The organism is Variovorax sp. WS11 (assembly GCF_010499245.1).
In the GTDB taxonomy this organism is placed as follows: domain Bacteria; phylum Pseudomonadota; class Gammaproteobacteria; order Burkholderiales; family Burkholderiaceae_C; genus Variovorax.
This window is the reverse complement of sequence record NZ_JAAGOW010000005.1, coordinates 508,872-564,918: the sequence shown is the minus strand read 5'-3', so window position 1 is coordinate 564,918 and position 56,047 is coordinate 508,872. Positions and strand designations below refer to the sequence as shown.

Here is a 56,047-nt window from a genome sequence, read left to right as displayed (position 1 = left end):
CAGCCGCGCCCGAGCGGGCGCCAGCAAGACAAGGCCAATGACGCAACCTCGGCCCCGCAGAGCGGGGGCACCGCCCTCGCAGGCAGCAGCGACGAAGCCCAACAGATCCTGCAATCGCTGCGCGACGAACTCGACGGCCTGGACAGGACGCTGCTCGAGACTGTGCGGCAGAGGCTCGACTGCTGCTGCCGGATCGGCCTGCACAAGCGCGATCATGCGATTCCAATGATGCAGCCCCACCGCATCGGGGTGGTGCAGGCACGTGCGGCCGCGTTTGCGGCCCAGCACCGCATGAGCCCGACGTTTCTGCGTGCGCTGTACGAGCTGATCATTGCAGAAACCTGCCGCCTGGAGGATGAGATTATCGGCACGCCCCCGACGCTTGCATGAAGCCGCTCATCTTCAGTTCGGACGAGAGCCGGTCGATGCGTCGACAGCAACTCGCGAACGCTGCGAGCTCCGCGGCGGCGGCCGTCGAGGAGGACGAACTGCCGCTACTCATGCCCTGCCACTAAACCAAGCACATGCTCACTTTCTCGACGCTGGGCCTTGAGGGCAGCAACCACCACTTCGTTCTCCGGCAGTACCTCGACGCGCGCGGCATCGCGGAAGCCACTCGTATCGTTCTGTTTGACGACTTCCACAGCGGCGCGCGTGCGCTGATCGCGGGCGAGGCGGACTATCTACTTCAATGCGCTGTTCATCCCGCGGCCGCCGAGATCACGGGCACCTATCGCGCGGCCATGGTGGTGGTTGACGCCTTCATTTCTCCAAGCCGTCCCATGGCGCTGGTACGGGCAACGGGAAGCGGGGAGGGCACCGGCAGGGTGGCGGTGCAGCCTGCCACGCAGAGTTATGCCGACCTTTCCGCTTGGTCGACCGTCGTCCACGAGCCCACAGTGCTCGCGGTTCAGGCCCGCATGGCGGAAGGGCGCTACGAAGCGGGCATTGTCTTCTCGTCCTTCGCGGCGGCACACCCCGAGCGCTTCGAGCTGATCGAGCCCATCGGCGCCATCTGCGATGCATGGATCGTCTACGGGCGCGAAGCCGTCGACGAAGACAGGGCGGTTGTCTGGGAGAGCAGCCCGGTCGCACGACAGTTCCGGGAACGGATGGGACAAGCGTCGAAGGTTGGCGGCAGCTGAAGGCCCTCTAAAGGATCTTGCCGGAAGCACACTCTGCGCCAGGATCATCTGAGGGTGCGCTGTCGTGCGCCCCATAGATGCCGCGCGCCCGGGTGCCTGCCCCTCCCGGAGAGAGCGCCGGACTCAGGCCCGCGCAATTGGGCCTTACTCTCGCATCGTGAATACGATCGACAGATACGTCACCGGACCAGCCTCGATAGCCTGGATGCCATGCAAGGCTGTGGCATCGAACTGCAGCGAGTCCCCTGGCCCCAGCTTAACCACCCTCGCGCCGTAGCGGTAGGAGACTCGGCCTGAGAGAAGATACAGGAACTTTACGCCCGGGTGCTGGAAGGTGACGTAGGGCTCAGCCTCCGGAAGTAGCGTGACCAGATACGGCTCAACGAACAGATTGCCGGAGAGCTGATGGCCGAGCAGCTCGTAGCGATAGCCGCCCACGGCACCGATCCGATCCACCAAGATGCCCCGGCCTGCGGGTACGTGCGAGAAGTCGGTGCGACTGGACTGGTCGCTGAAGAAGCGTGAGACGGGCACGCCCAGGCCATTGGCGATGCGATCCAAAGTTTCGACGGAAGGGGACACGAGACCGCGCTCGATGCGGGAGAGCATCGAACTCGAAACGCCCGCAGAAGATGCCAGCTCGCCGCCGGAAGCGCCAGAGGCGATGCGCAAGGCACGTACTTGGGTTCCGATTCGGGTTGCTGAACTGCTGCGCGACGGCGGAGACTCTCGCGGCAAGCGCGTGCGATGCACTGACGCCGGCAGACGAAACGGCCGGGCAGTCGGGAGCGGCGAGGCAAGTTGCTTATCGCCCATGTGTCACTCACCTTCCTTGATCGAAGGGGCTCGGAAGAACATATACCCTGCCCAAGACGGCCAAAGCCTGAGTTAAAGATAACGTGGTTTTTATTATTTCAAAACCCGACGCTTCTGTCCATGCAGAAGCGGACTACTCAGAGAGGGCGACCGGCTGGTGCGACCACCTTTGAAGTCGCGCCAGCGCTTGCGTTCGGCGCTGTGGTCCGCGCGCTACGGCTTGAAGATGGAGTAGCGCAAGAAGCCTTGGCTCATCGTGCAGGCATCGAACGCTCGCATATGGGAAAGATCGAGCGCGGCGAGCATATGCCGACTCTTGCGATGATCTTGAAGCTCGCAAGGGCCCTCGGGCGAAGTGCAGGGGAACTGCTCATAGAGACAGAAGCAAGGCTCCTTAAAGCGCCGGATGCGCCTGCGGCGGACTCATAATCCGTTGGTCGATGGTTCAAGCCCATCACGGCCTACCACCAAAATCGGTCGAGCGCCTCTTGGACGCGCGGCGCATTCCTAAGACGCACCCCAAGAGCAAGAAGCGCATGGTCCTGCGCGACCGCATCGAGCGGATCAAGGATAGCCAACCCAACGCCCATGCTGCGCTGATGGCGATCATTCAACGAGGAACGGATCAAAGCGAAGCTGGGGACCGGCCGGTCTCGTTTCGTCGAGATCTTGTCGCCTCACTCCCGCATTCATTGTCCAGTTTCCGGGGGCAGTTCAAGTGCGTGGCCTCGAGGCTCTTGCGCCAACCCTCAAAGCTCAGGACGGGGATTCGCCGGACGCTTGCCCATCATCAGCAAGGCCGCCGAGGCCATGAGCGTCAAGACGGTGCCCAGGCCCAGCGCCGTGGCAGGCAGTCCGATGAGCCCCGTGCTCAGCCCCGCCGCGATCGCCGGCACGCTGAAGGCCAGGTAACTCAGCACATAGAAGCCGGCCATCAGCGAGGCCCGCTCCTGCGGTTCGGCCAGCGACGCCAGGCTGCGCAACGATCCGCTGAAGGCTGAGCCGAAGCCCAGGCCCGCGACCGCGGCGCCGATGAAGAACGCAGCGGTCGAGTGCAGCAGGATGCCGGCAAGGCTGACGGCCAGGCCCAGCGCCAGCGCGGCGGCACCGGTGGCGAGCGCCCTGCGCGGTGGCCACTGCCGCACCGCCAGAAGCGCGACGCCACTGCTGAGGACCATGGCCGTGATCAGCACGCCGCCCACCATCGGCGCATCGTTGCCGGTGACGATCTTCGCCAAGGTCGGCCCGAGGGAGAGATAGAAGCCGCCGAGCGCCCATTGCGCCGTGTTGACGGGCAGCACCTGCCACAGCACCGCGCGGGCCCGCTGTGGAATCGCGATCCGGGGCCTGAGCGAGCGCCATGCGCCGGGCCGGCGCTGCACCGTTTCCGGCAGATACAGCACGGCGAGCATCTGCAGTGCAAAGACGAGCATCAGCAGGTCGAACACGAGGCGTGTCGGCGCGGGGCCGAACTGCACCAGCACGCTGGTTCCGAAGGCCCCTGCCGCCATGCCGATCATCGGCGCCACCCCGTTGACGAGCGGTCCGCGCTCGCGATGCAGGTCCAGCAGGCCTGCGCTGAGCGCGCCGGTCGCGATGCCGGTGGCAATGCCCTGCAGGACGCGCGCCGACAACAGCCACGCCACCGAGTCCGCGCGCCAGAACAGCAGCGTCGCGGCGAACTCCAGGACCAGCGCTGCGAGGATGACCTCGCGCCGGCCGCGGTGGTCGGACAGGCTGCCGAACACCAGCAGTGCCGTGAGCAGGGCAAACGCATAGCTCGAGAAGACCACCGTCAGCGTCAGCGCGGAGAAGCCCCACGCTTCACGGTAGAGCGCATACAGCGGCGAAGGGGCGGTCGACGCCGCCAGGAAGCTCACCAGCAGCGACGCCTTGAGCCACAGCGCGCGGCCGTGACTCAGGCGCGTTTGAGGCCAGCCTGCGGCAAGGGCTGAGTGAGCGGTCGTGGCTGGCTGCATGGGGAACTCCTTCAACTGCATAAACGCAAAAAAATTGCGTTTGCGGATTGTGAAGCCTTTGGGCGCTTAACGCAAATCCTTTGCTTTAAAATGGTCTCATGAGCTCAACCCCCATTCCCCGCCCCGGCGGACGCAGTGCACGTGTCCAGGGCGCCGTCCACAAGGCGACGCGTCAGCTGCTGGACGAGCAGGGTCGCGCCGCCCTCACCGTGCCTCTGATCGCGGCGCGTGCAGGCGTCACGCCTTCGACGATCTACAGGCGCTGGGGCGACCTGGCGGACTTGCTCGCCGACGTCGCCGTCGAGCGCCTGCGACCCGACAGCGATCCGCTCGACACCGGCACGGTGGAGGGCGACCTGCTGGCCTGGGCCGAACAGTTCCGCGACGAGACGTCGTCCGAGCTCGGGCGCGCGATGGTGCGCGACGTCGTCTCCGCAAGGGGCGCGGAGGCCATGGGCGATCTCTGCCCCTGCGCGCAGTTCGCGATGAGCCAGCTCGGCGCGGTCGTCGAGCGCGGCCAGGCGCGCGGTGAGCCGGTCCCCGACGTCGAGACGCTCATGGACCGCGTCGTCGCGCCCATCGTCTATCGGATGATGTTCGGCCTTCCGCTCGCCTCGCAGGCGAACATTCGCGCCTGGGTCAAGGCGTGCCTGAAAGACGCTGCGGGGCAGGGAAGCCCCGCCACACCAGCGAGGACGCGCCACTAGCGATATTGCCGTTAGTCGCTCAGCGCGGCGGCACGGGCGGAAACTTCGCGGCCACCAGCCGGTTGCGGATCGCCTGCGCGGCAGCCTTCAGATCGGCTAGATGGCGCGTCACGACGTCCTGCTCGGTGGCCACGGCCGGCAGCCAGGCGCAGCTGATGCAGCCCACCACCGTGTCGTCGACCTGGATGGGCACCGAGATCGCGCCGAATCGCTCCGGCGAATCCAGGCTCGTGGGGCTGGGGTCGCGCGAGGCATAGCCCTGGGCGCGGTAGCGCGCGGCCCAGTCGCGGGCCCCATGGGACTTCAACGCGGCGCGGTCGACTTCGTACGGTGAGCGTGCAAGCGCCTCCAGCAGGCGGCGACGCTCCGCATCGGGGCAGAAGGCGAGATAGCAGCGCCCAAGCGACGACAGCAGCAGCCGCGGACGAAAACCGAGCACCCGGTAGTTCACCGCGAGGCCGTTCATCGGCCGGTGGGTGTCGAGGATGAGCATCGCCAGCCCGTCGAGTACGGCGAGGTCGATCGGCCAGGGCACGCGCCGTTGCAACTGCTCCCGCGGCTGCGTCGCGAGCGCAGACAGGCGCGCGCGCCATTCCACGGCAAGCCCGGACTCCCCGGCGCTGGCCGCCGGCACATAGCGGTTCTCGATTTCGTTGCGCTCGATCCATCCGGCCTCCTGCAGGGTTCTCAGGATCCGCAGCAGCGTGGCCTTGGAGAGTGAGGTCTGGCGGTGCAGGTCCGCCAAGGTGACGGCGGACGACTGCTGGATGGACCACAACACATCGAGTCCGCGGCGCAGCGCGGTGATCGACTTCACGCCGGGTGCGGGCCCTGCACTGCGGAAGGAATCGCGGCTTGATTGGTTCACTGAGTGAAATTCTATCTGGCCGCCTCGAGAGGCGAATCGCAGAATTTCACTCGCGCTCTTCTTTCCATTCATTCCACGAGGGCTCGTGCCCAGGAGACCACAACATGCATCCCCACCGACGACAGCTGGCGCTTGGCGCCCTCGCGCTCGCCTGCGGCCTCGCCTTCGTACCGGCGCAGGCCCAGCCGGCCTACCCGGCCAAGCCGATCTCCATCGTCGTGTCCTACCCGCCCGGCAGCGACACCGACTCGATCGCACGCATGCTGGCCGAGCGCCTGTCGCAGCGCCTGAACCAGGCGGTGATCGTGGACAACAAGCCCGGTGCGGGCGGCACGCTCGGCAACTCCTTCGTCGGCCGGGCCGCGCCCGATGGCTACACGCTGCTGTTCACGCCCAACCCGTTCACGACCGCGCCGATGGTGCTGCGGCTGTCGCCCTCGTCGAGCTACGACGTGCTCCACGGCTTCGAACCGGTCATCCAGATCGCCACTCAGCCGCTGGTGCTGGTGGCGCATCCGGGCGTGGGCGCGAAGTCGGTCCCCGCGCTGGTCGGGCTCGCCCGCTCCGGAAAGTCGCTCACCTATGCCACCCCCGGCGCCGGCTCGCCGATGCACATCGTCGGCGAATGGCTCAACCGCGCGGCCGGCGTCAAGTTCACGCACGTGCCTTACCGCGGCGTCGCGCCCTCGGTCAACGACGTGGTGGCCGGCCACGTGGACACGGCCTGGGTGACGCTCGGGGTCGTGAGCCAGTACACCCAGCAGAAGCGGCTGCTCCCGCTCGCCATCGGCGACGCCACGCGCTCGCCGCTCGCACCCGAGGTGCCCACGCTCACCGAGCTGGGCTTCAAGGACGTCGTGGTCGGCGCCTGGAACGGCTTCTTCGCGCCCAAGGGCACGCCGCCGGAGGTCGTGCGGCTGCTCAACGGCCACCTGAACGAGATCATCAAGTCGCCCGAGGTGGTGAGCAAGCTCGCGACCTTCGGCGCCCTGCCGGTGGGCGGCGCGCCCGACGTGCTGGCCAAGACGAACGCCACCGAATACCAGGTGATGGGAAAGCTGATCAAGGAGCTGGCCATCACGGCCGACTGAGACGGCTGCCATGAATGCATCCACGCTGGGCACGTCGGTGCCCCAGGTCAATGCCCGCTCCAAGGTGCTGGGGCGAGCGCAGTATGCAGGCGACATCCAGATCGCCGGCATGCTGCACGGGAAGGTGCTGCGCAGCCCCCACCCGCATGCCCGCATCGTGCGCATCGACGCCACGCAGGCGCTCGCTCTCCCGGGCGTGAAGGCGGTAGTGACGGGTGCCGACGGACCGCAGGTGCCTTGGGGCGTCCATCACAAGGAGCGGCTCACCCTGGCTCGCGACGTGGTGCGATTCGCCGGCGAGGAGGTCGCGGCCGTTGCGGCGACCAGCGAAGAGATCGCGCGCGACGCGCTCGACCTGATCGAGGTCGAGTACGAGGAACTGCCCGCGTTCCTCACGCCCGAGCAGGCGCTGGAGCCGCAGGCACCCCTCGTCCATCCCGGTCGCGACGACAACATCGCGCACGAGATCCGCTTCGAGCGCGGCGATGTCGATGCGGCCTTCGCGCACGCCCACCTGGTTCACGAGGCCACCTACACCACGCATTCGCAGTACCCCGGCTACATGGAGCCGATGGCCTCCGTGGCGGCGATCGATGCCGACGGCCGGCTGCAGGTGTGGACCTCGACGCAATCCGCCTTCCTGGTCCGCGCCCGCCTGGCCGCGGTGCTCGAACTGCCGGTCTCCAAAGTGCGCGTCATCCAGGCGACCACCGGCGGCGGCTTCGGCGGCAAGATCATCGAGGACGCCAACAGCCTGATCGCCGGCCTGCTGGCGCTGCGCACCGGCAAGCCGGTGCGGCTGGTGAACAACCGGCTGGAGGATTTCCTCGCCTGCGCCACCAGCGTGCCCGAGCGCATCACGCTCAAGCTCGGCATGGACCGGGAAGGAAGCATCGTCGCCAAGGACGTGCGCATCGTGGCCGACTGCGGCGCCTACAGCGGCCTCTCGGCGGAAGTCATGCATGTCAGTGCGATGCGCAGCGACAACATGCACCGCAACGGCAATGTGCGCTCGCACGCCACCCTGGTCTACACGCACACGCCGCCGCACGGCGCCTTCCGCGGCTTCGGCGGCACGCAGATGCTGTTCGCGCTCAACAGCCACATCGACGCCATGGCCCACCAGCTGGACCTCGATCCGCTGGACGTCCACCGCCGCAACGCGATCGAGCGCGGCGCGACCTCGGTGCACGGCTGGAAGATCGGCAGCACCGGCCTGCTCGAGTGCCTGGCGCAGTGTGCCGACGCGATCGGCTGGAGCACCAGGCGCAGCGGCAACGCGGGCCGTGGCGCGAAGCGGCGCGGCCTGGGCCTGGCCGCGGCCATGCACGTGAGCGGCAACCGCACCATCGGCGACTGGGACGGCTCCACCGTCATGCTGAAGATCAACGAGGACGGCCGCGTCGTCCTGCACAGCAGCGAGGCGGACATGGGCCAGGGGGCCATGACCATGTTGTCGCAGGTCGTGGCGCACGAGCTCGACATCCCGCTCGAACACGTCCACGTCGTGGCACCCGACACCGACAGCTCGCCCTGGTGCATCGGCTCGCTCGCCTCGCGCGTCACCATGGCGGCCGGCAACGCGGCCATCGTGGCGGCCCGCGCCGCGCGCGGCAAGCTGCTCGACCAGGCCGCGTCGATGCTGCAGCAGCCTGCCGAGGCACTGAAATGCGCCGGTGGCGCCGTGTGCGTGGCCGACGCGCCCCAGCGCAGCCTGACGCTGGCCGAGCTGGCGCGCGCGCACCTCTGGCGCCACGGCGGCGAAGGCATCCAGGTCAGCGGAAGCTGGGATGCCAGGACCGACATGTTCGACAAGACCACGCTCATGGGCAACATCGCGCCGGCCTATTCCTTCGCGGCGCAGGCCGTCGAGGTCGAGGTCGACACCGAGACCGGCCAGGTCACGCTCGTCGACAGCTTCGTGTCCGACGACTGCGGCAAGGCCCTCAACCCCCAGGCGGTGCACGGCCAGAGCAACGGCGCGGCCGCCCAGGCCATCGGCTGGACGCTGTACGAGCAGTTGCAGCTGGATGCGGGCCGCATCGTCAACGGTAACTTCGCGGACTACACCATGCCCTCGCCCGATGCGCTGCCCATGCTGCGCAGCGGCATCGTGGAGTCGAACGACCCCAACGGCCCTTACGGTGCCAAGGGCGCCAGCGAAACGGCGATCCTTCCGGGTCCCGGAGCCGTCGCCAACGCCGTGTTCGACGCGGTCGGCGTTCGCATCCTGGACTTGCCGATCACGCCCGAGAAGGTGCTCGCGGCCTTGCGGCGGCGCGAGGAGTCCCGCCATGCGTGAGTTCGAGTTCCTGCAGCCGCGCTCCTTGTCCGAGGCGAGCCGCATGCTGGCCGACCTGGGCGACGAGTGCCGCGTGATGGCCGGCGGCACGGCCTTGCTGCTGGCGATGCGCCAGCGCATGGCGGCGCCGACCCACGTGATTTCGGCCCTGCAGATCGAAGGGCTGCGCGGCATCGCCTTCGATCCGCGCGAGGGCCTGCGCATCGGCGCCCTGGTGAAGCACGCCGAACTGGCGCGCTCCGAGCTCGTCCAGCGGCACTACCCGGTGCTCGCGGCCATGGCGGCGCAGGTCGCCAATCCGCAGGTGCGTAACCAGGGCACGCTGGGCGGCAACCTCTGCTATGCGGACCCCGCCACCGACCCGCCGGGCTGCCTGATGGCGCACGGCGCGCAACTGGTGCTGGCCAGCACGCGCGGCCAGCGGATGCTTTCCGTCGAGGAGTTTCTGGTGGACTACTACGTGACCGCGCTGGAGCCGGACGAACTGCTGGTGGAGATCCGTGTCCCGGTGCCGCAGGCCGACGCCGGCGGCCGCTACACGCGCTTCCTGCGCACGGCGGTGGAGCATCGGCCGCTCGCCAGCGTGTCGCTGATGACGCGCCGCGACGGCGCGCTGTGCCGCGAGGCGCGCCTGGTCGTGGGCGCCTCCGTGGCCATCCCGGGCCGCGTCACGCGCGCCGAGGAATTCCTGCGAGGCAGGATGGTCACGGACGGGGTGGCCGCAGAGGCCGCCGACATCGTCGCGGCCGACATCGCGCCGATCTCGGACACGCGCGGGTCCGCCGAATTCCGCCGCAACATGGTTCGGGTGGCCTGCCGCCGGACGATCGCCGGCCTCTTCGGCCTCGCTGGAGAAGAATCATGAGCAAACACACCATCCACTTGACCGTGAACGGAGAAGAGCACGAAGCGCAAGTCCCCGCGCGCCGGCTGCTGAGCGACTTCCTGCGCGATGACCTGCACCTGACCGGCACCAAGCGCGGCTGCGAGACGGGCGTCTGCGGTGCCTGCTCGGTGCTGGTCGATGGCGAGGTCGTGAAGTCCTGCCTGTCGCTGGCCGTGCAGGCGCACGGCTGCGCGATCACCACCGTGGAAGGCCTGGCGCAAGGCGAGCGCCTGCATCCCTTGCAGGATGCCTTCATGCGTTGCGGGGGGCTGCAGTGCGGCTACTGCACGCCGGGCTTCCTGATGGCGTCGTGCGCGCTGCTGGCGAAGAACCCTCTGCCGACGGAGCACGAGGTGCGCGAGGGCCTCAACGGCAACCTCTGCCGCTGCACCGGCTACACCCAGATTGTGGAGTCCGTCCTGGACGCCGCGGAGAAACTACATGGACATTGAAAAAATCCTGACCATCGCCGCGCCGCCCGCGCGCGTATGGGAACTGCTGCTGGACCCCGAAGTGATGGGGGCCTGCATTCCCGGCATGCAGTCGGTCGAGGTGCTGAGCCCCACCGAGTACAAGGCCCTGATCGCGGTGAAGATCGCCTTCGTGAGCGCGAAGTTCAGGCTCAGGACGACCATCCTGGAGCAGCGCGCACCGCTCTACCTGCGCTGCGAGGGCACCGGCGAGGACGCCTCGGTGGCCAGTTCGCTGCGCCAGCAGAGCGAGATGTTCCTGGCCGAGCAGGCCGACGGCGGCACCGAGCTGCGCGTGAAGGTGAAGGTGGACGTGCTGGGGCGCCTGGGCAGCTTCGGCCTGAGCGTGATGAAGACCAAGGCCGACCGCATGTGGGATGAGTTCGGCCAGAACCTGTCGAAACGGATCGCGCCGCCCGCCGAGCTGCCGCCGCCATCCATCGCGCCCGAGCGGGCACCGAGCCCGGCCGTCGGCGCCGTGCCGCAAGCCATTCCGGGCCCGTCGCACCGCGCCAGGGTGATCGAGGCCATTCAGAGGTCGCCCGCGCCCAAGGGCTGGTGGCCGCGCCTGCTTGCCTCGCTCTCCAGGCGCAGCGACCCGGCCTGCGCGCACCACATCCGCATCGAGCTGATGCGCGAGGGCGCCACGATCACCGTCCATTGGCCGCTGGAAGCGGCCGGCGAATGCGCAGCGCTCCTGCGCGACTGCCTGCTGCCGGCGGCGAAGGAATGAAGATGGCCGCGCCACGCACGAATCGCACGGTCCAGACGGCTTCCCACTGGGGCGTCTACAACGTCGAGGTCGATGCGCGCGGCCAGGTGGTGCGGACCACGCCGTTCAAGTCCGACCCGCACCCGCCGAGCTACATGGCAAGCCTGCCCGAGACCGTGCGCAGCCCGCTGCGGATCGTGCAGCCCTGCGTGCGCGCCGGCTACCTGCAGCGCGAGCGGACGCGAAAGCGGGGCGGGGAACCCTTCGTCCCCATCGGCTGGGACGAGGCCCTGGACCTCATCGCGCACGAACTGCAGCGCGTCAAGGACGAGCACGGCAACGAGGCGATCTATGGCGGGTCCTATGGCTGGGCGAGCGCCGGGCGGCTCCATCATTCCCCCAGCGTCCTCAAGCGCTTCCTGGGCCTGCATGGCGGCTACGTCGACAAGCGCGGCAACCACAGCTTTGGGGCGGCTCTGCAGATTGCGCCCTACATCCTCGGCCGCTCGGACATCACCGAGATGGTCGTCCCCTGGGCCGACGTGGTGGCGTCCGCCGAGCTGGTGGTCATGTTCGGCGGGGCTTCGCTCAAGAACACCCAGATCGATGCCGGCGGAGCCGTCGCGCACGAAAGTCCGGACTGGTTCCGCCGCGCGGCCGCTGCAGGCATCCGCTTCGTCAACATCAGCCCGTCGCGGCAGGATCTTTCCACGGATGTGAAGGCCGACTGGATCGCGCTGCGGCCGAACACCGATGTCGCCCTGATGCTGGGCATCGCGCACACCCTGGCGAAGGAAGGGCTGTGCGACCGCGAATTTCTCGCGCGCTATTGCGAAGGCTACGAGCGCTTCGAGGCCTATCTCAGCGGCCGCTCGGACGGCCAGCCCAAGGATGCGCGCTGGGCCGGCGGCATCACCGAGGTGCCGGTGGAAGTGATCGAAAGCCTGGCACGCACGATGGCGACGTCGCGCACCCTCGTCACCACCAGCTGGTCGATCCAGCGCGCAGACCACGGCGAGCAACCGGTGTGGATGACCATCACGCTCGCGGCCATGCTCGGACAGATCGGGCTGCCCGGCCGTGGCTTCAGCCTGGGCTTCGGCGCGGTCAACGGCACCACGAAGCCGCACCACGACGGCCTTCCAAGGCCGACCCTGCCGCTCGGCCCCAATCCCGTGAAGACCTACGTGCCGGTCGGTCGGGTGGGCGACATGCTGCTGCGCCCGGGCGCGACGATCGAGTACGACGGCAAGACCATCACGTACCCGGAGACCCGGCTGCTGTATTCGATCGGCGGCAATCCTTTCCACCACAACGGCAACCTCAACCGCTTCCTCGAGGGTTGGCAGCGGCTGGACACGGTGATCGTTCACGAGCCGTGGTGGAACCCGGCCGCCAGGCATGCGGACATCGTGCTGCCGGCCACCACCACGATGGAGCGCAACGACATCCTCGCGCAGGAGTACACGCCTTTCTGGATCGCGATGAAGCAGGTGATCGAGCCCGTGGGGCAGGCGCGCAACGACTTCGACATCATGGCCGGCCTGGCGAGCCGCCTGGGCTTCGGCCACGTCTATACGCAGGGACGGGACGAGATGGGCTGGCTCGCGCACATGTACGAGCAGGCGCGTACGCAGGCCCAGGCCCTCGGCTTCGAACCGCCGGACTTCCAGGCGTTCTGGGAAGAGGGCGCTTACGAGTTTCCGCCGCCGTCCGAGTCCAAGGTTCTGCTCGGGGACTTCCGGCGCGACCCCGCTGCGCACCGGCTGGCCACCCCTTCGGGCAGGATAGAGATCTACTCGAGCACGATCGCCGACTACCGCTACGCGGACTGCCCCGCGCATCCGGCATGGCTCGCGCCCGCCGAGTGGCTTGGCTCGCCGGCCGCATCCCGGTTTCCCCTGCATCTGCTGTCGAATCAGCCGACGCCGCGGCTTCACAGCCAGCACGACCACGCGCCGGCCAGCCGCCGGACCAAGGTGTCCGGGCGGGAGGCCTTGACGCTGCACCCCGACGACGCGCGTTCGCGCGGGCTCGTCCCAGGAGACGTCGTGCGGGTCTTCAACGAGCGGGGAGCCTTCCTCGCCGGCCTGGTCGTCGCGGACCATCTTCGTCCCGGCGTTGCACAGATCTCGACCGGTGCCTGGTTCGATCCTGCCGAAGGCGGCCGGCCCGGCAGCCTGGAGAAGCACGGCAATCCGAATGTCGTCACGCTGGATCGCGGCACCTCGCAGCTGGCGCAATCCACGGTCGTCCAGACGGTGCTGGTGCAAGTCGAGAAATGCGAGTCGCCGCCGCCGGTCACCGCGTTCGACCCCCCGCAGCTTGCCGCCCGCGCATCCTGACGATGATCGCAAATCGCTCGCGTCAGTTGCCTTCGGTCGCCGGCGTGTGCTGCAGCGCGGGCGGCAATCGCCGGTCCAGCAGATCCAGCTGCCACGCCAGCACCGCGACCACGGCCACCAGCGCCAGCGCAGCGAGTGCGCCCCGCATCCCGCGGCGCTCGGCGTAGGGATCGCGCAGCACGCGCACCGCGTGCCGCGGGATGTGCGCGGTCTTCGACAGCGAGGCGCCGAGCCGCACGTTGACCTTCATCCGGCCGTTGATGGCCCAGCCGCTGGCATCCAGGATGGGCCCCAGGCTGCGCTGGCGCAGCTTGAGCCAGGCGATCAGCATGCTCGGGCCGGAGATGGCGAGGACGACACCTGCGATGGCGATCGGGATCCATTGCCCCAGATCGATGAACTTGCTGAACAGCGCCACCAGCACGGCGCTGATGCTGCCCATCGCGACGCCGATGGCGGCCACGGTGCCCACGTCGATGCGGCTGCCGGGAAGGCGTGCCGTTGCGGCCGGCGCGGCGCCGGGCGCGGCGCGCTTGTCGGCGGTCGCGATGCTCGTGGCCAGCGAACCCAGCGCGCCTTGCGCACCGGCCTCGCTGGCGGCGGCACGCTTGGCAACCTGTTCCTCGATCATGCGAACGAACTTCTTGTAGGGCGAGAAGAAGGCCTGGGCGACGCTGGTCGGGTTCTCGATCAGCCGCGTGATGGTCGCGTCCCAGTCGCGGCCCTGGCGGTCGTAGAAAACGCCGTTGCGGCCCGCGAAGAGAAAGTCGACATCGCCCGAGGTGAAGGCCGCGACGATGTTCATCTTCTCGCCCCCGCGCCGGCACTCGCAGTAGGCCAGGCAGGTCTTGGCCAGGCCCGCCAGCACCGCATGCTGCTTGACGTCGTCCACTCGCACGGTGAGATCGCAGCTGCGGCTGTCGAGGTAGAGCGTGCCGGCCTGGAAGATCGCGCCCTCGCGACGGTAGAAGGCCTTGAAGGAGACGAAGTTCTCCAGCATCTGGCGCAGGTCGCGCTTCAGGCGCAGCAGCTTTTCGAGGTCGCGCAGGCGCGCGTTGTGCGGCTCGGCTGCTTCGTCCTCGTCGATGAGCGCCATCACGGCGCTCTGCGTGGCCAGCAGCGCGGCGATGGCCGCGCCATCCAGGTCTGAAAGCGGTGACACCGGCTTGGCCGCGAGCCAGGCCCGGCAGGATTCGATGCGGCGCTGGAGTTCGACCCACGCGCGTTCGTCGATGTGATCGTCGTCGGTGTTGGTCAGCAGCGGCACGACGGCCTTTTGCTGCAGAGTGGCCAGTGCCTGGGCCCAGGCCGGATTCACGCCTGTGCGCAGCGGCAGCGTGCGTCCAGGGGCGATGGGTGCCAGGGGCAATGCGGCGATGCGCTGGTTCTCGAGTGTCAGTTCCTGCGCGGACAGCATCTCGTAGGTCTCGGTCGAGGCGTTCAGGGCCGGCACGGCCTGGATGTCATAGGCCGCGAGGCGGCAGCGTGCGAAGAAGTCGTCGACCTTGTCGCGCACGACGCACACTGCCTCGGCGGCCTCCAGCATGTGCCCGCCGCTGCAGGCCGCGCTGCCGTCGCCGGCCTGCCAGCGGCGCAGGGCCTCGGCCTCGGCGAAAAAGGCCTGGGCGCGTGCGCGGTCGATGCCGTCGTGGCCGTTGCGGTCCTTCACGCTGCCGTGGGTGTCGGCGATGCGCTGAAGCGTGCGGCGGACCGGCTCGTCGATTGCGGTCTCGGGGGTGACGATGCCGTCGCCGTTGAAGCGCATGGCGGCGAGCATGTCGCTGCGCCGCGCGACGTCGTCGAGAGTGATGACGCTCGCGTCCTCCTTGTGCAGCAGGCGCAGCACGTGGCGGGCTTCGTCCGCCAGCGAGAAGCCGTCCGCGCCGGGTTCGCAAAACGAGCCCAGTGCGATGCTGTCGCCTCCCTCGATCAGCTCGTCAGCGTTGCGCAGGTGCGCGCACGCCCATTCGCAGGCGGCGATGAGCTCCGGGGGCCGAATGCGCCGGTCGTCGTCGGTGTCGATGAGGTCGAGCGTGCGGGTGTCGAACTCGATGCCGCGCGTCGGGCAAGCGAGGGCCACCCAGAGCTTCTGGTCGAGTTCACCGATGTGTGCGATGTCGGACCCCTTGCGGATCAGGACTTGGTCCACACCGCCGGCGCGGAAGAACTTGAACTCGTGCGCCTCATGCATGCCTGGATGAAGCCCTCATGCCCAGCGCGTCCCCCTCCGGGCGGATGTATTTGCATGTCACAAGCCTTTCCTTTCGTCTTGGGTCTCTTTCGGTCTGGATGTGATTCCAGTCTTGACGCCCACCGGGGCTTGCTGCGTAGGCATTTGGAGCATGCGACCGAAGGAAATTTCAAGCCGATGCCGTCGCGGCGATCGGCACTGTCTGCGACTCGGCCAGGGGCGTCTTCGCGTGCCTGGAGCTCCGTTCCAGACCGTGCGCCGACGTGCCGGAACCCGCTCCAGCAAAAGCCTCTCGGAGCAAAGCGCATCTTTCTACACCCGAAAGTGATCACCTTTGCATGGCAGCGTAGCTGTCAGCTCAGCTTGCTTTGTGAGCTTCGCGATCACCTATTTTTGGGTGATGAATTTGTATATACTACGTCAATACTTCATTCATAGGGTGACACCATGTCGAAAGAAGCCGTGTTCACAATGAAGCTTGAACCTGAATTGCGTGCCGAATTCATGGCCGAGGCCGAGGCAAGCCATCGGCCGGCATCGCAGGTGATGCGCGAACTGATGCGCGACTTCATCCAGCAGCAGCGCCAGCAGCGGGAATACGATGAGTTCTTGCGCCGCAAAGTCGAGGATGGCCGGGTTTCGATGCGGGCTGGCCGTGGCCGTTCGAATGCGGAGGTTGAAACCACATTTGCGACCCGACGTGCACGTGTGACGCGCCAAGCATGAGGGTTGTCTGGACACCAGAGGCAGAACAGGACCGGGCCGATGTGTGGGACTACATTGCAGCTGACAACCCGCATGCGGCCGTCCGTATGGACCAGCTTTTCAGCGATGCGGCCGCCAGGCTTGCTGCCCACCCGAAGTTAGGCAAGATTGGAAGGATTTCCGGCACCCGCGAGCTGGTACCGCATGAAAGCTATCGCTTGGTCTACGAGATTGAGCAGGAAACGGTCTGGGTGCTGGCCCTTGTGCATACGGCCAGGTTATGGCCACCTGCACGCGAATGATGATCGCCAGCTGATCGCCGGTGTGCCGACTCCGTGGTCAGGCGGACTCCGGGCGCCTCGCGTTCCTGAATTTCGCCCGCCTGGGAGAGGAGGGCGGTCAGGCGCTTGATTTCGTCATCCAGGCTCGTGCGCACCCGATGCGCCTCGAGCGCGTGTTCTTTGAGCTGCAGCTCCAAGGTGTCACGAGCCTGTTGCGAGGAGGCCAGCGCCTCATCCAGGCTCGGCCGCGCCTACGCAAAAGCTTCTTCGCGCTGTGTCAGGCGCTCACGCCCCGGCGCGCAGGAAGGTCCCGAGCTGCTCGCGGTCGTAGTACTCGAGTGTCACGCGGTTGCCCGCGAAGCTGGCCTTCGAGAGGGTGCCCGGCGCGGCGTTCTCGTTGAAGAGCGTGAAGGTGAAGACGTCGCCATCCCAGTGCGTGAGCGGCAGCCGCAGGGGCGCGGGCCCCAGCACCAGCGCCAGTCCGCCTGATTCCGCGACCACCTGCAGCGGGCCGTGGTACGCGTTGTCGTAGCGCCCGGCATACGCCGACATGTTCTGCGGCGGCCTGGGGGGCTTGGGCTGCGCCGCGCCGATCAGCGAGCCCTCGGGGGCGGACATCGCCTCGAAGGCCGGCATGATGATCTGCTCCCAGGGCCGCTGGATTGCGCCGAACTGCAGCAGGTCAAAGAACTGTTGCTCCAGGATTTCCGGCACACCGATCGGCGATGCATTGGTCAGCGCCACCATGCCGACCCCGGTCGCGGGCACCACCATGAAGGCCGTCCCCGTCCCCAGCAGGAAGCCGCCGGAGTGGCCGAACGAGGACAGGCCCGCCGCCGTGGTGCCGACGTTGAAGCCGTAGCCGTAGTGGCCCGCGGGCCGGTCGCCGCTGGCCGGCGAGCTCAGGGCCTGCGGCGACACCGCGGGCTGCAGCGCGGCGGCGTCGACGATGCGCGTGCCCTGGAAGACGCCCCGGCCCAGCATCATCGACAGCCATCGGGCCACGTCGTTGACCGACGCGCTGATGCTCGCGGCGGGCGCCTGCGCGTCCGGCATGCGCACCGGTCCCGGCACCCAGGCGCCGTCGATCTTGATGTGCCCGACCACGCGGTTGCTCCGCGTCTGGAAATCGGCGAAGCGCGAACTCGTCCGGCGCATGCCCAGCGGCCCGTAGAGGGTTTGCTCCGACAGCGTCGCCCAGTCGGTGCCGGCGGCAGCGGCCACCGCAGCGGCGGCCCCGGTGAGCCCGAAGTTGGTGTAGTGGTAGGACTTGCGGAAGGTGTCGAGCGCCAGATGGCGCAGGCGCTGCAGCACCTGCTGCTGGTCGTAGCCCATGTCCTCGAGCCGGTCGCCGGCATGGTCCGGCAAGCCGGAGCGATGCGCGTAGAGGTCGCCGATCGTGAGCTGCGCGCTCACGGCGCGGTCGGCGAGCTCGAACCAGGGCAGGTGCCGGCGCACCGGGGTGTCCCACGCGACCGCCCCCAGCCCGACCTGGTGCGCCACCACCGTGGCTCCCAGCGACTTGGACATCGAGGCCAGCTGGAACACCGTGTCGGCATCGACCGGCGCATTCGTCCCGGCGACCCGCGTGCCGAAGCCTTTCGCGTAGACGGTCTGATCGCCGTGCACCACCGCGACCGCCAGGCCCGGCAGGCCGGTCTCCTTCATCATCGCGATAGCGAGCCCGTCGAGCTGGTCGAGGGCAGCCCGGAGCTTCGCCTCCTCCGCCGCAAGCGCGAGATCGGCCGCCAGGCCCGCGTTGCTCCCGCCGCCGCCGCATCCGCCGAGCCCAAGCAGCCAGCATGCCGCGAGACCGCCGCCGAGAACGATGCGCCGCCGTTGCTGCACTGCCGAGTTCATGTCGAGCCTCCGCGGCGCGTGCGGCCGGCGGGTCGCCGGCCTCACGGGTCGTGGGGGAGCTTGTACTCGACAGGCATCGCGTGCGCAACTGCGAAGTTCGGGAAGGCGGGTGCAGAGTCATCGTCCCGCAAGGCATCCACAGGGTCGCCGCCGCCTACGCCTCGATCTCGAAAGGCAGCCTCAGGGACTCGAACAGCGTGACGAACACGCCGCGCAGCCACTCGCTGCCGGGGTCGCGATGGAATCGCTGATGCCACGTCATCGAGACGTCGAAGGCCGGGAACTGCACCGGCGGCTCCACCAGTTGCAGCTGCAGATGAGGTGCGACCACTGCCCCCAGGTTGCTGGGCACCGCGCCGATCAGGTCGGTGCTCGCGACGATCGGTCCGACGCACAGGAAGCTGTGGACCCTCAGCGCCACCTTGGCCTTGACGCGAGTCCCCGACAGCACCTTCTCCACGGCGGCGGCGTGCTGCATGCCCACCGGGCCCGCCACCACATGCGCCAGCTCCCGCAGCTGTTCGCGGCGCAGCTTGCCCTTGACGCCGGGGTGATCCTTGCGCGCGACGTACAGGAATCGTTCGCGGAACAGGCGGCGCTGGTGCATTTGCTTGCCCAGGTCGCTGAGGTAGCCCACCGCGAGATCGATCTGGCCCGAGGTCAATCCGTCGAGCAGCTCGCCCCGGCTCGGCGAGACGACCTCGACGACGACCTGCGGGGCCACCTCGGCCAGGTGCCGCATCAGGCGTGGAAGAAACAGCCGCTCGCCGACGTCGCTCATCGCGACCCTGAAGGTGCGTGCCTCCTCGCCCTCGCTGAAGGTAGGCCGGTTGACGGTGGCGCGGAGGATCTCGAGCGCCGAGCTCACCGGAGACACCAGCGAGTCGGCAAAGGGCGTCGGAGCGACGCCGCGCTGCTGCCGCACGAACAACGTGTCCCCATACATCTCCCGCAGCCGCCCCAGGCCCCGGCTGACCGCCGGCTGGGTCAGGCCCAGCTGCGATCCGGCCGCGGTCAGGTTGCGCGTGCGATAGACCGTCTCGAAGAGCTCGAGCAGGTTGAGATCGACTTGCCGCGACAGGGGGCGCGAGCGGTGGATCTGCTTGATATGTGTCAATGGCATATCACGAATTCTATTTTTTCATTTCCAGAATGTCATCGATCTTTCTACAGTGCCTGCAGCCCCAGCAAAAAGGAGACATGCCGTGATCAATCTGCTCGACATCCGCTACGTGCGCCTCGGAACCCGGCAGCGCGACCAGGCGGACCTCTTCGCGCGCGAGGTGCTCGGCCTGGAGCGCGCACGGCAGGAGGCGGGCGCCTCGTACTTCCGCAGCGACAGTCGCGACCACACGCTGGTGTACTTCGAGGGCGACCCGGCAGACCACACGGTGGGCTTCGAGCTGCGCACCGCCGACGAGCTGGACGCGGCCGCCGCGGAACTCAGCAACGCCGGTGTCGAGGTGCGCCTCGGTTCCGCGGACGAGTGCGAACAGCGCCACGTGCGCAGCTTCATCCACTTCAAGGACCCCACGGGCAACAAGATCGACCTCGTGCTCGGCCCCCACCACAGCGGGCGCCGCTACTTTCCGTCGCGGGATGCCGGCATCACGGGCTTGAGCCATGTCGGGCTGTGTACCACCGACCCCCAGCGCGACGAGCGCTTCTGGACCGAGGTGCTCGGAGCGCGCGTGAGCGACCGCATCGGGGATGCGCCACTGCTGCGGATCGACGAGGTGCATCACAAGGTGGCCATGTTCCCGACGACGCGCTCGGGCGTGCAGCACATCAACCACCAGGTCGAGAGCGTGGACGACATCATGCGAGCCTGGTACATGCTCCAGAAGAAGGGCATCAAGATCGCCTTCGGTCCGGGCCGCCACCCGACCTCCGGCGCGCGCTTCCTCTACTTCTACGGTCCGGACGGAATGATCTTCGAGTACTCCACCGGCGTGCGCCTGATCACCGCAGAAGACGAACTGAGCTACCAGCCACGGCAGTTCCCTCGCGGAAACGAATCGTTCTGCATGTGGGGCGCGGTGCCCGACATCGCCGAGTTTCGCGACCCCGCCTGAGGAGCAGCGCCTTGACCGCCGCCGCTCCCGCCGTTCAGCGCGAACTGCGCATCGCCGCCCGCGCCTTGGCGCGCCATGGCCTGGCACACGCCTACGGCCACTGCAGCGTCCGCCTCGACGACGACAGCTTCCTGGTCTGTGCCGCGCGGCCGATGGGCCTGATCGCTCCCGGCGAGCCGGGCACCGTCGTGCCGGTGGCCGGCGCGCTGCCGGCGGGCGTGCTGGGCGAGGTTCGATTGCACCAGCAGATCTACAGACGCCACGCCCACGTGCGCGCCGTGACGCGCACGATGCCGCCCTCGCTCATGGCGCTGGGCACTGCGCGGCGCACGCCCCGGACCCGCCATGGCATGGGCGCCTACTTCGGTGCCGGTGCGGCCCTGTGGGACGACCCGCAGCTCGTGCGCGACGATGAACTGGCCGCCGCGGCGATCGATGCGATGGGAGGCGCCAACGCCATCGTGATGCGCGGCAATGGCGTGCTGGTCGCGAGCGACTCGCTGGCCAAGGCGGTGGTGCTGACCTGGTACCTCGAGGACGCGGCGCGAATCGAGTTGGCCGTGCTGGCGGCCGGCCTGCAGGACGAATCGGTTGTGTTCGATGCGGCCGAGCGCGAACGGCGGGCCACCGATGCCGGCGGCATCTTCGAGCGCATGTGGGAGTACCTCAGCGCAGGGGACCCAGAGATCAACTTCCAGGAGACACGAGCGTGATTCTCAACTTCATCGACGGCGAATACCGCGAGGGGAGCGGCGGCCGGAGCTTCGACGACATCAATCCCGTCGACGGCTCGCTCATCGACAAGGTCAGCGAGGCCGGGCGCGAGGACGTGGACGACGCGGTGCGCGCCGCGCGCCAGGCGCTCCAGGGCCCGTGGGGCTTCCTCAAGCTCGCGCAACGCTGCGACCTGCTGTATGCGCTGGCCGCGGAGATCGATCGGCGCGCGGAGGACTTCCTGGCCGCCGAAGTGGCAGACACCGGCAAGCCGCGCGCGCTGGCATCGCATCTCGACATCCCGCGCGGCGCGGCGAATTTCCGCGTGTTCGCGGATGTGGTGCGCAATGTGCCGACGGAAAGCTTTGCCAGCCATGCGCCGGACGGCAAGCCCGCGTTGAACTATGCATCGAGGCGGCCGAAGGGCGTCGTGGCCGTGGTGTGCCCGTGGAACCTGCCGCTGCTGCTGATGACATGGAAGGTCGGGCCGGCGCTGGCGTGCGGCAACACCGTCGTCGTCAAGCCCTCGGAGGAGACGCCGGCCACGGCGGCGCTCCTGGGTGAAGTCATGAACGCCGTGGGCATCCCCAAGGGGGTCTACAACGTGGTGCACGGCTTCGGCCCGGACTCAGCCGGCGAATACCTCACCACGCACCCGGACATCGATGCGGTCACGTTCACGGGAGAGACGCGCACGGGCGCCGCGATCATGCGGGCGGCGGCGGAAGGCATCAAGCCGGTCTCGATGGAGCTCGGTGGCAAGAACGCCGCGGTGGTGTTCGAGGATGCGGACCTGGACGTGACCATCGCCGGGCTGACCCGCTCGGTCTTCGAGAACTCGGGCCAGGTCTGCCTCGGCACCGAGCGGGTGTATGTGCAGCGCCCGGTCTTCGACGCCGTCGTGCAGCGGCTGGCCGCTGCGGCGGCGAAGCTGAAGCCGGGCCGGCCCGACGATCCCGAAGCCAATTTCGGGCCCCTGGTCTCCACCGAGCACCAGGCCAAGGTCCTGGGCTACTACGCCTTGGCGCGGGATGAGGGCGCTTCGGTCGTGCATGGCGGCGGCGTGCCGAAGGTAGCGCCTGCGCTCGCGGACGGCGCCTGGATCGAGCCGACGGTGTGGACGGGCCTGCCGCACGGCTCGCGCGTGGCCAGCGAAGAGATCTTCGGTCCCTGCTGCTGCGTCATCCCCTTCGATCGCGAATCCGAGGCACTCCGGATGGCGAACGACACGCGCTACGGCCTGGCCGCCTCGGTCTACACGCAGGACATCGACCGGGCCCATCGCTTCGCCAATGCCTTGAAGGTGGGCGTCGTGTGGGTCAACACCTGGTTCCTGCGCGACCTGCGCACGGCCTTCGGCGGTTCCGGCGCATCCGGCATCGGCCGCGAGGGGGGCGTTCACTCGCTCGAGTTCTACACCGAGCTTTCCAACGTTTGCATCAAGTTCAACGGAGCGGCGCAATGACAACGCGCGACATCGAAGCGGCAGCGGATTCGCTGTGGAGCGCCGCCACCGGCGGCAAGGCCATCGCGCCCTTGCGTGAGACCTTCCCCGGCTTCGGCCCGCAAGAGGCCTACGCCGTGCAGGAAATCAACACCGAGCGCAAGCTGCAAGGCGGCGGACGGCTCGTCGGCCGCAAGATCGGCCTCACCGCGAAGGCGGTGCAGAAGCAGCTCGGCGTGGACCAGCCCGACTACGGCATGCTCTTCGCCGACATGGCGATCGCAGATGGCGAGCCGGTGCGCTGGTCTCGCTTGATGCAACCCAAGGTCGAGGCGGAGGTGGCGCTGGTCATGGAGCACGACCTGCCCGAGCCCGGCATCACGATGGCGCAGATGCTGCGCGGCGTCGCGTTCGCGTTGCCCGCGATCGAGATCGTGGGTAGCCGCATCGCCGACTGGAACATCCGCTTCGTCGACACGGTGGCGGACAACGCCTCCAGCGGCCTGTTCGTGCTCGGAAACACGCCGGTGCCCCTGGACGGCCTGGACCTGCGCCTGGCGGGGATGGTCATGGAGCGCAAGGGCGAGCAGGTCAGCCTGGGCGCGGGCGCTGCGTGCCTGGGGCACCCGCTCAATGCGGCCCTGTGGCTGGCCAACAAGATGGCCGAACTGGGCCGCGGCCTGAAGGCCGGCGACGTGGTGCTCACTGGCGCACTGGGGCCGATGGTTCCCGTGAACCCCGGGGATGTCTTCGAGGCCCGCATCCAGGGGCTCGGGTCGGTACGCGCAGTGTTCGAGGAGCAACAGCCATGAGCCAGCAACGAATCGCGCGCCTGGCGCAGCGGGTCGACGATGCCGCACGCCATGCAAAGCCCGTCTCGCAGTTCGGGCACGAGGAAGAACTGAGCGTCGAGGACGCCTACGAAGTCCAGCGGGCTTCAATTGCCCATCGACTCGCACGCGGCGAGCGGCGCACCGGCATGAAGATGGGCTTCACCAGCCGCGCCAAGATGGTCCAGATGGGCGTGCACGACATGATCTGGGGGCGCCTGACCGATGCCATGGCCGAAGAAGATGGCGGACAGGTGTCGCTCGGCCGGTTCGTGCATCCGCGCGTCGAGCCCGAAGTGGCCTTCCTGCTTGGCAAGCCCCTGCCTGCAGGCGCCAGCCTCGCGCAGGCGCTCGATGCGGTGGTGGCGATTGCACCGGCGCTGGAGATCATCGATTCCCGCTTCGAGAACTTCCGCTTCTCGCTGGAGGACGTCATTGCCGACAACGCGTCGTCGTCGGGCTACGTGATCGGTCCCTGGTGCGACCCGCGGCAAGACTTCAGTAACCTGGGCCTCATCCTGGCGATCGACGGTGTGCCGCGCCAGGTCGGGAGCACCGCGGGGATTCTCGGGAATCCGCTGCGCTCCCTCGTTGCCGCCGCGCGCTTGAGCGCAGGTGCGGACGAGCCGCTGCAAGCGGGGTGGCTGGTGATGGCCGGCGGCGCCACCGCAGCCGAAGCCCTTGAACCCGGGCAGCACGTTGTGCTCGAGATGCAAGGCCTGGGCCGTGTCGAATTCAACACCACCGAACGAGGCGAACATGAGCGTGGCTGATCGCAAGCTGAAGGCCGCCATCATCGGCAGCGGCAACATCGGCACGGACCTGATGATCAAGATCCTGCGCCACGGCCGCCACATCGAGATGGGCGCCATGGTCGGCATCGACGCCGCCTCCGATGGGCTGTCACGCGCCGCGCGAATGGGCGTGGCCACCACCCACGAAGGCGTGGAAGGCCTCTCGCGCCTGCCGGTGTTCGCCGACATCGACATCGTCTTCGACGCGACCTCGGCCGGTGCGCACCTCAGGAACGATGCCTTCCTGCGCGAGCTGAAGCCGGAAGTCCGCCTAGTCGACCTCACGCCCGCAGCCATCGGCCCCTACTGCATTCCCGTGGTCAACGGCCTGGCGCATCTGGACGCGCCCAACGTCAACATGGTCACCTGCGGCGGCCAGGCCACCATCCCGATGGTGGCGGCGGTCTCGCGCGTGGCCAAGGTCCACTACGGCGAGATCGTCGCCAGCATCTCCAGCAAGAGCGCCGGCCCCGGCACACGGGCCAACATCGACGAGTTCACCGAAACCACGTCAAAAGCCATCGAGGTGGTGGGTGGCGCGGCCAAGGGCAAGGCCATCATCGTGCTGAATCCGGCCGAGCCGCCGCTGATGATGCGCGACACGGTCTACACGCTCAGCGAGTTCGCCGACGAGGATGAGATTGCTGCTTCGGTCGAGCGCATGGCCGCCGACGTTCAGGCCTACGTGCCGGGCTACCGCCTCAAGCAGAGGGTGCAGTTCGACCGGATCGAAGCCGGCCGCCCCATCCGCATCCCGGGCGTGGGCGCAGGCATGCATGGCCTCAAGACCTCCATCTTTCTGGAGGTGGAGGGCGCCGCGCACTACCTGCCGGCCTACGCGGGCACCTGGACATCATGACCAGCGCGGCGCTGCGCACCGGCGAATCGATGGCCGAGCGCATGCTCGCGGCCGTGGCTGTCTGAAGGAAACCGAGATGAGCCACGACCTCAGCAAGAAGATCTACATCTCCGACGTGACGCTGCGCGACGGCAGCCACGCAATCCGCCACCAGTACAGCGTGGAGCAGGCCAGGCAGATCGCCAAGGCACTGGACGAGGCCAAGGTCGACTCCATCGAGGTCGCCCATGGCGATGGCCTGCAAGGCGGCAGCTTCAACTACGGCTTCGGCGCCCACACCGACGTCGAGTGGATCGAAGCGGTGGCCAGCGTGGTGAAGCACGCGAAGATCGCGACGCTGCTGCTGCCGGGCATCGGCACCGTGCACGACCTCAAGGCCGCGTACGAGGCGGGCGCGCGCATCGTTCGCGTGGCCACGCACTGCACCGAGGCCGATATATCGAGGCAGCACATCGAGTACGCGCGCCACCTCGGCATGGAGGCCGTGGGCTTCCTGATGATGAGCCACATGACGACGCCGGATGCGCTGGCACAGCAGGCCAAGCTCATGGAGCGCTACGGGGCGATCTGCTGCTACGTGGTGGACTCGGGCGGCGCGCTGAGCATGAACGATGTGCGCGACCGGTTCCGCGCGTTCAAGGATGTGCTGAAGCCCGAGACGCAGACGGGCATGCACGCGCACCACAACCTGAGCCTGGGAGTTGCCAACAGCATCGTCGCGGTGGAAGAGGGCTGTGATCGCGTGGACGCCAGCCTGGCGGGCATGGGGGCAGGGGCGGGCAATGCGCCGCTGGAAGTCTTCATCGCCGCGGCCGCGCGCCTGGGCTGGAACCACGGAACGGATCTGTACAGGCTGATGGATGCCGCCGACGACATCGTCCGCCCCCTGCAGGACCGCCCTGTGCGCGTGGACCGCGAGACCCTGGCGCTGGGCTATGCCGGCGTGTATTCGAGCTTCCTGCGGCATTCGGAAGTGGCTGCGAAGAAGTACGGCCTGAAGACCGTCGACATCCTGGTCGAGCTGGGACGGCGCCGCATGGTGGGCGGTCAGGAAGACATGATCGTCGACGTGGCGCTCGACCTGCTGAAGCATGTGGAGCACGAGCGAATCCACCCGCAATCCAGCATGAGCGAGGCCGTCTGAGGCCTCGACCGCCCGCGCGTGGTCGGCGTTGCCGGCAATTTTTCGAACAATGACAAGGAGACCTCCATGGATCGAATGAACCTTCGCCGATCGCTTCTCGCACTCGCCGTGTCGATGGTCGCGGCGATGCCCGTGGCCCAGGCGCAGTCCGCCGCCTCGAAATGGCCGAGCCAGCCCGTGCGCTTCGTGGTCCCGTTCCCGGCCGGCTCCGCGCCCGATGTGCTGATTCGCTTCGTCGGCGTCAAGCTCAGCCAGAAGTGGGGCCAGGCGGTGGTGGTCGACAACAAGCCGGGCGGCAGCGGCGTGATCGGCATGAACACGCTGCTGAGCGGACCGACCGACGGCAGCACCTTCGGCTTCGTCCAGGGCTCGGCCATCTCCGTGGCGCCCAGCACCATCAAGGGCGTGAGCTACGACTTCAACCGCGACTTCGTGCCCGTCACCCTGGCGGCCGTGGCGCCCTTCGTGCTCGCCGTTCCGGGCGACTCGCCCTACAAGACGCTCGGCGAGTTCATTGCCGCCGCCAAGGCCAGGCCACAGGGCATCGAGGTGGCCGACAACGGCCGCGGCACCGCGCCGCACCTCGCCTCGGCGCTGCTGGGCCTGAACGCGGGCGCGCAGTTCCTCGAAGTGCACTACCCCGGCGGCGCCCAGGCCATGCTGGCCACGCTCGGCGGGCAGACCCAGATGATGGTCGAGACCTACAACGTGGTCGCCGGCAACGTGCAGGCCGGCAAGATGCGAATCCTGGCGTCGATGAGCGACCGCGTCGAACCCGGCCTCGACCAGCTGCCGCTGGCCCGTTCGACGGTGCCGGGTGCGGTGGCCTTCGGCTGGTTCGCGGTGATCGCGAAGAAGGGCGTGGACCCCGCCATCCTCGCCAGGCTCAACAAGGACATGGGCGAAGCGCTGCTGCTGCCCGATGTGGTCGCGAAGTCGCGCGAGCTGGGCACCTATCCGCGGCCCGGCACGCCCGAGCAGCTTGCGAGGTACATCGAAGACGATCGCAGGACCTGGCAAGGCGTGCTCGACAAGCTCAACATCAAGCCGGAATAGCGCACCCATCCCAGATCGGCTGCCTTGCCTGTGAGGCCATGGATCCCCCAGGAAGAGATCGATCAACTGACCAGAAAACTGGACAAAAACTTAAAGAGATGAATAAAATTCTGGACAAATGACAGCCCGAACGGATTCGACCTCGGTCTTGGATCGCCAGTTGCTCCTGCAACTGGGCGAGAGGCTCAAGCGCGTTCGCCGCCAAGAGGGCTTCTCGAGCACAGCCCTGGCTGAGCTTGTTGGCATCTCCCGCACCACGCTTGCAGCCATCGAGTCTGGGGACCCGTCACCGTCCATGGGTAACTACGTGCGCGTGATGTCAGCGCTGGGGGTCTCGGCAGACCTGGCCTTGTTGGCAAGCGATGCCCTGCAGATCACCCCCGGCGTCGAGGATAGGCCGCGCAAACGGCCGGCGCCTGCCGTTTCCGTATTGGTCAAGACTGACGGCAGTCATGATGCACAAGATCTTCAAAGCCTGATGTTGCACAAGGAGGCGATCAAGCTGATGCTCAGCGATCCGAAATTGATCGACCAGGCTCTCGCAACCTTGGAGGAATGGCGCAGTTCGGGCAGCAGTCATTCGCGATTCCTGTGGGACGAATGGTCGGTCATCCTGCACCGGCGCGATTGGCGCCGCGCCCTGAGCACGTCGCGCCGCGGAAGGGAACTGCGGCAGGCGTCGCCCCTGCCGACCATCTTGCCGGCGCCCATCCGTGCGGCCGTTCTTGAACAAGTAAGTGCCCTAAAAAAGGGAGTTCTGCTGGGGTCGAAGGCGCGCGCGCCCGCTGCCCAAGGAGGGCCGAGTTGAACCGCGAGGACCTCGAGCACATCATCCGAGCCGCTGGCGACGTAACCGACGAATACGAGTTCATCATCGTTGGCAGCCAGTCCATCCTGGGGCCGATCCCGTACCCTCCGGACGTTTTCAAGCTGTCGGCCGAAGCGGACATCTATCCTCGGGCTGCCGAAGGGAAATCAGAACTGATCGAGGGAGCCTTGGGTGAGGGCTCCCAGTTCCATACGACCTATGGATACTACGCACAGGGCGTCGATTCGACGACCGCCAAACTGCCGCTGGGTTGGGAGGGGCGCCTGCATCGCGTTCAGAGCGAGCGGGGAACCAACGGCCGGCTCGGTCTTTGCCTGGATGTCATCGACTTGTTCATGTCCAAGGCCGCGGCCAATCGAGAAAAGGACCGTGAGTTCAACCTGGCCTTGTTGCAGCACGGCTTTGTAAAAGCGGCCGATGCCATCAAGATGGTCGACCAAATGCATCTTCTTGGCGATGCGGACAAGCGGAGTATGCGGGCGCGCATTCGACGCTGGGTGAAGCTCCTGGACAAGCGTGGCTATGACATTCCGTCGGGCGATTGATCAGCGTCAACGCACCGTCCGAATAGGAATCGCATCCTCCAGCCCTGAGCTTCTCGAACACCTGCCTTGTGACAGCGATTACTGCCAGTTCAAGGGCCGCGAAGCGCCGATGCGAATGGACAAATCGCGGTGAGGCGGGTACTTTTCCGACGTCGATTCGCACCGCTGCCATGAAGCCCGCCACGCCCCTGCTGCTCGTTCCTTTCAGGGAAGTCCGCCATGAGCAGCCGGACGACTGCCTCCACTACGAACCGGTCGCCGTGCGCGGCCAGCAGATGGATTGGACGATTCCGGCGCACCGCCATGACGGCCTGCACCAGATCCAGTTCCTGGAAGCGGGGCACATCGAGGGCACCGTCGATGGCCAGACGGTGCAGGCCGACGCGCCCGCGATCCTGCTGATCGCGCCGGGTTCGGTGCACGGGTTCCGCCACACGCACGACACGGCAGGGCATCAGCTCACCATTCCCACCGCGACATTGCAGCGCTTGCTCGGAAGCGACCATCTGGCGGATACCGGCCTGGGAAATTCCTTCGTCCTGGCCGCACTGGCGCCGGACGCGTGCGCCGAATGTGCCGCCTTGTTCGCCATGGTCGCGCGCGAGTTCCAGGGCCATGGGGCGGGCCGGGTGCCCGCGCTGCTGGCTTCGGCCACCCTGCTGGCCGTGCTGCTCATGCGCTTGCGCGGCGAACGGATCGGGAAGGCACAGGCACCCGGCGCGCGCGATGCCCTGGTGCAGCGCTACCTGGCATTGACCGAGCAGCACTTCCGCGAGCACCGCCCGCTGTCCTTCTATGCCGAGGCCCTGGGCGTGACGCCGGACCACCTGAGCCGCACCTGCCGCAACGTGACGCGCGAGTCTGCCTTGCAGCTGCTGCACGAGCGGTTGATGCTGGAGGCGCGCCGCCTGCTGGCCTACACCCCCATGCCGGTGGCCGAAGTGGCGGCCGCCATCGGCTATCAGGACCCAGCCTACTTCAGCAAGTTCTTCACCCGTGCGGTGGGTCACTCGCCGTCCGGATACCGCACGCTGGCCGCGCGGGGAGTGAAGGTGCCGGGTTAGTTGAGTGCTCGTGTTGCGAGCCGGCGCTCACACGCCGGGCAATGCCAGCCGCGCGGAGTTCTTGACCTCCTCCATGACGGCATAGGTGCGCGTCTCGCGCACGCCCGGCAGTTGCCACAGCACGGTGCCCGCGAAGTTCCGGTAGTCGTTCATGTCCGCGCTGCGGGTCTTGAGCAGGTAGTCGAAGCCGCCGGCCACCATGTGGCACTCCATGATCTCCGGCCGCACCTGCACCGCGGCCTTGAACGCGTCGAAGACATTGGGGGTCGTCCTGTCGAGCAGGACCTCCACGAAGACCAGCATGCCCGCGCCGAGCTTCAGCGGATTCAAGCGCGCCTCGTAGCCCAGGATGTACCCGTCGCGCGTGAGGCGCTGCACCCGCGCCAGGACGGCCGTGGGCGACAGGCCGATGGCTTCTGCCAGCTTCAGGTTGGCGATGCGTCCATCCGCCTGCAGCGCCGACAGAATGCGCAGGTCCAGCCGGTCCAGGCCGAGCAGCTGCGCTGCATCGTCTAGTGATTTATCCTGCATAAGGCTTAAATTTCGAACAAAAATTCGGATGTAAGGCGAGCATTATGCGCAATGTCACCAGCCAAAGCAGCCAACTCCCCATGACCACGCGCGCACAGATCGACCCCGCCACGCTTTTCAGCGGCTTTGCCGAAGGCCCCCCTGAATCCTCCGAACTTCGCCGGCGTATCACCCGCGCTTATCGGCTGCCCGAGCCCGAGGCCGTCTCGGGGCTGCTGGCGCAGGCCCGAATGGACGCCGGCACCGGCAGCCGCGCCAACGCCCTCGCGCTGCAGATCGCACAGCGTCTGCGCGACCGCAAGAACTCCGCCGGGCGTGCGGGTCTGGTGCAAGGCCTGCTTCAGGAATACGCGCTGTCCTCGCAAGAGGGCGTGGCCTTGATGTGCCTGGCCGAAGCCCTGCTGCGCATTCCCGACTCCGCCACCCGCGATGCACTCATCCGCGACAAGATCGCGCGCGGGCATTGGCAGGAACATGCGGGCCGCAGTCCTTCGCTCTTCGTCAACGCTGCGACCTGGGGGCTGCTGCTGACCGGCAAGCTCGTGTCGACCCACAGCGAATCGTCGTTGTCGGCGCTGCTCTCGCGCCTGATCGCCAAGGGTGGCGAACCGATGATCCGAAAGGGCGTGGACATGGCCATGCGGATGATGGGCGAGCAGTTCGTCACCGGCGAGACCATCCAGGCTGCACTGGAGCATGCCCGCGGCCTCGAGGCCCAGGGCTTCCGGTACTCCTACGACATGCTGGGCGAGGCGGCCATGACGGCCGAGGACGCAGAGCGCTACCGCCAGTCCTACGAGCAGGCGATCCACGCCATCGGCAAGGCCTCCAACGGGCGCGGCGTGTACGACGGTCCCGGCATCTCCATCAAGCTGTCCGCGCTGCACCCACGCTACAGCCGTGCGCAGTACGGCCGGGTCGTGGACGAGCTCTATCCGGTGGTGCGCGGCCTGGCGCTGCTCGCCCGGCGCTACGACGTCGGCTTGAACATCGACGCCGAGGAGGCGGACCGGCTCGAGCTCTCGCTGGACCTGCTGGAAAAGCTGTGCTTCGAGCCCGCGCTGGCCGGCTGGGCCGGCATCGGCTTCGTGGTCCAGGCGTACCAGAAGCGCTGCCCCCATGTGATCGACTACCTGATCGACCTGGCCCGGCGCAGCCGCCATCGCCTGATGGTCCGGCTGGTCAAGGGCGCCTATTGGGACAGCGAGATCAAGCGCGCCCAGGTCGACGGGCAGGACGGCTTTCCCGTCTACACGCGCAAGGTCTACACCGACGTGTCGTACCTGGCCTGCGCCCGCGAACTGCTGGCGGCGCCGGCGGAGGTCTATCCGCAGTTCGCCACGCACAACGCCCACACCATGGCTGCAATCTACACCCTCGCCGACCCCGCCGCCTACCAGCCCGGGCAGTACGAGTTCCAGTGCCTGCATGGGATGGGCGAGCCGCTGTACGAGCAGGTGGTCGGCCGCCTCGAGGACGGCAAGCTCGGGCGCCCCTGCCGCATCTACGCGCCCGTGGGCACGCACGAGACGCTGCTGGCCTACCTGGTGAGGCGCCTGCTGGAGAACGGCGCCAACACCTCCTTCGTCAACCGCATCGCCGATCCCACGATCTCCATCGCATCGCTGGTGGAGGACCCCGTGGCCGCGGTCGAGCGCATGGCGAAAGAGGAGGGCGAGCTGGGCCGGCCGCATCCGGCCATCGCTCACCCGGCAGCGCTCTATGGCCAGGCCCGGCGCAATTCGCAGGGCATGGACCTGTCGAACGAGCAGACACTGCGCGATCTGGAATCCATCCTGGTTCAGGGTGCAGACGTCTCATGGACCGCCGAGCCCTTGCTGGCGCAGTCGCCGGCATCGCAGGGGACGGCGTGGAAGCAGGTGCTCAACCCGGCCGATCATCGTGACGCGGTGGGCCGGGTTCGCGCGACAGACGAGGAAGAGATCGAGGCGGCCTTGCGTTCGGCGACCGAGTTCGCGCCGGTCTGGGCCGGCACCCCGGCGGCGCAGCGGGCGAGCGCGCTGGAGCGCGCGGCGGACCTGCTGCAGGCGCGCCTGCCGCAGCTGCTCGGCCTGCTGGCCCGCGAGGCCGGCAAGACCTACGCCAATGGCGTGGCCGAGGTGCGCGAGGCGATCGACTTCCTGCGCTTCTACGCCGCCCACGCGCGCGCCGATTTCGACAGCAGCACCCATCGGGCGCTGGGCCCCGTGGTGTGCATCAGCCCATGGAACTTCCCGCTGGCCATCTTCGTCGGCCAGATCTCCGCGGCGCTGGCGGCCGGCAACCCGGTGCTTGCCAAGCCCGCGGAGCAGACTTCGCTGATTGCCGCGGAGGCGGTCCGTCTTCTGCACGAAGGCGGCGTGCCCGCGGCCGCCGTGCAGCTGGTCCCGGGGCGGGGCTCCACCGTCGGCGCGCGCCTGGTCGCCGATGCGCGCGTCCAGGCCGTCATGTTCACCGGCTCGACGGAGGTCGCGCGGCTGCTGCAGCGCACGCTGGCCGCGCGGCTCGGCCCGACCGGCGCGCCGGTGCCCCTGATTGCCGAGACGGGCGGACAGAACGCGATGATCGTCGACTCGTCTGCGCTGCTGGAACAGGTCGTCGCCGACGTGGTCGGCTCCGCCTTCGACAGCGCGGGGCAGCGCTGCTCGGCGCTGCGGGTCCTGTGCGTCCAAGACGATGTGGCGGACCGCCTGCTGCACATGCTGCGCGGCGCGATGGCCGAGGCCACCGTGGGCAACCCGGCTTCGCTGCGCGTGGATGTGGGCCCCGTGATCGACGCGGGCGCCCGCGACACCATCGAGACGCACGTCGAGGCGATGCAGGGGCGCGGCCGGCGTGTCCATCGCCTGGGCCGTTGCGCGCATGACGTCATCGAAGAAGGCACCTACGTCGTGCCCACGCTGATCGAACTGGAGAGCATCTCGGAACTGGAGCGCGAGGTCTTCGGGCCCGTGCTGCACGTGGTGCGCTACGAGCGCCGCGAGCTCGAGGCGCTGATGGCGCAGATCAATGCCACCGGCTACGGCCTGACCCTGGGCCTGCACACCCGCATCGACGAGACCATCGACAAGGTGCTGTCCCACGCCCGCGTCGGCAATGTCTACGTCAACCGCAACATGGTCGGCGCCGTCGTCGGCGTGCAGCCTTTCGGCGGCGAGGGCCTGTCCGGCACAGGGCCGAAGGCAGGCGGTCCCCTGTACATGTACCGGCTGCTTGCGGCGCGCCCGCAGGATGTGCTCGCGCGTGCGGTCGAGCTCGGCCTGCCGGGGTCGTCGGCCGAGAGTGCCGCCTCGCCCCCTCCGCCCGCCTTCGACTCGCTCGTGTCGTGGATGGCCCGGCACCGCGATGGTCGCGCCGCCGCGCAGTGCCAGCGGCTGGCCCAGATGATCGGCCCTCGCAGCGCCCGGCTGCTGGCGGGCCCGACCGGTGAACGCAACGTCTACTCGCTGCATCCGCGCGAGGCGGCCTTGTGCCTGGCCGAGTCCGACGATTCGCTGCTCCTGCAATTGGCCGGCGCGCTGGCCGTGGGCTGCCGCGCGATCTGGCCATCGCGGCCCGAGACACGGGCCCTGCACGCGAGCCTGCCGCTGGACGTGCAGGAGGCGATTGCGCTGGCCAGCGACTGGGCGGCACCCGGCGTCGAATTCGACGTCGCCCTGCACCAGGGCAGCCAAGACGACCTGCTTGCCGCGTCCGCGCGCCTGGCCGAACGCGACGGTCCCATCGTGAGCCTTCGCCGTTTCGCCGTCGATAGCGCAGACGTGCCGCTGGAGGCCTTGGTGATCGAGCGCGCCGTCAGCACGAACAGCGCGGCGGCTGGGGGCAACGCCAGTCTGATGACGATCGCTTGATCGTCCACCCATCGATCCAAGTCAAGAAAATGAAGCCATGAGTTCCCCATCATCAACGCAGTCCCGGCCAACGCTGGCATTCATCGGCGGCGGGCAGATGGCATCGGCCATGATCGCGGGGCTGCTGAGGGCCGGGCAGCACGGTTCCTCGATCCTGGTCATCGAGCCCACGCCGGATCGAAGAGATCACCTCGCGCAGACCTTCGAAGTCCGGACCGCGGCGCGCGCCGATGCGCAGCTGGCCGCCGCCGAACTGGTGGTCTGGGCCGTCAAGCCGCAGGTGCTTCGCCAAGCACTCGAGGAGGCGCGCATGCACCTCGGGACCACGCTGCATGTCAGCATCGCGGCGGGCCTGCCCTTGAAGACGCTGAGCCAATGGCTACAGAGCCAACGTGTGGTCCGCGCCATGCCGAACACGGCTGCGCTCGTGGGCGCGGGCGTCACCGGCATGGTGGCCGCCGAGGGCGTTTCCGAGGCGGACCGGCAGCTGGCCGCCGCCGTGCTCGCGGCCACGGGCCACTGCTTCTGGGTCGAGAGCGATGAGCGCCTGGACGCAGTCACGGCCGTGAGCGGCAGCGGGCCTGCCTACGTGTTCCACTTCCTGGAAGCGTTCCAGGCAGCCGCCGAGGCGGTCGGCTTCGACCCGGCGACCGCGCGAGAGCTGGTGCTCAGGACGGCGGCAGGGGCCGTCGAGCAGGCCGGGCTGGGTGAGCCCTTCGGTGACTTGCGATCCCGCGTGACATCGAGGCGTGGCACGACGGAAGCTGCTCTGGCCGTGCTGGATGCCAGGGGGACGCCTCGGGCGATCGTCGATGCGGTGCACGCGGCGTATGCGCGGGCTGGGGAGTTGTCGAGGGCGCTTTCAGAATAGCGGCGCCTCAAGCGGCGAAGCGCGCGACCGCCTCCTCATTCCAGGCGATGCCGGTGCCGGGCTCCTCGCCCGGCCGCGCACAGCCGTCGGCGAAGGCCAGCGGACGCGCGAGCACCGGGCTGGCCAGGTCCATGCGCTCCAGCCAGTGCGCGGTCGGTGTCACTGCGAGCAGATGCACGCTGATTTCCTGGAAGATGTGGCTCGACATCGGCACGCCCCGTTGCTGCGCCAGTGCCGCGGCGCGCAGCCAGCCGGTCACGCCGCCGATCTTCATCACGTCGGGCATCGCGAGGTCGCAGGCGCGCGCATCGAGCGCCTTCGCCATCTCGTCGGGGCTGCACCAGTTCTCGCCCATCTGGATCGGCAGGCGCGACTTCTCGCGGATGCGTGCATGGCCGGCGTAGTCTTCCTGCAGCGTCGGCTCCTCGACCCAGGCGATGCCTTCGTTCTCCAGGGCCTGGATGCGGCGCATCGCCTCCGGCACCGAGAGGCCCTGGTTGCAGTCGACCATCAGCGCCATTTCCGGACCGATTGCCTGGCGCAGCGCACGCACGATGCGCAGGTCTTCCGCCAGCGTGGGGTAGCCGATCTTGGTCTTGATGGCCGCGAAGCCCTGGTCGCGCGCAAGGGCGGCGCGCTGCGCACCTAACGCCTCGCCGTCCATGCCGTGACTGTCGTAAGCCGGGACTGCGCGGCGCGTGCCGCCCAGCAGCTCGACCAGCGGCAGTCCGCGCGCGACGGCAAGCGCATCCCAGGCGGCCATGTCCAGCCCGGCGCAGGCCATCTGCGCCAGGCCGGTGCGGCCGAGCAGCCGCAGCCTTTGCGACAGCAGCTGATCGAAGTCGAAGGGCGCGAGCGGCCTGCCTTTCAACACCCCGGCGAAGGCCAGGACCAGTTGGCGCATCGCCTCGAGCGCCAGCGGCGTGTAGGTGAAGAGGTAGGCTCGTCCGGTCACGCCGCCGTCGGTCTGCAGGTCGATCAGCACCAGTGGCGACGTCGCGATGACGCCCACGCTGGTGCGCACCGGGTATTCCAGCGGCACATTGACGGCACGGGCTTCGACACCGGTGACGACGAGAGATGATGAAGAAGAAGAGGTCATGGCGTTCTCCGGGTCGGGCAGCCGCATTCTTGCGCTCCTCCCCGCCAAAGAGAAAGAGGCGTGCGGCCCAACTTTCGGGACAGCCCGGTGAGCGTCTTCTTCCTTGATGTGCGGCGTTAGCGCGACAGTCAGAGCGCCTTGACGAGCTCCGGCACGGCCGTGAACAGGTCGGCTTCCAGGCCGTAGTCGGCCACCGAGAAGATCGGCGCCTCCGGGTCCTTGTTGATCGCCACGATCACCTTCGAATCCTTCATGCCGGCCAGATGCTGAATGGCGCCCGAGATGCCGCAGGCGATGTACAGCTGCGGCGCCACGATCTTGCCGGTCTGGCCCACCTGCCAGTCGTTGGGGGCGTAGCCCGCATCGACTGCGGCGCGGCTGGCGCCCAGGCCGGCGTTGAGCTTGTCGGCCAGCGGGGCCATCACCTCCTGGAACTTCTCGGAGCTGCCCAAGGCGCGACCGCCCGAAACGATGATCTTGGCGGCCGTGAGTTCGGGGCGCTCGCTCTTGGTGACTTCACGGCCCACGAAGCTCGACTTGCCGCTGTCGGCCACGCCTTCGGCGTTCTCGACCGTGGCGCTGCCGCCGATGGCCGCCGCAGCGTCGAAGCCGGTGGTGCGCACGGTGACCACCTTGATCGCATCGCTGCTCTGCACGATGGCAATGGCATTGCCCGCGTAGATCGGGCGCTCGAAGGTGTCGGGGCTGTCGACCTTGGTGATGTCGCTGATCTGGGCCACGTCCAGCTTGGCGGCCACGCGCGGGGCGACGTTCTTGCCGTTGGCCGTGGCCGGGGACAGGATGTGGCTGTAGTTCTTGGCGATGGCCAGGACTTGGGCCGCAACGTTTTCGGCCAGGTTCTCGGCGAGGCTCGGGCTGTCGGCGGCAATCACCTTGGCCACGCCGGCGATCTTGGCCGCGGCAGCCGCGGCTTCCGCCGCATTGGCACCGGCCACCAGCACATGCACATCGCCGCTCTGGCAGGCGATGGCCGCGGTCACGGTGTTGAGGGTCGCCGGCTTGACGGTGGCGTGGTCGTGTTCGGCAATAACAAGTACGGTCATGTCAGATCACCTTCGCTTCGTTCTTCAGCTTGTCCACCAGGGTGGCGACATCGGGCACCTTGATGCCGGCACCGCGCTTCGGGGGCTCGCTGACCTTCAGGGTCTTCAGGCGCGGCTTGACGTCCACGCCCAGATCCTCGGGCTTGAGGGTGTCGAGCTGCTTCTTCTTGGCCTTCATGATGTTGGGCAAGGTCACGTAGCGCGGCTCGTTCAGGCGCAGATCGGTCGTGATGACCGCGGGCAGGCTCAGGGAGATGGTTTCCAGGCCGCCGTCGACCTCACGGGTGACTTGCACCCTTCCTTCTGCGTCTGTGCCGGACACTTCGACCTTGCTGGCGAAGGTGGCTTGGGGAAGATCCGCGAGAGCAGCCAGCATCTGGCCGGTCTGGTTGGCATCGTCGTCGATGGCCTGCTTGCCCAGGATCACCAAACCGGGCTGTTCCTTGTCCACCAGCGCCTTGAGCAGCTTGGCCACGGCCAGCGGCTGCAGCTCTTCGGTGGTCTCGACCAGGATGCCGCGGTCGGCACCGATGGCCATGGCGGTGCGCAGGGTCTCCTGGCACTTCGCATCGCCGCAGGACACGGCAATGATCTCGGTGGCAACGCCCCTCTCCTTGAGCCTCACCGCCTCTTCGACGGCGATCTCGTCGAAGGGGTTCATGCTCATCTTGACGTCGGAGATGGCTACACCGGTGCCGTCGCTCTTGACGCGCACCTTCACGTTGTAGTCGACCACCCGCTTGACCGGCACCAGGATTTTCATTTGCGAATTGAGAGTTGATGGAAGCTGCGTGATCAGGAGACGGCGCCCGAGCCGTACTTGCCCACGAGCAGTGACCCGTTGTCGAAGCGCTCGATGGAATAGGGCTCGAGCGCCACATCGGTCTTCATCCGGAGGGCTTCCTGGGCAAGCACGCGTCCCACGGTCGGCGACAGCTTGAACCCGTGACCGGAAAAGCCATAGCCCACCACCAGACCTTCGAGACCCGGTAAACGTCCGAGCACAGGGTTCCAGTCGGGCGTGACGTCGTACACGCCCGTCCACGACGATGCGAGCCCTGCAGACTCATAGGCAGGGAACCGGCCGGCGACTTGGGCGCCGACCTCTGCCACGTAGTCCAGCGGCACGTCGCCTTGCTCGGCATCCGATGCCGCGAGCTTCTCCCCGACCATGCCCTCGCTCACCAGCATCTGCTTGCCGCCATAGCTGCGGCAGTAGAGCATCCCCGGCGAAGAGAGGTCCTTGAACACAGGCATCGAAAAGGTGTAGGGCGCCGCAGGGCACTCGAGCGCCAGAACTGCATGTCGCTCCGGCACGACCGGCATGCGCCGTCCGATCCAGCCCGCCAGCTCCTGCGTCCAGATGTTCTGGGTGCTCACCACGGTGTCGCACAGGATATTGCCGGCCGTGGTGGCGACACCCACCACCCGTTGGCCTTCCAGGATCAGCTTCGTCACGCCGACCCCTTCACGCACGGTGACGCCCCCGCGGCGCGCACTCCGGGCGAAACTCGTCGCGACCATGGTCGCATCGGCGAAACCGGCTTCAGGCTCGAAGCCGATCAGCGCAGCGTCATCGAAGGATGCGATCGGCAGCAGTTCCGCGGCCTGCTTGCGAGTCAGGTACTCCAGCTGCACGCCCTGTTTTTGCTGTTGCTTGAGGGATTCTCGAAGGGGCTCCAGCTTTTCGTCGTCGGCGGCGCTGATCAGGTAGCCGCATCGCACGAGGCCACACGATGCTTCCTCGTCGCCGATATAGGAGGGGAAGTCCTTGAAGACTTCCCACGACCGCTTAGCAAGCTCCACGTTCTCGCGCACCGAATAGTGGGTGCGCAGGATGCCGGAAGACTGGGAGGTGGTGCCGGAGCCGATCATGTCCCGCTCCAGCAGCAGCACGCGCCCCCCACCGAACTTCGCCAGGTGAAAGGCGACGGAGGTCCCGATGACACCACCGCCGATCACGATCACATCGAATTTGTCCAAGGGGTTCTCCCGCAAAAAGATACGGGAGTGTTGTCGCGCCTCCAGGGCGCCGCGCGAACATAAGCAACGGCAATGCTGTTCTAAATCGCCGCGCAGCCCTGCGAGCTTCCATGCGCGACGCCGACACCATGCGTCTCGAAGGGCAGGCGCGTCAGCACCTAATACTTAGCATCAGCACTGACTATGGACTTTCGTGCTAGTGCGCCGCTCCCTAGCATTGGATCGACGGGCATGCCACTTGCCTGCAACCTGACCGAGAAGACGATGACTGCCAAGCAAAGATACCAAGGGATCATGACAGCCGTGCCGACGCCGCTGGACGACCAGGGCCAGGTCCAGGCCGCTCCCGTCCGCAAGCTCGTGGAGCGGCAGCTGCGCGACGGCATCACGGGCATCCTCCCGATCGGCGGCACCGGCGAATTCATCTCCCTCACGCCGCAGCAGCGGCTCAGGATGCTGGAAGTGACCGTGGAAGCGGTCAACGGCCGGGTGCCGGTGGTTGCCGGCGTGCTGAACCCCGGCTACGCGGAAGCGCTCGCGGCGGCGCGGGACTACCTCAAGGCCGGCGCCGATTCCGTGATGGTGGTCACGCCCTACTACTACCGGCCGCAGCAAGCCGGCATCGTCGACTACTTTCGCCGGCTCTCCGATGCCCTCGACGGCGATCTCGTGCTGTACGAGATCCCGTACCGGACCGGCGTTTCGCTGTTGCCGGAGACGGTGGCGCAAATCGTCGAGAGCACCCGCACCGTGGCGATGAAGGCGTGCAACCCCGACCTGTCGCAGCAGGTGCGCGTGGTCGAGGCCGTCGCGGACCGGATCTCCATCCTCACGGGTGAAGAATCCGTGTTCCCCCTGCACATCGCCATGGGGGCGGTCGGGGGCATGCTGGCCGGGTCCAACCTCTTTCCGCGCACCTGGACGCACATCCTCGATCTGGTGAAGGCCGGCGATCTGGCCGCAGCCAAGGCGCTGCACGCGCGCCTGAAGCCTGCGACCGATGCGCTGTATTCCGAGCCCAATCCGGCGCCGCTCAAGGCAGCCATGCAGCTGATCGACTGCCCCATGGGCAGCGTGATCACGCCCATGCTGCCTGCCAGTGCCGCCTGCATCGAGCGCTTGAAGCAGGTGCTGCCCGCCGCGCTCGAACTGGAGCGGACCTGCGCCACCGAGTATCCCGTCCCGCGTCCAGTCGTCTGATCGCGCGCCTCTGCAACCCTCCGCCACTACCAGGAGAGAAACATGTCCAAGCCCATCCCGCTTCCTGAGCGCCGCCGCGTGCTCTCCACCCTCGGCGGTGCCGCAGCGCTGGCCTTGGCCGCGCCCTTCGTCATCACCCCGCGCCGCGCCTTCGCAGCGGGCAAGATGGTGCTCGTCAGCTGGGGCGGCAGCTACCGGAACTCGGTCGAGACCGCACTGGTGAAGCCTTTCCAGCAGGAGTTCGGCGTCGAGGTGACCGTGATCGACACGCCCGACCTGGCGAAGGTCAAGGCACAGCAGATGACGGGCAACATCGAGTGGGACGTGTTCGATGCGCCCGGCGCCATGGGTGCCAACGGCTCCAAGGCGGGCTTCTGGGAGCCGATCGATCCGGCGCTCTACGACACCAAGGACAACCTGATCGGCGCGAAGAAGGACCTGGCGCCCTTCTACATGTTCACCGGCGGCATCGGCTGGGATCCCGCGAAGTTCGGCCCGGGCAAGGCGCCGCGCAATTTCGCCGAGTACTGGGACGTGCAGAAGTTTCCCGGCCTGCGCACCTTCCGCAATCGGCCGAGCGAAACGCTGGAGGCGGCGCTCCTGGCCGATGGCGTTGCCCCGAGCAAGCTGTATCCGCTGGACATCGACCGTGCCTTCAAGTCGCTGGAGCGCATCAAGCCGCACGTCGGCAAATGGGTGGACGAAACGCCGCAGAGCATCGCGCTGCTCGAGCGCGGCGAGGTCAACTTCAGCTACGTCTACGCGTCCCGCGTCCGCACGCAGACCGGCGGCAAGTACGCCTTCTCCTTCGACCAGACGCTGAACGGCCTGGAGTACCTCGCGGTGGTGAAGGGTGCGCCGAACAAGGCCAATGCCATGAAGTTCGTGCAGTTCGCGATGCGGCCCGACCGCCAGGCGGCGCTCATGGAGCTCTTGGGGAACCTGCCCACCAGCCGCAAGGCGCTGCCCCTCATGAGCGCCGACGCCCGCAAGTGGATGCCCAACATGGAGTCGCCGAACAACGCGATCCTGAACGACGAGTTCTGGGCCGACAAGTTCGACGTGGTGAGCCGCCGCTTCAAGGAGTGGGTGCTGGCCTGAGACCGGCCCCCGCAGAACCATCCGAAAGCACCATGACATCGAAGCCAGGACGCGAGGCGTCCATCTATCTGGCCCCGGCCTTCGTGCTGGCTCTGCTGGTCGTTCTCGTGCCCCTGGGCTTCGTCGTCTACACCAGCGTCTACAGCCCGGCGGCGGGCTTCAGCCTGGAGTCCTACACCGCGCTCTGGCAAAGCGCGCTGTTCCGCCGCAGCCTGCTCACCACGCTGGAGATCAGCGCCATGGGCGCCGGGCTGAGCCTGCTGCTCGGCTACCCCGTGGCGCTGCATCTGAGCCGGCTTGCGCCTCGCACGCGCGCGCTGTGCATGATCCTCGTGCTGGTGCCGTTCTGGACCAGCATCTTGGTGAAGAGCTACGCCTTCACGGTGATCCTGGGCAAGCAGGGCATCATCAATTCGTCCCTGTCCTGGCTTGTCGGCTCCGAGGTGCACGTGCCGATGCTGTTGAACCGGGTGGGCGTGATGGTGGGCATGACCAACTACCTGATCCCCTTCGTCGTGTTCCCGGTGCTCGCGAGCTTGCTGGCCATCGACCGCTCGGTGTATCGCGCGGTCGAGATCATGGGCGCCCGGCCGCCGCTGGTGTTCTGGAAGGTGACCCTGCCCCTGAGCATGCCGGGCGTGCTGTCGGCCCTGGTCAGCACCTTCGTCATGTCTACCGGATTCTTCGTGATCCCGGCCCTGCTCGGCGGCCGCAAGGACGTGATGCTGGCCAACCTGGTGGACTTCTACACCCGTGAAACGCTGGACTGGAACATGGCCGCCGCCATCGGCGTGATCCTGCTCGGCATCGTCACCCTCATCGCGGGCACCGCGATGCAGGTCCAGAAATCCAGGGCCACCGCCCGCGGAGCATGAGCATGGAAGAAGGCATCAAGCACGACCGCCTGGCGAGACGCTACCGCTGGCTGGCGACGGCCCTGGCCGTCCTGGTCTACGCCTACCTGGTGATGCCCAGCCTCATCGTCATCCCGATCTCCTTCAGCGCTTCGGGCGACATGAGTTTTCCGCCGAAGGCCTTCTCGCTGGCCCTGTACCGGGAGTTCTTCACGACCTCGACCTGGATGTCGCCCGTGCTCCAGAGCCTGAAGATCGCCAGCATCACCTGCGTGGTGGTGGTCGTCGCTGCCGTGCCGGCCGCCTACGCCCTGGTGCGCTTCGAGTTCCCGGGCAAGAGGCTGGTGATCATGCTGATGATGAGCCCGGTGCTGGTCCCGGTCATCGTGCTGGCGCTGGGCATGTACCTGTACTTCTCGCGGCTGTCGGCAACCGGCACCACGCTGGGCCTGGTGCTGGGGCATTCGGTGTACGTGATCCCGTTCGTGGTCGTCACCATCGCTGCCGGCATCCGGCAGATCGACCCGGCGATCGAGTTTGCCGCGACCATGATGGGCGCGAGCCGCACCACGCTGTTCTTCCGCGTCGTGCTGCCGCAGATCGTGCCGTCCATCGTCGCGGGTGCGCTGTTCGCGTTCCTGATCTCCTTCGACGAGGTCGTGATCTCCTGGTTTCTTTCGAGCGCGCAGACGACCACGCTGCCGGTGCGCATGTACAGCAGCATCCAGTGGGGCGTATCCCCGGTCATCGCTGCGGTCTCGACACTGCTGACGGCCCTGTCCTTCATCGTCTGCCTCGTTTCCGTGGCGCTGCAGCCCAACGCGCGCCAAGGCTCGGCCACCGAGGCTTCCCCTTCCACCCACCTTCAGACAGTCCCCGCATGACCCACCACGCTCCCATCGAAGATCTCGACGCGCTGCGCAAGCGCGTTGCCCTGTCCACCACCTTCGGCTGGCTCGTGGTCAGCGGCGTGACCGCCACGCTGTACCGCGAGAAGGGAGAGAAGGCGCTCAACGACGTGTGGACCTCGCTCATGTCGGCCGAACAGACCATCCGTTTTCGCGATGCGCTGGTGAAGCTCGGCATCGAGAACGATCCGCCGGCCATCGCCGCCGCGAAGTACCACTACTTCAGCAACTCGATCGGCGGACTGACGATGCAGTTCATCCAGGAGTCGCCCCGGAAGGCGTGGATCCGCTACATGCCGCCCTGGGGCAGCTTCCCCGGCATCGCGGCGCTGGCCGTGCCCAGCTCGGTGCGCCGCACCATCCTCTCCACCTGGCATCCGCGCAACGGCGAACTCCTCGGCTGCCCGCGCCTGGGCTGGGTGGCGACCAAGTTCGTGGCGGAAGGCCATCCCTACGACGAGGGCTACTTCGAGGAATACGACCACGAGCTCGCACCGTCGGAGCGGATGAAGATCCTGCCGGTGGCGACCAGCCCGGAGTTCGACCCCGCGAAGGCGCCGCGCCTCGATCCGCAGCAGTGGCCGGAGGCCCGCATCCTGAAGGGCAGCCACAACTACGCCGCCGACTACGCTGCGCATGCGATCGAGATGGTGGTGCGCCACTTCGGCGAGCAGACCGCCGCGCACCTGGTGCGCATGGCCATGCGCTTCCTCGCGGTGCAGTACACCGGGCAGCTCACCAAGCAGGTGGGAGCGACCGAATGCAGCGCGCACGCGGCTGCCCGGCTGGCCGCCGAGGTCCTCGCCGCCTTCCGCAACGAAGTCGAGCTGGTGAAGAGATCGGACACGGTGACGGACCTTCAGTTCCGCTCCTTCGCGCCCTTCGAGACGGTGGCGACCGAGGACATGCGTTCCGCGCTGTTCGCCTTCTTCGAGATGGCCACCCGCGTCATCAGCGGCCGCTTCACGGCGCGCCGCGCCTTCGATGCGGGTTCGCGGGCCGAAACCTGGACTTTCCAGGACCATCAGCGCTGGATGGCCTGAGCGATGGTGCGGCAGGCGCCCCACTTCTTTTCGGCCGAGGACAACGTTCCGAAGCTGCTGGCCGAGTGCGCGTCGAACAACCCGGCGCACGTCTATTGCCGCGTCGATGGTGTCGAGCTCAGCTATGCCGACCTGGTGCGGCGGGTGGACCAGGCGAGCGCCGTTCTCTACGAGGAGGGCGTGCGCCCCGGCATGCACGTGGCAGTGATGCTCTCGCACCACCTCGACCACATCGTCACCTTCTTCGCCCTGATGCAGCTCGCAGCGGTGCAGATCCCCATCAACACCGCGCTGAAGGGCATCGGCCTGTCGCACATCTTCGCGCATGCCCATCCCGAACTGCTGATCGCCGACGAGGCGTATGCGCCGGTGCTTTCGGAGGCGCTCGCGGAGCGCGGAGGCGCCATGAGGGTGTTCTGGCGTAAGCCGGACGAATCGCAGTCCGCCTTGGCGCAGTCCGCGCTGTATGGCGGCCCGCAGCGTGCGCCGGCGCCTGCGGTGCCGCAGTCCGACAGCACCTTGCGGCAGATCCTCTACACCTCGGGCACCACTGGTGCCGCCAAGGGCGTGATCATGCCGGACCGGATGTTGCGTGCGGCGGCGCTGGGCTCCACCTGGATCGGCCGTATCGAGCCCGGCAGCGTGCTGCATTTCTGGGACCCGATCTACCACGTGTTCGGCACCGAGGTGCTGGTGCTGGCGCTGATGGTGCCGGTCACGCTGGTGATGGTGCCTCGCTTCAGCGCGTCCCGCCTGTGGGAGGAGGCGCGCGCGAATGGTGTCACCCATATCCACTTCGTGGGCGGCGTGCTGCAGCTCCTGATGAAGCAGCCGCCGTCGCCGCTGGACCGCGACCACGGCGTGAAGATCGCCTGGGGCGGCGGGTGCCCGCTGGAGGTGTGGCGCCCCTTCGAGGAGCGCTTCGGCGTACGCATCCACGAGGGCTATGGCATGACCGAGACCTCCAGCTTCAGCACCATCAATCCGCAAGGAAAGCTGGGCTCCGTCGGCACGGCGGTTCCGTACTTCGACGTCGAGCTGGTGGACGATGCCGGCAGGAAGCTGCCCGCCGGCGAAGTCGGGGAGATCCGCGTGCGCGGCAAGGAGCCCGGCGTGCTGGTGCAGGCGTACTACGACAATCCCGAGGCGACCGCAGGCGCGCTGCGCGAGGGCTGGCTGTACACGGGCGATCTCGCGCGGCAGGACGAGGAAGGTCACTTCCATTTCATCGGCCGCAAGAAGGACAGCCTGCGGCGCCGGGGCGAGAACGTCTCGGCCTGGGAGGTGGAGCGCGTCTTCAACCAGCATCCCGAGGTCGAGGAATGCGCACTGGTCGGCGTGCGCAACGAGTTTGCCGACGAGGACCTCAAGCTGTTCGTCAAGCCGCGTCATCCGGATCTCACGCCGGAGCGGTTGATCGCCTGGGCCGAGCCCCGCATGGCGGCCTTCCAGCTGCCTCGCTTCGTCGCGTTCGTGGATCGCTTCCAGAAGACGCCCACCGAACGCATCCAGAAACAATTCCTGGCACGCTCCATCGACGACTGCTGGGACAGGGGAAAATGATCATGTCCCAGGCAGGAACCATTCTTTTCGAAGCGGCCCCGGCGGTGCCTTCCCAGGCCGGCGCCCCGCGCGACATCCACGAACTCGAGGTGCTGAGCAAGATGAGCAAGGCCGGCGACATCGCTGTTCGTTTCGAAGGGGTCAGCAAGGCCTACGGCGGCACCACGGTGCTGCAGCCGACCGAGCTCAACGTGCGGCGCGGCGAGTTCCTCACCCTGCTGGGCCCCAGCGGCTCGGGCAAGAGCACGATCCTGAACATCATCGCCGGCTCGACCCCTCCGAGCTCCGGCCGCGTGTTCCTGGATGGCGAGGACGTCACGCAGAAGCCGCCGCGCGAGCGTGGCCTCGGGATGGTGTTCCAGAACTACGCGCTCATGCCCCACATGAGCGTTTACGAGAACGTCGCCTTTCCGCTGAAGATCCGCAATTGGAAGGCCGATGCGATCCGCACGCAGGTGATGGCGACGCTGGAGAAGGTGGGCCTGTCGGGCTTCGCGCAGCGCAAGCCCAAGGAGCTTTCGGGCGGCCAGCAGCAGCGCGTGTCGATTGCGCGCTGCCTGGTGTACTCGCCGTCCATCATCCTGATGGACGAACCGCTGGGTGCGCTGGACAAGAAGCTGCGCGACCAGCTGCAGGGCGAGATCAAGAGCCTTCACCGGGACATCGGCACGACCCTGATCTACGTGACGCACGACCAGGAGGAGGCGCTGAACCTGTCCGACAAGGTGTGCCTGATGAACCAGGGCCGCATCGAGCAGCTCGGGACACCGTCGGAGCTCTATTTCGATCCGGCCAATCGCTTCGTGGCCGATTTCGTCGGCGAGTCGAACATCCTGGCGGGCACCCTGCTGGAAGCCGGTGTGCTGAAGACGAAGGCCGGCACGCTGCTGCGGGTGCAAAGCCGCCATGCGCATCCGGGCGCGCAGGTCGAGGTGCTGGTCCGGCCGGAGAACGTCCGCCTGCTGCATCCCGGCGAGGCCGCGAGCGACGACAACGTGGTCGAGGCCACGGTGGCCGGACTCTCCTTCGTGGGCGGGCGCACGCGCGTCGAGGCGGTGGCGGGCGCGGAGCGCCTGCTGGCCACCCGCATCTCGGCGCGCAACGACGCGGCGATCCAGCCGGGCGAGAAGGTGCGGCTCGCGTGGAGCCCATCCAATTCAATCGTCCTGAACTGAGACGCACGCATGGAAGACCAAGTTACGGCCCGGCTGACCGAGATGCTGGGCGCCGGCGCCGTGCTCACGTCAGGCACCGACCAGGCCCGCTACCTGAGCGACTGGCGCGACCGGCATCGGGGTACCGCGCGCTGCGTGGTCATGCCGAAGACCACGCAGGAAGTGGCCTCCGTGCTGCGCCTTTGCGGCGAACTCGGTGTTCCCGTGTTTCCCCAGGGCGGCAACACCAGCGTGTGCGGCGGATCCGTCCCCTCGGAAGATGGACGCGGGATCGTCCTGAGCCTGGAGCGCATGAACCGGGTGCGCGACGTCAACGCGCGCAACAACTCGATGATCGTCGAGGCCGGCTGCGTCCTGGCTGCGGTGCAAGAGGCGGCCCGGGCGGCGGAGCGCTACTTTCCGCTCAGCCTGGGCGCTGAAGGCTCGTGCCAGATCGGCGGCAACATCGCCACGAATGCCGGCGGCACCTCGGTGGTCCGCTACGGCAACACGCGCGACCTGGTGCTCGGGCTCGAGGCGGTGCTGCCCGACGGCCGCATCTGGAACGGGCTGCGCACCTTGCGCAAGGACAACAGCGGCTACGACCTCAAGAACCTGTTCATCGGCTCCGAAGGCACCTTGGCCGTCGTCACGGCCGCGGCCCTCAAGCTGTTCCCGCTGGCGCCGACCACGCTGACCTCGTTCTTCGCGCTCAATGACGTGGAGCAGGCCGTGGCACTGGGGGAGAAGCTGCAGAAGCAGTTTCCGGGCGAGCTGGTCGCGCTGGAGATGATGTCCCGGTCCGAGCTCGAGATCGTGCTGCGGCACATTCCCGGCAGCCATTGCCCGCTGGGCGAGAAAGGGCAATGGCAACTCCTCGTGGAGTTGACGTCCTCGGCGCCGCCGGCCGCCTTGACGGAGCAACTGAATGCCTGCGTGGAAGACGCGATGACCGAGGGCATCGTGCTCGATGCGGTCGTCGCCGCCAACGAGAAGCAGCGCGAAAAGCTCTGGCATCTGCGCCACAGCGTGACGGAGGCCAACAAGCGCGAGGGCATGGGGCTCACCCACGACATCGCCGTGCCCGTGTACCGGATTCCCGACTTCATCGAGCGGGCCGGGGCGATGCTTCAACGCGACTTTCCCGGCGTCGAAGTGGTGGTGGTCGGCCACATCGGCGACGGCAACCTGCACTACATCGGCATGCTGACGCACGAGGCCTGGCGCAACACCGCCGACAAGCCCGCCTGCCAGCTGCGCCTGGCGCATGCGCTCTACGACATCGCGATCGCCATGGGCGGCACCTTCAGCGCGGAGCATGGCATCGGCAGCCTGCACCTGGACGAGATGCGGCGGTACAAGGATCCGGTCGAGCTGGACCTCATGCAGCAGGTGAAGCAGCTGCTCGACCCGCGCGGCATCATGAACCCCGGCCGGGTGCTGCCGCCTCGCGCGCAATAGCGGTGCGGCTCCCCCTGGCGGCCGTCGGCGACTACCGGGCAGCGGCACGTGCCATCCTGCCGCGCTTCGCCTTCGACTACCTCGAAGGCGGCGCCGAGGATGGGCGCACGCTGGCGCGCAACACGCTGGCCTTCCAGCGAATCGACCTCGAACCGCAGGCGCTGGTCGACGTGGCGCAGGTGGACACGCGCGCTTCGGTGCTCGGCGAGCCGCTCGCGATGCCCCTTGCCGTGGGCCCCACGGGACTGAACGGGCTGTACCGCCATCGCGCCGAGGAGATGCTCGCGGCGGCCGCCGGTCGCGCGGGCGTGCCCTTCGTCCTGTCGACGGCTTCGACGTCGGCGATCGCGAGCGTCCGCGCCGCCACCGACGGGCCCTTGTGGCTGCAGCTCTATGTGCAGAACGACCGCCGGATCGCGCAGCGCCTGATGGCGCAGGCCAGGGAGCTCGGCTTCTCGGCCTTGCTGCTGACGGTGGACACGCCCGTGGCCGGCACTCGCGACCATTACCGCCGCAACGGCTTCATGCTGCCGCTGCGCTGGACGCCGCAGCTGCTCTGGGACGTGCTGTCGCATCCGCGCTGGTGCCTGCAGACCGGCAGGCATGGCATGCCGCAGATGGTGAACCTGGCCGCCTGCGCCGACGCGCAGCCCGATCTCGACGTCCAGGCGGCCGCCATGAACCAGCAGATGAACATGAAGCTGACCTGGGCCGACCTCGCCTGGGTGCGCAGGCACTGGAACGGTCCGGTGCTCGTGAAGGGCGTCTGCAGCCTGGCGGATGCGAGGCGGGCCCACGCGCATGGCGCGGACGGCGTGGTGCTCTCCAACCACGGAGGCCGGCAGCTGGAGGACGTTCCCAGCGCAATGGAGTTGCTGCCGGAAGTGACCGATGCGCTGCATGGCCGCATGGCGCTGCTGATCGATGGCGGTGTTCGGCGCGGCAGCGACATCGCCAAGGCCGTGGCGCTCGGTGCAGACGCCGTCCTGTTGGGACGGGCGCCTCTCTACGGCCTGGCGGTCGACGGTGAGCGGGGCGTCGACGCGGTGCTGGCGATCCTGCGGCGGGAGCTCGAGATCACGCTGCGCCTGCTGGGCCGGCCACGGGTCGCAGCGCTGGGCCGCGAGGCGCTGCGCGCGACTTGGCGCGAGCGCCTGGCGAAGCTCTGACTCAGCGACCGGCTTCGCGTCGCGCCACCCACATGGTGGCGATGAGGATCACGAAGCCGCCGGCCAGGGTGGCGCCATCAGGAAGATCCCCGAACATCAACCAGCCGAGCAGGCAGGCCCAGACCAGATCGAGGAACTTGGCAGGTTGCGATGCCGAGATATCCGCGGTGACGAAAGCGCGGGTCAGGCAATAGTTGCCGATAGCGGTGAGCAGGCCGCAGAGCAGCGCCGTCCAGAGGTCTCCCGCCGTCGGCGAGCTCCAGTACGCCCAGGCGAGCGGCAGGCTGAAAAGCGTCACGATGACCGATTGCCAGAGGACGATCACCAGCGGCGCATCGTGCCGCGTGAGCCGCTTGCTCAGGAGAAAGGAGGCCGCGAACACGGCGGCCGAACCCAGCATCATGAGGGAGTGTCCGCCCCCGACGCTCGTCAGCCGGGGGCTGACCACCACCAGGACGCCGCCGAAGCCTGCCACCGTCGCGACGGCCCGTTCCCATCGGAATGGTTCCTTCAGCAGCAGTGCGGCACCGACCATGATGAACAGCGGCGTGGTGAAGCCGATCGCGGTGGTCTCGGCGAGCGTGATCCCCGACACCGCCACCAGCCACAGGCACATGCCCACCCAGTGCACCACACCGCGCACCAGCAGGCCGCCGGGCTGGCGGGGCCGAAAGCGCGCCGCGCCGCTGCGCAGCGCGAGCGGCAGTATCAGCACCAGCGTGCTGGCGTAGACCAGCGTGAGCGTCTGGAAGGGACTCATGCGCAGCGACATGCCGCGCAGCAGCGCGTTCAGCAGACTGAAGAGCGCGCCGGAGGCCGCCATCCAAAGCAGCGCGCGTGCGCCAGGACTGAGCTCGCGGCCGCCTGACAGCCGCGGGTCCAGCACACGGGCCAGGCCGCTTCGCGAGAACACGCGCTCAGTTACCCGTGAATTGCCAGCGGCCCTGGGGCAGGTAGGACTCCTTGATCACCCGCGGCGAGGTCCAGCGCAGCAGGTTCATCCAGGAGCCGGCCTTGTCGTTGGTGCCGCTGGCGCGGGAGCCGCCGAAGGGCTGCTGGCCAACGACGGCACCGGTGGGCTTGGTGTTGATGTACAGGTTGCCGGCGGCATTCGCCAGTGCCGTTTCAGCCTGCATCAAGGCCTGGCGGTCGACGCAGAAGATCGAGCCGGTGAGCGCGTAGGCGCTGGTGTCGTCGACCAGCTTCAGCGTGTCCTCCCACGCCTTGTCCTCGTAGACGAAGACCGTGAGCACGGGGCCGAAGAGTTCATCGCGCATCAGCGCGTGGCGCGGGTCGGTCACCTCGATCACCGTCGGTTCCACGAACCAGCCGGGCTCCGTCCACGTGCGGCCGCCGGAGACGATGCTCGCCGCCTGGCCGTCGTCCCGCGCCGCCTGGATGCGCGCGTTCAGGCGGCCATGCGAAACACCGTCGATCACGGCGCCCATGAAGGTCTCGCGCTGCGCGACGTCACCCACCCGCAGCTGCGGAAGCTGTTCCTGCAGCGCGGACTTCACCGCGGGCCACAGGCTCCTCGGAACGTAGGCCCGCGAGGCCGCGCTGCACTTCTGGCCCTGGTACTCGAAGGCACCGCGGATCAGCGCCGTGGTCACGGCGTCGGCGTCGGCCGAAGGGTGAGCGAGCACGAAGTCCTTGCCGCCGGTTTCACCCACGATGCGGGGCAGGCCGCGGTAGCGGTCGACGTTCTCGCCGATCGAGCGCCACAGCGACTTGAAGATCTGCGACGACCCGGTGAAGTGCAGGCCTGCGAAGTCGGGCGAGTCGAGGGCGACGCGCGTGGCCATGGCGGGATCGGCAGGGATGAAGTTGATCACGCCCGGCGGCAGCCCTGCCTGCTCCAGGATCTCGAAGAAGCGGTAGTTGGCGAGCGCCGATTTCTGCGAAGGCTTCCACAGGCACACGTTGCCCATCAGGGCCGGCCCGCAGGCCAGGTTGGCGCCGATGGCCGTGAAGTTGAACGGGCTGACGGCGTAGACGAAGCCCTCCAGCGGTCGCCAGTCCGTGCGATTCATCGCGCCTTGCACGGTGAGCGGCTGCTGGGCATGAATCTGCTGCGCCTCGTACACGTTGAAGCGCATGAAGTCGATCAGCTCGCCGGCCGCATCGGGTTCGGCCTGATCCAGCGTCTTGCTCTGCCCCAGCATGGTGGCGGCCGTGATTTCGTGGCGGCGAAGCTGGGCCACGATCTCGGCGGCGCGCAGGAACACCGAGGCGCGCTTGTCGAAGGGCAGGGCGGTCCACTCGCGCGCAGCGGCCAGCGAATTCTGAATGGCGCCGCGCACCTGCTGCTCGTTCGGCCGATGGATGCGGGCCAGGAGCCGGCGGGTGTCGTGCGGCGCCCGCACTTCCTCCACGTCGCCGGAATAGATCTTTTCGCCGCCGATCACGGCGGGGATGTCCACCACATCGGTGCTGCGCAGGTGACTCTCCAGCACCGCGCGGCCCTCGGGCTCGGCCTGGTAGTTGAACTCCGGCTCATTGACCGGGCGTGGAAACTGCGGGATGGCGTTCATGGATGTCGGGAGTGAAGTGACCTGATGAGTCCATTCTGTCCCTGCGCAGGGCCTGCGGACCTTCTTTCACCCGCGCTTATCCTAAGGATCAGCAAGGCGGCGCTAGTCCGCGTCCGAAGGCGTCCACAGCACGTCCTTCTCGAGGTGCAGCTGCGCGCTGATCTCGCTGGAGAGGTGTCTTCGCACGGCGATGCGCACCAGATCGCGCACCTCGTTCGGCAAGGTGCCCAGCTCGCCCTGCCGGTAGGCCAGATGGAACGTCCGTGTCATCTCCGGGTAGGGCCGGCCCTGGCGCGTGAAGGCCGACAAGGGCACGATCCGGATGTCGGGCAGGAACTGGCGCGACTGCCAGATGCAAAGGGGCGTGGTCAGCGCGAAGCCCATGCCGCTGGCCACCAGGCTCAGCAGCGGGTCGGTCGCGTCGAATTCGCAGGTGCGCTCCAGCGCATCGCCGGCACGTTGAAGGTACTCGTCGATCTGCTGGCCGATGAAGGACCGCGCGCTGTAGCGGATGAACTGGAGATGCCGGCTCAGGTCGAGCAGCGACCCCAGGCGGTTCACTTCGAAGGTGGCGGGCAGCACCGCGTAGTAGCGCTCAGTGAAGAGCTGGGCCCGCGAAATGCTCGGCAGTGCGGTCACGCTGGTGGTCACCGCCAGGTCCAGTTGGCGGCTTTCGATCAAGCCCTCGAGCGTGGGCGTGATGCCCGACCACAGCCGGATCTGGTGCGATGAGCTGGAGAGCGCCTTGATCATCAGCGGGCCAATGGTCGCCGCGAAGGAATCCACGCAGCCGAAGCGCACCACCATGCGCTTGGCGCGGCTCACGTTGCGCACGCTCTCCATCATCTGGTCGGCGCGCGTCAGCAGGTCCTTGGAATTCTCGAAGAGACGCTGGCCGGCTGCGGTGGGTTGCGCGGGGCGCGTCGAGCGGTCGAGCAGCGGGGTGGCGAAGATCGTTTCCAGCTGCTTGACGCGCTGGGAAACGGCGGCCTGGGAGATGCGCAGCAAACGTGCCGCTTCCGAGACGCTCCCGGCCTCGATGACGGCAACCCAACTCGCCAGCAACTCCCAGTCCGGAAGGGACTGCTCGTCTGTCAGGTTCATGGACGGGTTGTTCAGCCGGAAAGTATATCTGCGGGTGGCTTGGCGGCCGTGCGCGGGAGGCCGTTCAGCGCGCCCTGGACCGCTGCCCGGACCGCCGGCATGACGGCCGCCGCTCGGTCCGCGCGCCAGCCGAAGGGGTGGTCTTCCTCCATGTACAGGGACTGGCACATTTCGAGCTGCACGGCGTGCACGCCGGCCGCCGGCTCGCCGTAACGGCGGGTGATGAATCCGCCCTTGAAGCGGCCGTTCACGACCCACGACCAGGGAGAGCCGCGGACCGCGTCCACTGCGCCGGCAATGACCGATTCGCTGCAGCTCTCGCCGTCCGAGGTGCCGAAATTGAGATCGGGCAGCTTGCCCGAGAAGAGCCGGGGCAGCACGCTGGCGATGGAGTGGGCCTCCCAGAGGAGGATGTTCGCGTGATCGCCCCGCAGACGCACGATCTGGGACTTGAGCGCAGCGTGGTAGGGCTTCCAGTAGCCTTCCACGCGCTTCGCGATCTCTGCCGCCGACGGTTCGGAATCCGGCTTGTAGATCGGCGTGCCGCGGAAGGTCTCGATCGGGCACAACGAGGTCGTGATCATGCCCGGGTACAGGGATTCGCCGCTGGCCGGCCGATTGAGATCGATCACATAGCGGGACACCGTTCCTGCGATGACCGTGGCGTCGAGGTCCGCGGCGAAGGCGTAGAGCTCGTCGAGGTGCCAGTCGGTGTCTTCCACCAGCCTGGCTTCGGGTGTGTAGATGTCGCCCAGTTCATCCGGAATGTGCCGGCCCAGATGCGGGATCGACACGATGAGTGGGCCCTTGCGGGGAACGAGGATGAAAGGCGGGACGGGACTCATGCGGTGCACCTGGATGTGGCCATCGTGCGGCCACCGCAAGGCTTCCGGTTGTTCATCGCGCTGGCTTTACATCAGCATCAGCTTTCTTGATGTCGGCAGACCTCCGATCGAGTGCCTCCAGTGCCACGCCGTTCTCCAGCAGCCCCACCGAAGATATCTCCACCTCGACCTTGTCCCCGGGCTTGAGCCACAGGGGAGGCGACCGCTTCACGCCCACGCCTCCGGGCGTTCCCGTGACGATGACATCGCCGGGCAACAGCGTGACGAAGGTCGAGATGTAGTTCACCAGCACAGGGATGGGGAAGATCATCTGGTCGGTTCGCGCATGCTGCACTTGCTGGCCATTCACGCGCGTACTCAAGTCGAGCGTACGGTCTGCGGGGAGCTCGTCGAGGGTCACCAGGAACGGGCCGAATCCGCCGGTCTCCGGAAAGTTCTTGCCGGGGATGAACTGGCGCGTGTGATGCTGCCAGTCGCGCACGCTCCCGTCGTTGAAGCAGCTCACGCCGAAGACATGGTCCCAGGCATCGGCCTCGGAGATGCGGCGGCCCCTCTTGCCGATGACGATGGCCAGCTCGCCCTCGTAATCGAGCTGCGTCGATTCGCGAGGCATCAGCAGCGGCTCGCCAGCCGCCTGCAGCGACTCGCTGCCGCGCAGGAAGATCGACGGATGCGCCGTCGGATCGCGCTGGGTCTCGACGCGATGCGCTTCGTAGTTGTGACCGACGCAGGCGATCGTCTTCGGATCGACGATCGGCGGCAGGAGTCGCAGATCGGCCAACGCATGGTCGGCATCCGCCGACGCATGGGTCGATGCCAGGGCCGTGGCCTCCCCGGTCTCGAGCAGTGCCTTCAGGGTGCTGGCCTGCGGGCCCAGCCGCTTGCGAAGATCGATGACGTCGGATGCGCCGCGCAACATTCCATACGATGCCTCTGCGCCCACCCGGTAGCTGATGAACTTCATGTCTTTTCCTTAGTCGAGTTTGAGATGGGCGGACTTGATGATGTCTTCCCAACCCTTGCTTTCATGCCGGATGAGGTGCGCAAAGGCATCCGGAACGGCATCGAAGGCTTGGTAGTCGAAGCCGCGATAACGCTCGCGCACCTCGGGCGCATTCAGCGCCTCCTTGAGGTCCGCGCTGATCTTTTCCCGTAGTGCCTTGGGCGTCCCCTTGGGCGCGAACAGGCCGGTCCAGGCGGCCACTTCGTAGCCCTTGGTAACTGGCTTCTCATCGACCGAAGGAACCTCCGGGTAGCCCTTCGAGCGGGTCGGACCGGCAGTGGCGATGAACCGGACCTTGGCGGCCTTTTCCAGCGCGCCGGCACTCGCCGCACTGCCCAGCGCCCAGTCCACTTCTTTCGTGGCAACCGCGGTGTAGAGCTGGTTCATCTCCTTGTACGGCACGTGCATCATCTCGATGCCTTGCAGCTTCTGCAGACGCAGTGCGCCGAGGTGGCCGGGACTTCCGTTGGACCAGGAGCCGTAGGTCACCCGGCCCGGCTTGCCGCGTGCGGCAGCGACGATGTCGTCGAACGACCTGTAGGGACTGTCCTTGGCAACGACGACGAAGAAGTGGTTGCGGAAAAGCGGGCGCACGGGTTCCAGGTCCTTCTGTGCGTCGTATGGCAGCTTCGTGAACGTGTGGGGATGCGTCGTCACATGGTTGCTGTCCAGCTGGATCAGGTCGTGTCCATCCGGGGACGCCTGTCGAAGCGCCGCGATGGCGATAAAGCCGTTGCCACCCGGTCGGTTGTCCACGATGACCGACTGCCCCCACTTTCTGGCAAGGCGCTCGGCCACCACCCGCAAGGCCACGTCCGGGCCGCTGCCCGCAGCGAAGGGCGTGATCAGCCTCACGGTCTTCGTGGGGAATGCGGGCTGGGCGCCGGCGCCGCCGGCTGTCAGCGCCAGGCCGGCTGCGAATGCCGCGATACGGGCGCCTTCACGCCAGTGCTTGCTGGGCTTGAACATGGTTGTCTCCTTGGTTGGATGGCTT

51 protein-coding genes and 1 pseudogene (2 of these 52 only partly in view) are annotated in these 56,047 nt (G+C 67.6%); 34 read left to right on the top strand and 18 right to left on the bottom strand.

Features of this window, described 5'->3' with window-relative positions:
• Positions 1–390: the 3' portion of a chorismate mutase family protein gene (locus tag GXN78_RS37195; RefSeq protein WP_106558822.1), read on the top strand. It extends 12 nt beyond the left edge of the window; the window shows 390 of its 402 coding nt (coding positions 13–402); its start codon lies off the left edge, out of view; it ends in the stop codon at positions 388–390.
• Positions 391–524: 134 nt separating this feature from the next.
• Positions 525–1,145, top strand: coding sequence for a hypothetical protein (locus GXN78_RS37190; protein ID WP_106558821.1), 621 nt, complete (start codon positions 525–527; stop codon positions 1,143–1,145).
• 144 nt (positions 1,146–1,289) lie between these two features.
• Here the strand turns inward: GXN78_RS37190 and GXN78_RS37185 are convergent, their stop codons facing one another.
• The gene (locus GXN78_RS37185) at positions 1,290–1,811 is read right to left on the bottom strand and encodes an XRE family transcriptional regulator (RefSeq protein ID WP_239143146.1); all 522 of its coding nucleotides are present in this window, start codon (positions 1,809–1,811) and stop codon (positions 1,290–1,292) included.
• 270 nt (positions 1,812–2,081) lie between these two features.
• Here GXN78_RS37185 and GXN78_RS37180 point away from each other — a divergent pair, with 270 nt between their 5' ends.
• The gene (locus tag GXN78_RS37180) at positions 2,082–2,390 is read left to right on the top strand and encodes a helix-turn-helix transcriptional regulator (protein WP_106558850.1); all 309 of its coding nucleotides are present in this window, start codon (positions 2,082–2,084) and stop codon (positions 2,388–2,390) included.
• A gap of 320 nt (positions 2,391–2,710) precedes the next feature.
• Here GXN78_RS37180 and GXN78_RS37175 read toward each other — a convergent pair whose 3' ends face one another.
• Complete coding sequence (locus GXN78_RS37175) at positions 2,711–3,940, bottom strand: MFS transporter (RefSeq protein ID WP_106558819.1); 1,230 nt, start codon at positions 3,938–3,940, stop codon at positions 2,711–2,713.
• Between the two features lie 98 nt (positions 3,941–4,038).
• Here GXN78_RS37175 and GXN78_RS37170 point away from each other — a divergent pair, with 98 nt between their 5' ends.
• Positions 4,039–4,647 (top strand): TetR/AcrR family transcriptional regulator, encoded by a 609-nt coding sequence (locus tag GXN78_RS37170; protein ID WP_106558818.1) that lies wholly within the window; start codon positions 4,039–4,041, stop codon positions 4,645–4,647.
• A gap of 19 nt (positions 4,648–4,666) precedes the next feature.
• Here GXN78_RS37170 and GXN78_RS37165 read toward each other — a convergent pair whose 3' ends face one another.
• Positions 4,667–5,464, bottom strand: a complete 798-nt coding sequence (locus GXN78_RS37165; protein WP_239143131.1) for a helix-turn-helix domain-containing protein — start codon at positions 5,462–5,464, stop codon at positions 4,667–4,669.
• Between the two features lie 155 nt (positions 5,465–5,619).
• Between GXN78_RS37165 and GXN78_RS37160 the strand changes: the two genes are divergently transcribed.
• The 6 genes from GXN78_RS37160 to GXN78_RS37135 are packed head-to-tail and all read left to right on the top strand — an operon-like array spanning position 5,620 to position 13,321.
• Positions 5,620–6,606: a tripartite tricarboxylate transporter substrate binding protein gene (locus GXN78_RS37160; protein ID WP_106558816.1), complete on the top strand. Its 987-nt coding sequence runs from the start codon at positions 5,620–5,622 to the stop codon at positions 6,604–6,606.
• Positions 6,607–6,616: 10 nt separating this feature from the next.
• Positions 6,617–8,908, top strand: coding sequence for a xanthine dehydrogenase family protein molybdopterin-binding subunit (locus GXN78_RS37155; RefSeq protein WP_106558815.1), 2,292 nt, complete (start codon positions 6,617–6,619; stop codon positions 8,906–8,908).
• Positions 8,901–9,773 (top strand): xanthine dehydrogenase family protein subunit M, encoded by an 873-nt coding sequence (locus tag GXN78_RS37150; RefSeq protein ID WP_106558814.1) that lies wholly within the window; start codon positions 8,901–8,903, stop codon positions 9,771–9,773. The genes GXN78_RS37155 and GXN78_RS37150 overlap by 8 nt, the downstream gene beginning before the upstream one ends.
• Positions 9,770–10,246: a (2Fe-2S)-binding protein gene (locus GXN78_RS37145; RefSeq protein WP_106558813.1), complete on the top strand. Its 477-nt coding sequence runs from the start codon at positions 9,770–9,772 to the stop codon at positions 10,244–10,246. The genes GXN78_RS37150 and GXN78_RS37145 overlap by 4 nt, the downstream gene beginning before the upstream one ends.
• Positions 10,236–10,997, top strand: coding sequence for an SRPBCC family protein (locus tag GXN78_RS37140; protein WP_106558812.1), 762 nt, complete (start codon positions 10,236–10,238; stop codon positions 10,995–10,997). Before GXN78_RS37145 ends, GXN78_RS37140 begins: the two co-directional genes overlap by 11 nt.
• Before the next feature lie 2 nt (positions 10,998–10,999).
• Positions 11,000–13,321, top strand: a complete 2,322-nt coding sequence (locus GXN78_RS37135; protein WP_106558849.1) for a molybdopterin-dependent oxidoreductase — start codon at positions 11,000–11,002, stop codon at positions 13,319–13,321.
• A 22-nt stretch (positions 13,322–13,343) separates the two neighbouring features.
• On the opposite strand, the gene GXN78_RS37130 is transcribed toward GXN78_RS37135, so the two are convergent.
• Positions 13,344–15,512, bottom strand: coding sequence for a hypothetical protein (locus GXN78_RS37130; RefSeq protein ID WP_106558811.1), 2,169 nt, complete (start codon positions 15,510–15,512; stop codon positions 13,344–13,346).
• A gap of 447 nt (positions 15,513–15,959) precedes the next feature.
• Here GXN78_RS37130 and GXN78_RS37125 point away from each other — a divergent pair, with 447 nt between their 5' ends.
• Together GXN78_RS37125 and GXN78_RS37120 are read left to right on the top strand one after the other, a co-directional pair.
• A complete protein-coding gene (locus GXN78_RS37125) occupies positions 15,960–16,238 on the top strand; it encodes an antitoxin of toxin-antitoxin stability system (RefSeq protein WP_106558810.1) in 279 nt (92 codons plus the stop codon).
• Positions 16,235–16,519, top strand: a complete 285-nt coding sequence (locus tag GXN78_RS37120) for a type II toxin-antitoxin system RelE/ParE family toxin (protein WP_106558809.1) — start codon at positions 16,235–16,237, stop codon at positions 16,517–16,519. The genes GXN78_RS37125 and GXN78_RS37120 overlap by 4 nt, the downstream gene beginning before the upstream one ends.
• A gap of 264 nt (positions 16,520–16,783) precedes the next feature.
• Here the strand turns inward: GXN78_RS37120 and GXN78_RS37115 are convergent, their stop codons facing one another.
• Together GXN78_RS37115 and GXN78_RS37110 are read right to left on the bottom strand one after the other, a co-directional pair.
• Positions 16,784–18,358 carry a serine hydrolase gene (locus GXN78_RS37115; RefSeq protein ID WP_106558808.1) on the bottom strand — a complete coding sequence of 525 codons (1,575 nt, stop codon included), beginning with the start codon at positions 18,356–18,358 and terminating at the stop codon, positions 16,784–16,786.
• A gap of 154 nt (positions 18,359–18,512) precedes the next feature.
• A complete protein-coding gene (locus tag GXN78_RS37110) occupies positions 18,513–19,481 on the bottom strand; it encodes a LysR family transcriptional regulator (RefSeq protein WP_106558807.1) in 969 nt (322 codons plus the stop codon).
• Between the two features lie 82 nt (positions 19,482–19,563).
• On the opposite strand from GXN78_RS37110, the gene GXN78_RS37105 reads away from it, so the two are divergent.
• The 11 genes and pseudogenes from GXN78_RS37105 (at position 19,564) to GXN78_RS37055 (ending at position 29,712) form a co-directional block, all read left to right on the top strand.
• Positions 19,564–20,433, top strand: a complete 870-nt coding sequence (locus GXN78_RS37105; protein WP_106558806.1) for a VOC family protein — start codon at positions 19,564–19,566, stop codon at positions 20,431–20,433.
• An 11-nt stretch (positions 20,434–20,444) separates the two neighbouring features.
• On the top strand, positions 20,445–21,146 hold the full coding sequence (locus tag GXN78_RS37100; RefSeq protein ID WP_219910095.1) for a class II aldolase/adducin family protein: 702 nt from the start codon (positions 20,445–20,447) through the stop codon (positions 21,144–21,146).
• Entirely contained in the window at positions 21,143–22,612 is a 1,470-nt protein-coding gene (locus GXN78_RS37095; RefSeq protein WP_106558805.1) for a 2-hydroxymuconic semialdehyde dehydrogenase, read from the top strand. Before GXN78_RS37100 ends, GXN78_RS37095 begins: the two co-directional genes overlap by 4 nt.
• A complete protein-coding gene (gene mhpD, locus GXN78_RS37090) occupies positions 22,609–23,403 on the top strand; it encodes a 2-keto-4-pentenoate hydratase (RefSeq protein ID WP_106558804.1) in 795 nt (264 codons plus the stop codon). The genes GXN78_RS37095 and mhpD overlap by 4 nt, the downstream gene beginning before the upstream one ends.
• On the top strand, positions 23,400–24,194 hold the full coding sequence (locus tag GXN78_RS37085) for a fumarylacetoacetate hydrolase family protein (protein WP_106558803.1): 795 nt from the start codon (positions 23,400–23,402) through the stop codon (positions 24,192–24,194). Before mhpD ends, GXN78_RS37085 begins: the two co-directional genes overlap by 4 nt.
• Positions 24,181–25,139, top strand: a pseudogene (locus GXN78_RS37080) (acetaldehyde dehydrogenase (acetylating)). Before GXN78_RS37085 ends, GXN78_RS37080 begins: the two are co-directional and overlap by 14 nt.
• Positions 25,140–25,150: 11 nt before the next feature.
• Positions 25,151–26,218 carry a 4-hydroxy-2-oxovalerate aldolase gene (dmpG, locus tag GXN78_RS37075; RefSeq protein ID WP_106558802.1) on the top strand — a complete coding sequence of 356 codons (1,068 nt, stop codon included), beginning with the start codon at positions 25,151–25,153 and terminating at the stop codon, positions 26,216–26,218.
• A 66-nt stretch (positions 26,219–26,284) separates the two neighbouring features.
• The gene (locus tag GXN78_RS37070) at positions 26,285–27,274 is read left to right on the top strand and encodes a tripartite tricarboxylate transporter substrate binding protein (protein WP_106558801.1); all 990 of its coding nucleotides are present in this window, start codon (positions 26,285–26,287) and stop codon (positions 27,272–27,274) included.
• Positions 27,275–27,392: 118 nt separating this feature from the next.
• Positions 27,393–28,082, top strand: a complete 690-nt coding sequence (locus GXN78_RS37065; RefSeq protein WP_106558800.1) for a helix-turn-helix transcriptional regulator — start codon at positions 27,393–27,395, stop codon at positions 28,080–28,082.
• Positions 28,079–28,648 (top strand): DUF6036 family nucleotidyltransferase, encoded by a 570-nt coding sequence (locus tag GXN78_RS37060; RefSeq protein WP_106558799.1) that lies wholly within the window; start codon positions 28,079–28,081, stop codon positions 28,646–28,648. Before GXN78_RS37065 ends, GXN78_RS37060 begins: the two co-directional genes overlap by 4 nt.
• Before the next feature lie 170 nt (positions 28,649–28,818).
• Positions 28,819–29,712: a helix-turn-helix domain-containing protein gene (locus tag GXN78_RS37055; RefSeq protein ID WP_106558798.1), complete on the top strand. Its 894-nt coding sequence runs from the start codon at positions 28,819–28,821 to the stop codon at positions 29,710–29,712.
• A gap of 27 nt (positions 29,713–29,739) precedes the next feature.
• Here the strand turns inward: GXN78_RS37055 and GXN78_RS37050 are convergent, their stop codons facing one another.
• Positions 29,740–30,243, bottom strand: a complete 504-nt coding sequence (locus GXN78_RS37050) for an Lrp/AsnC ligand binding domain-containing protein (protein WP_106558797.1) — start codon at positions 30,241–30,243, stop codon at positions 29,740–29,742.
• Positions 30,244–30,323: 80 nt separating this feature from the next.
• On the opposite strand from GXN78_RS37050, the gene putA reads away from it, so the two are divergent.
• Together putA and proC are read left to right on the top strand one after the other, a co-directional pair.
• Complete coding sequence (putA, locus tag GXN78_RS37045) at positions 30,324–34,094, top strand: trifunctional transcriptional regulator/proline dehydrogenase/L-glutamate gamma-semialdehyde dehydrogenase (RefSeq protein WP_239143130.1); 3,771 nt, start codon at positions 30,324–30,326, stop codon at positions 34,092–34,094.
• A 37-nt stretch (positions 34,095–34,131) separates the two neighbouring features.
• Positions 34,132–34,965, top strand: coding sequence for a pyrroline-5-carboxylate reductase (gene proC, locus GXN78_RS37040; RefSeq protein WP_106558795.1), 834 nt, complete (start codon positions 34,132–34,134; stop codon positions 34,963–34,965).
• A gap of 7 nt (positions 34,966–34,972) precedes the next feature.
• Here proC and GXN78_RS37035 read toward each other — a convergent pair whose 3' ends face one another.
• From GXN78_RS37035 to GXN78_RS37020, 4 genes are all read right to left on the bottom strand, one after another.
• The gene (locus GXN78_RS37035) at positions 34,973–36,094 is read right to left on the bottom strand and encodes an enolase C-terminal domain-like protein (RefSeq protein WP_239143129.1); all 1,122 of its coding nucleotides are present in this window, start codon (positions 36,092–36,094) and stop codon (positions 34,973–34,975) included.
• 101 nt (positions 36,095–36,195) lie between these two features.
• Positions 36,196–37,131 carry an electron transfer flavoprotein subunit alpha/FixB family protein gene (locus tag GXN78_RS37030; protein WP_164256277.1) on the bottom strand — a complete coding sequence of 312 codons (936 nt, stop codon included), beginning with the start codon at positions 37,129–37,131 and terminating at the stop codon, positions 36,196–36,198.
• A gap of 1 nt (position 37,132) precedes the next feature.
• A complete protein-coding gene (locus GXN78_RS37025) occupies positions 37,133–37,894 on the bottom strand; it encodes an electron transfer flavoprotein subunit beta/FixA family protein (RefSeq protein WP_164256275.1) in 762 nt (253 codons plus the stop codon).
• Positions 37,895–37,926: 32 nt separating this feature from the next.
• A complete protein-coding gene (locus GXN78_RS37020; RefSeq protein WP_106556319.1) occupies positions 37,927–39,114 on the bottom strand; it encodes an FAD-binding oxidoreductase in 1,188 nt (395 codons plus the stop codon).
• A 294-nt stretch (positions 39,115–39,408) separates the two neighbouring features.
• Here GXN78_RS37020 and dapA point away from each other — a divergent pair, with 294 nt between their 5' ends.
• From dapA to GXN78_RS36975, 9 genes are read left to right on the top strand one after another with little or no spacing between them, the layout of a single operon-like run.
• Positions 39,409–40,314: a 4-hydroxy-tetrahydrodipicolinate synthase gene (gene dapA / locus GXN78_RS37015; RefSeq protein WP_239143128.1), complete on the top strand. Its 906-nt coding sequence runs from the start codon at positions 39,409–39,411 to the stop codon at positions 40,312–40,314.
• A 42-nt stretch (positions 40,315–40,356) separates the two neighbouring features.
• Positions 40,357–41,415, top strand: a complete 1,059-nt coding sequence (locus tag GXN78_RS37010) for an ABC transporter substrate-binding protein (protein ID WP_106556318.1) — start codon at positions 40,357–40,359, stop codon at positions 41,413–41,415.
• Positions 41,416–41,447: 32 nt separating this feature from the next.
• Positions 41,448–42,290, top strand: coding sequence for an ABC transporter permease (locus GXN78_RS37005; protein ID WP_106556317.1), 843 nt, complete (start codon positions 41,448–41,450; stop codon positions 42,288–42,290).
• Between the two features lie 2 nt (positions 42,291–42,292).
• On the top strand, positions 42,293–43,153 hold the full coding sequence (locus tag GXN78_RS37000; protein WP_239143127.1) for an ABC transporter permease: 861 nt from the start codon (positions 42,293–42,295) through the stop codon (positions 43,151–43,153).
• Positions 43,150–44,220 (top strand): hypothetical protein, encoded by a 1,071-nt coding sequence (locus tag GXN78_RS36995; protein ID WP_106556315.1) that lies wholly within the window; start codon positions 43,150–43,152, stop codon positions 44,218–44,220. The genes GXN78_RS37000 and GXN78_RS36995 overlap by 4 nt, the downstream gene beginning before the upstream one ends.
• Positions 44,221–44,223: 3 nt before the next feature.
• Positions 44,224–45,783, top strand: a complete 1,560-nt coding sequence (locus GXN78_RS36990) for an AMP-binding protein (RefSeq protein ID WP_106556314.1) — start codon at positions 44,224–44,226, stop codon at positions 45,781–45,783.
• Positions 45,784–45,785: 2 nt separating this feature from the next.
• A complete protein-coding gene (locus GXN78_RS36985; RefSeq protein WP_258186980.1) occupies positions 45,786–46,958 on the top strand; it encodes an ABC transporter ATP-binding protein in 1,173 nt (390 codons plus the stop codon).
• 9 nt (positions 46,959–46,967) lie between these two features.
• Positions 46,968–48,398, top strand: a complete 1,431-nt coding sequence (locus GXN78_RS36980; protein WP_106556313.1) for an FAD-binding oxidoreductase — start codon at positions 46,968–46,970, stop codon at positions 48,396–48,398.
• 2 nt (positions 48,399–48,400) lie between these two features.
• The gene (locus tag GXN78_RS36975) at positions 48,401–49,567 is read left to right on the top strand and encodes an alpha-hydroxy acid oxidase (RefSeq protein ID WP_164256273.1); all 1,167 of its coding nucleotides are present in this window, start codon (positions 48,401–48,403) and stop codon (positions 49,565–49,567) included.
• A 1-nt stretch (position 49,568) separates the two neighbouring features.
• Here the strand turns inward: GXN78_RS36975 and GXN78_RS36970 are convergent, their stop codons facing one another.
• The 7 genes from GXN78_RS36970 to GXN78_RS36940 all read right to left on the bottom strand — a co-directional run.
• The gene (locus GXN78_RS36970; RefSeq protein ID WP_106556332.1) at positions 49,569–50,390 is read right to left on the bottom strand and encodes a DMT family transporter; all 822 of its coding nucleotides are present in this window, start codon (positions 50,388–50,390) and stop codon (positions 49,569–49,571) included.
• A gap of 94 nt (positions 50,391–50,484) precedes the next feature.
• Positions 50,485–52,101, bottom strand: a complete 1,617-nt coding sequence (gene pruA, locus GXN78_RS36965; RefSeq protein WP_106556312.1) for an L-glutamate gamma-semialdehyde dehydrogenase — start codon at positions 52,099–52,101, stop codon at positions 50,485–50,487.
• Positions 52,102–52,203: 102 nt separating this feature from the next.
• Entirely contained in the window at positions 52,204–53,205 is a 1,002-nt protein-coding gene (locus tag GXN78_RS36960; RefSeq protein ID WP_106556311.1) for a LysR family transcriptional regulator, read from the bottom strand.
• Between the two features lie 11 nt (positions 53,206–53,216).
• Complete coding sequence (gene hutG / locus GXN78_RS36955) at positions 53,217–54,050, bottom strand: N-formylglutamate deformylase (RefSeq protein ID WP_106556331.1); 834 nt, start codon at positions 54,048–54,050, stop codon at positions 53,217–53,219.
• 52 nt (positions 54,051–54,102) lie between these two features.
• Positions 54,103–55,014: a fumarylacetoacetate hydrolase family protein gene (locus tag GXN78_RS36950; RefSeq protein WP_106556310.1), complete on the bottom strand. Its 912-nt coding sequence runs from the start codon at positions 55,012–55,014 to the stop codon at positions 54,103–54,105.
• A gap of 9 nt (positions 55,015–55,023) precedes the next feature.
• Positions 55,024–56,022, bottom strand: coding sequence for a tripartite tricarboxylate transporter substrate binding protein (locus GXN78_RS36945; protein WP_106556309.1), 999 nt, complete (start codon positions 56,020–56,022; stop codon positions 55,024–55,026).
• Positions 55,994–56,047 carry the final stretch of a bifunctional 3-(3-hydroxy-phenyl)propionate/3-hydroxycinnamic acid hydroxylase gene (locus GXN78_RS36940; RefSeq protein WP_164256271.1) on the bottom strand. Its footprint extends 1,551 nt past the window's final position, so only the last 54 of its 1,605 coding nucleotides appear in the window; its start codon lies off the right edge, out of view; its stop codon occupies positions 55,994–55,996. Before GXN78_RS36940 ends, GXN78_RS36945 begins: the two co-directional genes overlap by 29 nt.

What these genes read in the sequence shown, in the direction of transcription:
- GXN78_RS37190 (WP_106558821.1), top strand. Translation starts at nt 525, where the DNA reads ATGCTCACTTTCTCGACGCTGGGCCTTGAGGGCAGCAACCACCACTTC.
- GXN78_RS37180 (WP_106558850.1), top strand. Translation starts at nt 2,082, where the DNA reads ATGCAGAAGCGGACTACTCAGAGAGGGCGACCGGCTGGTGCGACCACC.
- GXN78_RS37175 (WP_106558819.1), bottom strand. Translation starts at nt 3,940, where the DNA reads ATGCAGCCAGCCACGACCGCTCACTCAGCCCTTGCCGCAGGCTGGCCT.
- GXN78_RS37170 (WP_106558818.1), top strand. Translation starts at nt 4,039, where the DNA reads ATGAGCTCAACCCCCATTCCCCGCCCCGGCGGACGCAGTGCACGTGTC.
- GXN78_RS37160 (WP_106558816.1), top strand. Translation starts at nt 5,620, where the DNA reads ATGCATCCCCACCGACGACAGCTGGCGCTTGGCGCCCTCGCGCTCGCC.
- GXN78_RS37155 (WP_106558815.1), top strand. Translation starts at nt 6,617, where the DNA reads ATGAATGCATCCACGCTGGGCACGTCGGTGCCCCAGGTCAATGCCCGC.
- GXN78_RS37150 (WP_106558814.1), top strand. Translation starts at nt 8,901, where the DNA reads ATGCGTGAGTTCGAGTTCCTGCAGCCGCGCTCCTTGTCCGAGGCGAGC.
- GXN78_RS37145 (WP_106558813.1), top strand. Translation starts at nt 9,770, where the DNA reads ATGAGCAAACACACCATCCACTTGACCGTGAACGGAGAAGAGCACGAA.
- GXN78_RS37140 (WP_106558812.1), top strand. Translation starts at nt 10,236, where the DNA reads ATGGACATTGAAAAAATCCTGACCATCGCCGCGCCGCCCGCGCGCGTA.
- GXN78_RS37135 (WP_106558849.1), top strand. Translation starts at nt 11,000, where the DNA reads ATGGCCGCGCCACGCACGAATCGCACGGTCCAGACGGCTTCCCACTGG.
- GXN78_RS37130 (WP_106558811.1), bottom strand. Translation starts at nt 15,512, where the DNA reads ATGCATGAGGCGCACGAGTTCAAGTTCTTCCGCGCCGGCGGTGTGGAC.
- GXN78_RS37125 (WP_106558810.1), top strand. Translation starts at nt 15,960, where the DNA reads ATGTCGAAAGAAGCCGTGTTCACAATGAAGCTTGAACCTGAATTGCGT.
- GXN78_RS37120 (WP_106558809.1), top strand. Translation starts at nt 16,235, where the DNA reads ATGAGGGTTGTCTGGACACCAGAGGCAGAACAGGACCGGGCCGATGTG.
- GXN78_RS37115 (WP_106558808.1), bottom strand. Translation starts at nt 18,358, where the DNA reads ATGAACTCGGCAGTGCAGCAACGGCGGCGCATCGTTCTCGGCGGCGGT.
- GXN78_RS37110 (WP_106558807.1), bottom strand. Translation starts at nt 19,481, where the DNA reads ATGCCATTGACACATATCAAGCAGATCCACCGCTCGCGCCCCCTGTCG.
- mhpD (WP_106558804.1), top strand. Translation starts at nt 22,609, where the DNA reads ATGACAACGCGCGACATCGAAGCGGCAGCGGATTCGCTGTGGAGCGCC.
- GXN78_RS37085 (WP_106558803.1), top strand. Translation starts at nt 23,400, where the DNA reads ATGAGCCAGCAACGAATCGCGCGCCTGGCGCAGCGGGTCGACGATGCC.
- dmpG (WP_106558802.1), top strand. Translation starts at nt 25,151, where the DNA reads ATGAGCCACGACCTCAGCAAGAAGATCTACATCTCCGACGTGACGCTG.
- GXN78_RS37070 (WP_106558801.1), top strand. Translation starts at nt 26,285, where the DNA reads ATGGATCGAATGAACCTTCGCCGATCGCTTCTCGCACTCGCCGTGTCG.
- GXN78_RS37065 (WP_106558800.1), top strand. Translation starts at nt 27,393, where the DNA reads ATGACAGCCCGAACGGATTCGACCTCGGTCTTGGATCGCCAGTTGCTC.
- GXN78_RS37055 (WP_106558798.1), top strand. Translation starts at nt 28,819, where the DNA reads ATGAAGCCCGCCACGCCCCTGCTGCTCGTTCCTTTCAGGGAAGTCCGC.
- GXN78_RS37050 (WP_106558797.1), bottom strand. Translation starts at nt 30,243, where the DNA reads ATGCAGGATAAATCACTAGACGATGCAGCGCAGCTGCTCGGCCTGGAC.
- putA (WP_239143130.1), top strand. Translation starts at nt 30,324, where the DNA reads ATGACCACGCGCGCACAGATCGACCCCGCCACGCTTTTCAGCGGCTTT.
- proC (WP_106558795.1), top strand. Translation starts at nt 34,132, where the DNA reads ATGAGTTCCCCATCATCAACGCAGTCCCGGCCAACGCTGGCATTCATC.
- GXN78_RS37035 (WP_239143129.1), bottom strand. Translation starts at nt 36,094, where the DNA reads ATGCGGCTGCCCGACCCGGAGAACGCCATGACCTCTTCTTCTTCATCA.
- GXN78_RS37030 (WP_164256277.1), bottom strand. Translation starts at nt 37,131, where the DNA reads ATGACCGTACTTGTTATTGCCGAACACGACCACGCCACCGTCAAGCCG.
- GXN78_RS37025 (WP_164256275.1), bottom strand. Translation starts at nt 37,894, where the DNA reads ATGAAAATCCTGGTGCCGGTCAAGCGGGTGGTCGACTACAACGTGAAG.
- dapA (WP_239143128.1), top strand. Translation starts at nt 39,409, where the DNA reads ATGACAGCCGTGCCGACGCCGCTGGACGACCAGGGCCAGGTCCAGGCC.
- GXN78_RS37010 (WP_106556318.1), top strand. Translation starts at nt 40,357, where the DNA reads ATGTCCAAGCCCATCCCGCTTCCTGAGCGCCGCCGCGTGCTCTCCACC.
- GXN78_RS37005 (WP_106556317.1), top strand. Translation starts at nt 41,448, where the DNA reads ATGACATCGAAGCCAGGACGCGAGGCGTCCATCTATCTGGCCCCGGCC.
- GXN78_RS37000 (WP_239143127.1), top strand. Translation starts at nt 42,293, where the DNA reads ATGGAAGAAGGCATCAAGCACGACCGCCTGGCGAGACGCTACCGCTGG.
- GXN78_RS36995 (WP_106556315.1), top strand. Translation starts at nt 43,150, where the DNA reads ATGACCCACCACGCTCCCATCGAAGATCTCGACGCGCTGCGCAAGCGC.
- GXN78_RS36990 (WP_106556314.1), top strand. Translation starts at nt 44,224, where the DNA reads ATGGTGCGGCAGGCGCCCCACTTCTTTTCGGCCGAGGACAACGTTCCG.
- GXN78_RS36985 (WP_258186980.1), top strand. Translation starts at nt 45,786, where the DNA reads ATGTCCCAGGCAGGAACCATTCTTTTCGAAGCGGCCCCGGCGGTGCCT.
- GXN78_RS36980 (WP_106556313.1), top strand. Translation starts at nt 46,968, where the DNA reads ATGGAAGACCAAGTTACGGCCCGGCTGACCGAGATGCTGGGCGCCGGC.
- GXN78_RS36970 (WP_106556332.1), bottom strand. Translation starts at nt 50,390, where the DNA reads ATGGCGGCCTCCGGCGCGCTCTTCAGTCTGCTGAACGCGCTGCTGCGC.
- pruA (WP_106556312.1), bottom strand. Translation starts at nt 52,101, where the DNA reads ATGAACGCCATCCCGCAGTTTCCACGCCCGGTCAATGAGCCGGAGTTC.
- GXN78_RS36960 (WP_106556311.1), bottom strand. Translation starts at nt 53,205, where the DNA reads ATGAACCTGACAGACGAGCAGTCCCTTCCGGACTGGGAGTTGCTGGCG.
- hutG (WP_106556331.1), bottom strand. Translation starts at nt 54,050, where the DNA reads ATGAGTCCCGTCCCGCCTTTCATCCTCGTTCCCCGCAAGGGCCCACTC.
- GXN78_RS36950 (WP_106556310.1), bottom strand. Translation starts at nt 55,014, where the DNA reads ATGAAGTTCATCAGCTACCGGGTGGGCGCAGAGGCATCGTATGGAATG.
- GXN78_RS36945 (WP_106556309.1), bottom strand. Translation starts at nt 56,022, where the DNA reads ATGTTCAAGCCCAGCAAGCACTGGCGTGAAGGCGCCCGTATCGCGGCA.